Origin of the sequence: Bradyrhizobium sp. Arg237L, from assembly GCF_029990105.1 — a bacterium.
GTDB lineage: Bacteria > Pseudomonadota > Alphaproteobacteria > Rhizobiales > Xanthobacteraceae > Bradyrhizobium.
Genome location: NZ_JAQMIL010000005.1, coordinates 57,314 through 113,607, shown reverse-complemented (window position 1 = coordinate 113,607; position 56,294 = coordinate 57,314). Strand labels below are relative to the sequence as shown.

At 63.0% G+C, this 56,294-nt stretch carries 55 protein-coding genes and 1 tRNA gene (1 of these 56 cut by a window edge); 22 read left to right on the top strand and 34 right to left on the bottom strand.

Annotated elements, in window-relative coordinates:
* Positions 1–66: 66 nt before the first annotated feature.
* Positions 67–867 (top strand): CbbQ/NirQ/NorQ/GpvN family protein, encoded by an 801-nt coding sequence (locus OZ411_RS04550; protein ID WP_130578420.1) that lies wholly within the window; start codon positions 67–69, stop codon positions 865–867.
* Entirely contained in the window at positions 864–3,182 is a 2,319-nt protein-coding gene (locus tag OZ411_RS04545) for a VWA domain-containing protein (RefSeq protein ID WP_282526993.1), read from the top strand. Before OZ411_RS04550 ends, OZ411_RS04545 begins: the two co-directional genes overlap by 4 nt.
* Positions 3,183–3,184: 2 nt before the next feature.
* On the opposite strand, the gene OZ411_RS04540 is transcribed toward OZ411_RS04545, so the two are convergent.
* From OZ411_RS04540 to OZ411_RS04430, 23 genes are all read right to left on the bottom strand, one after another.
* The gene (locus OZ411_RS04540; RefSeq protein ID WP_282526992.1) at positions 3,185–4,033 is read right to left on the bottom strand and encodes an urease accessory protein UreD; all 849 of its coding nucleotides are present in this window, start codon (positions 4,031–4,033) and stop codon (positions 3,185–3,187) included.
* On the bottom strand, positions 3,999–4,655 hold the full coding sequence (gene ureG / locus OZ411_RS04535) for an urease accessory protein UreG (RefSeq protein ID WP_282526991.1): 657 nt from the start codon (positions 4,653–4,655) through the stop codon (positions 3,999–4,001). The genes OZ411_RS04540 and ureG overlap by 35 nt, the downstream gene beginning before the upstream one ends.
* A 4-nt stretch (positions 4,656–4,659) precedes the next feature.
* Positions 4,660–6,369, bottom strand: coding sequence for an urease subunit alpha (ureC, locus tag OZ411_RS04530; RefSeq protein WP_282526990.1), 1,710 nt, complete (start codon positions 6,367–6,369; stop codon positions 4,660–4,662).
* Positions 6,370–6,371: 2 nt separating this feature from the next.
* On the bottom strand, positions 6,372–7,067 hold the full coding sequence (locus OZ411_RS04525) for an urease subunit gamma (protein ID WP_130578424.1): 696 nt from the start codon (positions 7,065–7,067) through the stop codon (positions 6,372–6,374).
* A gap of 12 nt (positions 7,068–7,079) precedes the next feature.
* On the bottom strand, positions 7,080–7,745 hold the full coding sequence (locus OZ411_RS04520) for an urease accessory UreF family protein (RefSeq protein ID WP_282526989.1): 666 nt from the start codon (positions 7,743–7,745) through the stop codon (positions 7,080–7,082).
* Positions 7,746–7,748: 3 nt separating this feature from the next.
* Positions 7,749–8,279, bottom strand: a complete 531-nt coding sequence (gene ureE / locus OZ411_RS04515) for an urease accessory protein UreE (protein ID WP_282526988.1) — start codon at positions 8,277–8,279, stop codon at positions 7,749–7,751.
* 33 nt (positions 8,280–8,312) lie between these two features.
* Positions 8,313–9,332, bottom strand: a complete 1,020-nt coding sequence (locus tag OZ411_RS04510; RefSeq protein WP_282526987.1) for an alpha/beta fold hydrolase — start codon at positions 9,330–9,332, stop codon at positions 8,313–8,315.
* Positions 9,333–9,422: 90 nt separating this feature from the next.
* Positions 9,423–10,460: an aliphatic amidase gene (locus OZ411_RS04505; protein ID WP_282526986.1), complete on the bottom strand. Its 1,038-nt coding sequence runs from the start codon at positions 10,458–10,460 to the stop codon at positions 9,423–9,425.
* Positions 10,461–10,536: 76 nt separating this feature from the next.
* Complete coding sequence (gene urtE, locus OZ411_RS04500; protein ID WP_130578429.1) at positions 10,537–11,232, bottom strand: urea ABC transporter ATP-binding subunit UrtE; 696 nt, start codon at positions 11,230–11,232, stop codon at positions 10,537–10,539.
* Positions 11,232–11,981 carry an urea ABC transporter ATP-binding protein UrtD gene (gene urtD, locus OZ411_RS04495; protein ID WP_282526985.1) on the bottom strand — a complete coding sequence of 250 codons (750 nt, stop codon included), beginning with the start codon at positions 11,979–11,981 and terminating at the stop codon, positions 11,232–11,234. The genes urtE and urtD overlap by 1 nt, the downstream gene beginning before the upstream one ends.
* 3 nt (positions 11,982–11,984) lie before the next feature.
* Positions 11,985–13,133 (bottom strand): urea ABC transporter permease subunit UrtC, encoded by a 1,149-nt coding sequence (gene urtC / locus OZ411_RS04490; protein WP_282526984.1) that lies wholly within the window; start codon positions 13,131–13,133, stop codon positions 11,985–11,987.
* Positions 13,134–13,135: 2 nt separating this feature from the next.
* Positions 13,136–14,029: an urea ABC transporter permease subunit UrtB gene (urtB, locus tag OZ411_RS04485; protein ID WP_282526983.1), complete on the bottom strand. Its 894-nt coding sequence runs from the start codon at positions 14,027–14,029 to the stop codon at positions 13,136–13,138.
* 58 nt (positions 14,030–14,087) lie between these two features.
* The gene (locus OZ411_RS04480; RefSeq protein WP_130582702.1) at positions 14,088–15,344 is read right to left on the bottom strand and encodes an ABC transporter substrate-binding protein; all 1,257 of its coding nucleotides are present in this window, start codon (positions 15,342–15,344) and stop codon (positions 14,088–14,090) included.
* Positions 15,345–15,599: 255 nt separating this feature from the next.
* The gene (locus OZ411_RS04475; RefSeq protein ID WP_130582701.1) at positions 15,600–16,208 is read right to left on the bottom strand and encodes an ANTAR domain-containing protein; all 609 of its coding nucleotides are present in this window, start codon (positions 16,206–16,208) and stop codon (positions 15,600–15,602) included.
* A 24-nt stretch (positions 16,209–16,232) separates the two neighbouring features.
* Positions 16,233–17,393 carry a transporter substrate-binding domain-containing protein gene (locus tag OZ411_RS04470; RefSeq protein WP_130582700.1) on the bottom strand — a complete coding sequence of 387 codons (1,161 nt, stop codon included), beginning with the start codon at positions 17,391–17,393 and terminating at the stop codon, positions 16,233–16,235.
* Between the two features lie 363 nt (positions 17,394–17,756).
* Entirely contained in the window at positions 17,757–18,269 is a 513-nt protein-coding gene (locus tag OZ411_RS04465) for a flavin reductase family protein (RefSeq protein WP_282526982.1), read from the bottom strand.
* A gap of 8 nt (positions 18,270–18,277) precedes the next feature.
* The gene (locus OZ411_RS04460; protein ID WP_282527039.1) at positions 18,278–19,585 is read right to left on the bottom strand and encodes an LLM class flavin-dependent oxidoreductase; all 1,308 of its coding nucleotides are present in this window, start codon (positions 19,583–19,585) and stop codon (positions 18,278–18,280) included.
* An 86-nt stretch (positions 19,586–19,671) separates the two neighbouring features.
* A complete protein-coding gene (locus tag OZ411_RS04455; RefSeq protein WP_282526981.1) occupies positions 19,672–20,901 on the bottom strand; it encodes an ABC transporter substrate-binding protein in 1,230 nt (409 codons plus the stop codon).
* Entirely contained in the window at positions 20,901–21,476 is a 576-nt protein-coding gene (locus OZ411_RS04450) for a carboxymuconolactone decarboxylase family protein (RefSeq protein WP_282526980.1), read from the bottom strand. Before OZ411_RS04450 ends, OZ411_RS04455 begins: the two co-directional genes overlap by 1 nt.
* Positions 21,476–22,396 carry a branched-chain amino acid ABC transporter permease gene (locus tag OZ411_RS04445; RefSeq protein WP_282526979.1) on the bottom strand — a complete coding sequence of 307 codons (921 nt, stop codon included), beginning with the start codon at positions 22,394–22,396 and terminating at the stop codon, positions 21,476–21,478. The genes OZ411_RS04450 and OZ411_RS04445 overlap by 1 nt, the downstream gene beginning before the upstream one ends.
* Positions 22,393–23,256, bottom strand: coding sequence for a branched-chain amino acid ABC transporter permease (locus tag OZ411_RS04440; protein WP_282526978.1), 864 nt, complete (start codon positions 23,254–23,256; stop codon positions 22,393–22,395). The genes OZ411_RS04445 and OZ411_RS04440 overlap by 4 nt, the downstream gene beginning before the upstream one ends.
* Before the next feature lie 3 nt (positions 23,257–23,259).
* On the bottom strand, positions 23,260–23,997 hold the full coding sequence (locus tag OZ411_RS04435) for an ABC transporter ATP-binding protein (protein WP_282526977.1): 738 nt from the start codon (positions 23,995–23,997) through the stop codon (positions 23,260–23,262).
* The gene (locus tag OZ411_RS04430; protein ID WP_282526976.1) at positions 23,994–24,758 is read right to left on the bottom strand and encodes an ABC transporter ATP-binding protein; all 765 of its coding nucleotides are present in this window, start codon (positions 24,756–24,758) and stop codon (positions 23,994–23,996) included. The genes OZ411_RS04435 and OZ411_RS04430 overlap by 4 nt, the downstream gene beginning before the upstream one ends.
* 178 nt (positions 24,759–24,936) lie before the next feature.
* Between OZ411_RS04430 and OZ411_RS04425 the strand changes: the two genes are divergently transcribed.
* Positions 24,937–25,884: a LysR substrate-binding domain-containing protein gene (locus OZ411_RS04425; protein WP_282526975.1), complete on the top strand. Its 948-nt coding sequence runs from the start codon at positions 24,937–24,939 to the stop codon at positions 25,882–25,884.
* 35 nt (positions 25,885–25,919) lie between these two features.
* Here the strand turns inward: OZ411_RS04425 and OZ411_RS04420 are convergent, their stop codons facing one another.
* Positions 25,920–27,311, bottom strand: a complete 1,392-nt coding sequence (locus tag OZ411_RS04420) for an FAD-binding oxidoreductase (protein ID WP_282526974.1) — start codon at positions 27,309–27,311, stop codon at positions 25,920–25,922.
* On the bottom strand, positions 27,308–27,727 hold the full coding sequence (locus OZ411_RS04415; protein ID WP_282526973.1) for a nuclear transport factor 2 family protein: 420 nt from the start codon (positions 27,725–27,727) through the stop codon (positions 27,308–27,310). Before OZ411_RS04415 ends, OZ411_RS04420 begins: the two co-directional genes overlap by 4 nt.
* 252 nt (positions 27,728–27,979) lie before the next feature.
* Here OZ411_RS04415 and OZ411_RS04410 point away from each other — a divergent pair, with 252 nt between their 5' ends.
* A complete protein-coding gene (locus OZ411_RS04410; RefSeq protein WP_282526972.1) occupies positions 27,980–28,768 on the top strand; it encodes a sulfite exporter TauE/SafE family protein in 789 nt (262 codons plus the stop codon).
* A gap of 6 nt (positions 28,769–28,774) precedes the next feature.
* On the opposite strand, the gene OZ411_RS04405 is transcribed toward OZ411_RS04410, so the two are convergent.
* Positions 28,775–30,313: a PLP-dependent aminotransferase family protein gene (locus OZ411_RS04405; protein ID WP_282526971.1), complete on the bottom strand. Its 1,539-nt coding sequence runs from the start codon at positions 30,311–30,313 to the stop codon at positions 28,775–28,777.
* Positions 30,314–30,502: 189 nt separating this feature from the next.
* Here OZ411_RS04405 and OZ411_RS04400 point away from each other — a divergent pair, with 189 nt between their 5' ends.
* From OZ411_RS04400 to OZ411_RS04355, 10 genes are all read left to right on the top strand, one after another.
* Positions 30,503–32,152, top strand: a complete 1,650-nt coding sequence (locus tag OZ411_RS04400; protein ID WP_282526970.1) for an amidohydrolase — start codon at positions 30,503–30,505, stop codon at positions 32,150–32,152.
* On the top strand, positions 32,149–33,099 hold the full coding sequence (locus tag OZ411_RS04395) for a GTP-binding protein (RefSeq protein WP_282526969.1): 951 nt from the start codon (positions 32,149–32,151) through the stop codon (positions 33,097–33,099). The genes OZ411_RS04400 and OZ411_RS04395 overlap by 4 nt, the downstream gene beginning before the upstream one ends.
* A gap of 79 nt (positions 33,100–33,178) precedes the next feature.
* The gene (locus OZ411_RS04390; RefSeq protein ID WP_282526968.1) at positions 33,179–34,774 is read left to right on the top strand and encodes an ABC transporter substrate-binding protein; all 1,596 of its coding nucleotides are present in this window, start codon (positions 33,179–33,181) and stop codon (positions 34,772–34,774) included.
* Positions 34,775–34,812: 38 nt separating this feature from the next.
* Complete coding sequence (locus tag OZ411_RS04385; RefSeq protein ID WP_282526967.1) at positions 34,813–35,793, top strand: ABC transporter permease; 981 nt, start codon at positions 34,813–34,815, stop codon at positions 35,791–35,793.
* Complete coding sequence (locus tag OZ411_RS04380; RefSeq protein WP_282526966.1) at positions 35,790–36,695, top strand: ABC transporter permease; 906 nt, start codon at positions 35,790–35,792, stop codon at positions 36,693–36,695. Before OZ411_RS04385 ends, OZ411_RS04380 begins: the two co-directional genes overlap by 4 nt.
* Positions 36,695–37,693 carry an ABC transporter ATP-binding protein gene (locus tag OZ411_RS04375; RefSeq protein ID WP_282526965.1) on the top strand — a complete coding sequence of 333 codons (999 nt, stop codon included), beginning with the start codon at positions 36,695–36,697 and terminating at the stop codon, positions 37,691–37,693. Before OZ411_RS04380 ends, OZ411_RS04375 begins: the two co-directional genes overlap by 1 nt.
* A complete protein-coding gene (locus OZ411_RS04370) occupies positions 37,690–38,724 on the top strand; it encodes an ABC transporter ATP-binding protein (protein WP_282526964.1) in 1,035 nt (344 codons plus the stop codon). Before OZ411_RS04375 ends, OZ411_RS04370 begins: the two co-directional genes overlap by 4 nt.
* Before the next feature lie 218 nt (positions 38,725–38,942).
* Positions 38,943–39,692 (top strand): hypothetical protein, encoded by a 750-nt coding sequence (locus tag OZ411_RS04365; RefSeq protein ID WP_282526963.1) that lies wholly within the window; start codon positions 38,943–38,945, stop codon positions 39,690–39,692.
* A 230-nt stretch (positions 39,693–39,922) separates the two neighbouring features.
* Positions 39,923–40,579, top strand: a complete 657-nt coding sequence (locus OZ411_RS04360) for a DoxX family protein (RefSeq protein ID WP_282526962.1) — start codon at positions 39,923–39,925, stop codon at positions 40,577–40,579.
* A 30-nt stretch (positions 40,580–40,609) separates the two neighbouring features.
* Positions 40,610–41,344: a methyltransferase domain-containing protein gene (locus tag OZ411_RS04355; protein ID WP_282526961.1), complete on the top strand. Its 735-nt coding sequence runs from the start codon at positions 40,610–40,612 to the stop codon at positions 41,342–41,344.
* Between the two features lie 16 nt (positions 41,345–41,360).
* Here OZ411_RS04355 and OZ411_RS04350 read toward each other — a convergent pair whose 3' ends face one another.
* Genes OZ411_RS04350 through OZ411_RS04330 form a run of 5 tightly spaced genes read right to left on the bottom strand, consistent with a single transcriptional unit; the run spans position 41,361 to position 46,333 of the window.
* Positions 41,361–42,095 carry a glycosyltransferase family 2 protein gene (locus OZ411_RS04350; RefSeq protein WP_282526960.1) on the bottom strand — a complete coding sequence of 245 codons (735 nt, stop codon included), beginning with the start codon at positions 42,093–42,095 and terminating at the stop codon, positions 41,361–41,363.
* Between the two features lie 5 nt (positions 42,096–42,100).
* Positions 42,101–43,186, bottom strand: coding sequence for a radical SAM protein (locus tag OZ411_RS04345; RefSeq protein ID WP_282526959.1), 1,086 nt, complete (start codon positions 43,184–43,186; stop codon positions 42,101–42,103).
* Positions 43,183–44,547, bottom strand: coding sequence for a glycosyltransferase 87 family protein (locus OZ411_RS04340; RefSeq protein ID WP_282527038.1), 1,365 nt, complete (start codon positions 44,545–44,547; stop codon positions 43,183–43,185). The genes OZ411_RS04345 and OZ411_RS04340 overlap by 4 nt, the downstream gene beginning before the upstream one ends.
* A gap of 5 nt (positions 44,548–44,552) precedes the next feature.
* On the bottom strand, positions 44,553–45,257 hold the full coding sequence (locus tag OZ411_RS04335) for a TIGR04282 family arsenosugar biosynthesis glycosyltransferase (RefSeq protein ID WP_282526958.1): 705 nt from the start codon (positions 45,255–45,257) through the stop codon (positions 44,553–44,555).
* Entirely contained in the window at positions 45,254–46,333 is a 1,080-nt protein-coding gene (locus OZ411_RS04330) for a nucleoside phosphorylase (protein ID WP_349016974.1), read from the bottom strand. The genes OZ411_RS04335 and OZ411_RS04330 overlap by 4 nt, the downstream gene beginning before the upstream one ends.
* 22 nt (positions 46,334–46,355) lie before the next feature.
* On the opposite strand from OZ411_RS04330, the gene OZ411_RS04325 reads away from it, so the two are divergent.
* Together OZ411_RS04325 and OZ411_RS04320 are read left to right on the top strand one after the other, a co-directional pair.
* Entirely contained in the window at positions 46,356–47,501 is a 1,146-nt protein-coding gene (locus OZ411_RS04325) for an acyl-CoA dehydrogenase family protein (RefSeq protein ID WP_282526957.1), read from the top strand.
* 84 nt (positions 47,502–47,585) lie between these two features.
* Entirely contained in the window at positions 47,586–48,431 is an 846-nt protein-coding gene (locus OZ411_RS04320) for a PhnD/SsuA/transferrin family substrate-binding protein (protein ID WP_282526956.1), read from the top strand.
* A 45-nt stretch (positions 48,432–48,476) separates the two neighbouring features.
* On the opposite strand, the gene OZ411_RS04315 is transcribed toward OZ411_RS04320, so the two are convergent.
* Both OZ411_RS04315 and OZ411_RS04305 read right to left on the bottom strand, forming a co-directional pair.
* Positions 48,477–49,511, bottom strand: coding sequence for a radical SAM protein (locus OZ411_RS04315; protein ID WP_282526955.1), 1,035 nt, complete (start codon positions 49,509–49,511; stop codon positions 48,477–48,479).
* Between the two features lie 1,162 nt (positions 49,512–50,673).
* A tRNA-Pro gene (locus OZ411_RS04305) sits at positions 50,674–50,750 on the bottom strand.
* A gap of 69 nt (positions 50,751–50,819) precedes the next feature.
* Between OZ411_RS04305 and OZ411_RS04300 the strand changes: the two genes are divergently transcribed.
* Genes OZ411_RS04300 through OZ411_RS04285 form a run of 4 tightly spaced genes read left to right on the top strand, consistent with a single transcriptional unit; the run spans position 50,820 to position 54,327 of the window.
* Positions 50,820–51,839, top strand: coding sequence for an L-threonylcarbamoyladenylate synthase (locus tag OZ411_RS04300; RefSeq protein WP_282526954.1), 1,020 nt, complete (start codon positions 50,820–50,822; stop codon positions 51,837–51,839).
* A gap of 27 nt (positions 51,840–51,866) precedes the next feature.
* Positions 51,867–53,294 (top strand): FAD-binding oxidoreductase, encoded by a 1,428-nt coding sequence (locus OZ411_RS04295; RefSeq protein ID WP_282526953.1) that lies wholly within the window; start codon positions 51,867–51,869, stop codon positions 53,292–53,294.
* The gene (locus OZ411_RS04290) at positions 53,291–53,749 is read left to right on the top strand and encodes a GNAT family acetyltransferase (protein ID WP_282526952.1); all 459 of its coding nucleotides are present in this window, start codon (positions 53,291–53,293) and stop codon (positions 53,747–53,749) included. The genes OZ411_RS04295 and OZ411_RS04290 overlap by 4 nt, the downstream gene beginning before the upstream one ends.
* Positions 53,746–54,327: an NUDIX domain-containing protein gene (locus tag OZ411_RS04285; RefSeq protein WP_282526951.1), complete on the top strand. Its 582-nt coding sequence runs from the start codon at positions 53,746–53,748 to the stop codon at positions 54,325–54,327. The genes OZ411_RS04290 and OZ411_RS04285 overlap by 4 nt, the downstream gene beginning before the upstream one ends.
* A gap of 89 nt (positions 54,328–54,416) precedes the next feature.
* On the opposite strand, the gene OZ411_RS04280 is transcribed toward OZ411_RS04285, so the two are convergent.
* Complete coding sequence (locus OZ411_RS04280) at positions 54,417–55,178, bottom strand: SOS response-associated peptidase (protein WP_282526950.1); 762 nt, start codon at positions 55,176–55,178, stop codon at positions 54,417–54,419.
* 175 nt (positions 55,179–55,353) lie between these two features.
* Here OZ411_RS04280 and OZ411_RS04275 point away from each other — a divergent pair, with 175 nt between their 5' ends.
* Positions 55,354–55,857, top strand: a complete 504-nt coding sequence (locus OZ411_RS04275) for a hypothetical protein (RefSeq protein WP_165421517.1) — start codon at positions 55,354–55,356, stop codon at positions 55,855–55,857.
* Between the two features lie 185 nt (positions 55,858–56,042).
* Positions 56,043–56,294: the 5' portion of an NUDIX hydrolase gene (locus tag OZ411_RS04270; RefSeq protein WP_130583771.1), read on the top strand. It continues 168 nt past the right edge of the window; 252 of the gene's 420 nt are visible here — the first part of the coding sequence; it begins with the start codon at positions 56,043–56,045; its stop codon lies beyond the right edge, outside the window.

Here is a 56,294-nt window from a genome sequence, read left to right as displayed (position 1 = left end):
TTCACGGAGGGACGGTGGCGCTCGGCCTCGCGGCATCAATCCTTCGTCATGCACGGAGGATGTTTCATGAATCTCGACGCCTACCGGATCGCCGACGAGCCCTACTACCAGCCGCTCGGCCATGAGATCGAGACCTTTCAGGCCGCCTATGCCGAGCGCCTGCCGGTGATGCTGAAGGGACCGACCGGCTGCGGCAAGACCCGCTTCGTCGAGCACATGGCCTGGCGGCTCGGCAAGCCGCTGATCACGGTGGCAGCGCATGAGGACATGACTGCCGCCGATCTCGCAGGGCGTTACCTGCTGGAGCCGCAGGGAACCGTGTGGCACGACGGGCCGCTGACGCTCGGGGTGCGCCACGGCGCGATCTGCTACCTCGACGAGATCGTCGAGGCGCGGCAGGACACCACCGTAGTGATCCATCCGCTTACCGACGCGCGCCGCATCCTGCCGCTGGAGAAGCACAACGAGATCGTGCCGGCGCACGGCGATTTCCAGCTCACGATCTCCTACAATCCGGGCTACCAGAGCGCGGTCAAGGATCTGAAGGAATCGACCAAGCAGCGCTTCGTCGCGATCGATTTCTCCTATCCGCCGCCGACCACGGAAGCCGCCATCATCGTCCGCGAGTGCGGCACAGATGACGAGCTTGCCGGCATCCTGGTCGCGATCGCGCAGCGCTCGCGCAATCTGCAGGGCCACGGCCTCGACGAGGGCGCTTCCACCCGCATGCTGATCCATGCCGGGCGGATGGTGCGCGCAGGCTTGCCGCTCGACGTCGCCGTGCAATCCTCCATCGTGCTGCCGATCACCGATAACCCTGACATCCGCGCGGCGCTCAGCGACGCCATCCAGGCCTGCCTGCCGTGAACGCAGCCAAGCAGGTCACGCTGCAGCTGGTGCCTCCCGACGAGGAGGACAGCGCGACGCGCCGGATCCATCGTTTGATGCTCCAACGCGAGACGCTGCGGCCGATGTTCCTGATAGCCTGGGACGATCTCTCGCAGCGTTTCGGTGTGAACGAGCTCGAAGCCTGGGCCGGCGCCGTGCTGACGCTCGCGCATGTCAATGCCGGGCCCGCCTGCCTGATCGCCTATTGGGAGGCGAGCAAGAACACAGGTGACCATCGGGAAATCGCACCGCTTTTGGTAGCGGGCCAGATTGCGGCCGACATCTGCCGAAACGCCGGCGCGCAGGCTGCGACCGCCGCCCTGAAGGCGCTGCCGATTGCCTCGCGCCTCTTCGGCAGCGGCCCGGCTTTGGCGCGATGGTGGCGGGTGATGGATCTGCTGGCGCAGCAGGCGCCGGAATCGGTTGCGCCGACCGCAGACAACATCGCCGCAATTCTCGCCCCCGGCACGATCGACGCCTTCGAGAATTTCGTCGCGGCCGGACTGAAATTGGCATCCGGCAACAAGGCGCGACGGCTGGCATTCTTCCACCTCGAGGACGAGCTCGCGCGCCGCATGATCGCGCGCGATGTCGGCAGCGTGACATTCCTGGAAACCGAGATCGAGCTGAAGGCGTTCATCACTGCGCTCTGGGGCAAGCCCCCTTTGCTGCGCAGCCTTGCCGCCGACATCAGCCAGGCGCCGCAGCGGCGGACCTCGATTGCCGGCCCCTTGATCCGCTTGCCGGAAACCTTTCGCGGCGTGCAGGGCGATGCGGCGCGAGCGCTGTTCCGCGCCGCGGCGGCGCATGCGCAGGCGCATCTCGTGCTGGGCAACGGGCTGTTTCCGGTCGGCACGCTGAAGCCGCTGCAGATCGCACTCGTCAATCTGGTCGAGGACGCCCGTATCGAGACGCTGGCGATGCGGCAATTGCCGGGCCTGCGGCGGCTGTGGGCGCCCTATCACGTGGCGACGCCGTCGGGTGTGGTGGCGGCACCGACCTTGCTGGCACGGCTGGCGCGCGCGCTGTTCGATCCCGCCTATGTCGATGACGACAGCTTTGTCGTCAAGGGCCGCGCAATGTTTCAGGCGGCCTTGCCTCGCATCGACGACCCCGCCATCAGCCGCGAGATCGGCATGCTGCTGGGCAATGACCTCGGCCAGATGCGGGTGCAGTTCAACGTCAAGACCTACGTCGTCGAGCCTGTCTATCGCGACGACGGCCTGGGACTATGGGACTTCGGCGAGAACGCTCCTCCCTCAGGCGAGGTGATGGAACTGCCGGTCGATGCAGTGCGGATGGAGCGGCAGGAAGCGCCTGATGGCAACGGCAACGAACCAGACCAACAAGGTGAAACGCTCGGACGCGGCCGGCCGGTGGCGCCGGACGAGCGCGGCACCATCATCGCAAAATATCCGGAATGGGACCGCGCGCATGGCATCGAACGCCCCGAATGGACCATTGTGCGCGAGGTGGCGGCGTACGTCGGCGATCCGCGCCTGATCGAAGCCGCGCTCGACCATGCAGAGGCGCTGCGCAGCCGGATCGGACGACTGGTGCGCGGGGTACGGATCGGCCGCACCATTCGTCTTAACCGGCAGCATGGGGGCCACGACATCGATATCGACGCCGCGCTCGACGCCGGCATCGCGCTGCGCATCGGGCAGGCGCCGGATCCGCGCGTGTTCCGCTCGTCGACATCAGTTCATCGCGATCTCGCGGCGCTGCTATTGATCGATGTCTCGGAGTCGACGCGCGACCGGCTCGCCTCCGGCGCGACCATTCTAGATGTCGAGCGCCTGGCGGTTGCGGTGCTGGCGGAGGCGATGGGAAGGCTCGGCGATCCCTTCAGCCTCAAGGCGTTCGCCTCGGACGGACGCGACGACGTCAGGATGACCACGGTAAAATCCTTCGAGGAGCCGTATGACCGGAGCTGCGTGGCCCGGCTCGCCGGGCTGAGATCGGGACTGTCGACGCGGCTCGGCACCGCGCTGCGCCATGCGGGAAAGGTGATCGGCAAGACCAATTCCGGCCGCAAGCTGGTGATCGTGCTGACCGACGGCGAGCCGTCCGATATCGACGTGTCCGATCCGCTCGACCTGGTCGAGGATGCGCGCCGCGCTGCGCTCGGCCTGAAGAACGCCGGCGTCGATGCCTACGGCGTGGTGCTCGGCAAGGCCGGCATCCAGGCGGCGTCGCGGATCTTCGGGCGCGGCAACACGATGATGGTGCACCGGATCGAGGATTTGCCGGGGCGACTGTCCGAACTCTATTTCCGCCTGGCGCGGCGCTGAGCCTACTTGCGCCGGCGCACGAGATCGGAGCCGAGCGCCGCGCGTCCGGCGACATGGAACGCCGCTTCGAGCCCGCGCGCGAGCGTGCCGCCGTCCGGCGCCAATATCCGCATCACGAGTCCAGCTTGGTTCGGCGCAGGCGAAGCACCCGACAGGCAGCCGCAGCCATCAACGATCTGGCCGAGGGTTCCAACATCGGGCAATTTGTCCGGCGGAGCGATCAGCACGACGGTCGCAGCGGCCGCCATGTCGCCGAGCGAGCCGGCGCGCGCCTCATTGCCCCGGATAGATCCGCGATCGAGCAGCAGAACGCGGCCGTCGGGACGCAGGATGCGCAGCCGGCTGGAGAACGATGCGAACGGCCGTCCCGCCTGCCGCGGGTCGTGCACGGCAAATCCGTCGGCCAGGAACAGCACCGCATCCTCCGCCACCGTCGCGATGGTGTCGAGGCACAGATCGGCGCCGGGAAACAGCACACAGGGATCGCTCGCGATCGCGCAGAACGCGCCCGGACCGACTGTGATGGATTGCTGCTGCAGCGTGCCGGCCTCGCGTCCGTCATGCACGACGGTGGACGCCTGCGTCGTCAGGTGAAACGCGGCATTGGCGGCAACGTCCACATCGAGCTTGAGGCGGTCGCCGGCATAGAGCCCGCCGGAGGCCGACTGCAGATAAAGCGTGAGCAGTTCGGGCCGCGCCGCGTCCAGGTAGAAGCCGCGGGTGACGTGAAAGGGGTAGCCGACATGCTGGCGCCGCAGCACGGTGCGGCCGCCGGCAAGGTCCGCGGCGAGATGCGCTTCGGCGCTGCGGCCGGAGTCAAATGCGGAAGAGGACAGCGGCAGAGATCGCATCGGCAACCGCCTCTATGCCGGCACCGGCGCGCGCGTTGGTCGCAAGCACCGGCCGTCCGCCCCTCACCCGGACCGCCTCTGCTAGCATCGGTTCGAGCTCGACACCCACATATGGCGCAAGATCGACCTTGTTGACGACGAGGAGGTCGCAGCGGAGCAGGCCCGGCCCCTTCTTGCGCGGAATGTCGTCGCCGCCGGCGACATCGATCACGAACATCCACCAATCGACCAGGTCGAGCGAGAAGGTCGAGGCGAGATTGTCGCCGCCGGATTCGAACAGGATCAGCTCAAGCCCGGGAAACCGCGCTTCCAGATCGTCGCCGGCGGCGATGTTGAGCGTCGGGTCCTCGCGGATCACCGTGTGCGGACAGGCACCGGCCTCGACCGCGGAGACGCGCGCCGGATCGATCAGGCCGGAACGGCGCAATCGCTCGGCATCCTCCTTGGTCACGAGATCGTTCGTCACCACGGCAAAATCGATACCGCGGCGCTGCAGGACCGGGATCAGCGCCTCGATCAGCGCGGTCTTGCCGCAGCCGACGGGACCGCCGATGCCGACACGGGCCGCAGCAGGATTGGCGTGGGTTGCGGTGCGCTCTGCAGGGCGCAGCTTGTCGAGCATCGCATCACCTCAGCATATAGCGCCGCGCCAGCGGCAATTCGCGTGCCGGCTCACAGGTCGCAAGCGCGCCGTCGACGAAGACGTCGAAGGTTTCAGGGTCGACGGAGATCTTCGGGCAGAGATCGTTCCAAAGCATGTCGCGCTTGGAGAGCTTGCGTGTCCCCTTCACCGGCAGCAATTTCTTCGACAGGCCGAGCGAGCCGGCGAGATCGCGCTGCAGCGCCAGCGGATGTACGAAGCAGGCCGACAGCGCCGCCGGCGCGCGGCCGAACGCGCCCCACTGCGGGCGCATCAGCATCGGCTCGCAGGTCATCAGCGAGGCCGCGCTGTCGCCCATCGCGCCCCAGGCGATGAAGCCGCCCTTGATCACCAGCTCCGGCTTGATGCCGAAGAACGCCGGGCGCCAGACCACGATGTCTGCAAGTTTGCCGTCTTCTAGCGAGCCGACATGGTCAGCGATGCCGAATGTCCTCGCGGCATTGATGGTGTACTTCGCCACATAACGGCGGATGCGCGCGTTGTCACCAAAGCCTTCGCGATCTTCCGCCAGCGTGCCGCGCTGGTCCTTCATCTTCGAGGCGAGCTGCCAGGTGCGGCAGATCACCTCGTGGATGCGGCCCATGCCCTGGCTGTCGGAGCCGAGCATCGAGATCGCGCCGATGTCGTGCAGCACGTCCTCGGCCGCAATGGTCTGCGCGCGGATCCGGCTTTCCGCGAACGCCACATCCTCCGGAATCGCCGGATTGAGGTGGTGGCATACCATGGTCATGTCGAGATGTTCGTCGAAGGTGTTGACCGTGAACGGATTGGTCGGATTGGTCGATGACGGCAGGCAGTGCATCTCGCCGGCGACACGGATAATATCGGGCGCGTGGCCGCCGCCGGCGCCCTCGGTGTGATACATGTGAATGGTGCGGCCGCCGATCGCTTCCAGCGTGTTCTCGACGAAGCCGGATTCGTTCAGCGTATCGGTGTGGATCTGGACCTGGAAATCGTATTCGTCCGCGACGCGGAGGCAGGTGTCGATCGCGGCCGGCATCGAGCCCCAGTCCTCGTGCAGCTTCAATCCCATGACGCCGGTCTCGAGCTGCTCGACCATCGGCGGCACGCGATGCGAGTTGCCGCGGCCGAGGAAGCCGAAATTCATCGGCCACGCTTCGGCGGCCTGCAGCATCTTGCCGGTATTGAAGGGGCCGCCGGAATCGATGCCGACCGTGATCGGTCCGAGCGAGCCGCCGATCATGGTGGTGATGCCGCTGGCAAGCGCATGCTCGACCAGGCCGGCGCTGTCGAAATGGACGTGGACATCGATCGCGCCGGGCGTTGCGATCAGGCCCTCGCAATCGCGCACGGTGGTGCCGGTCGAAACGATCAGCCGAGGATCGACGCCGTCCATGATCGCTGGATTGCCGGCCTTGCCGATGCCGACGATGCGCCCGTTCCTGATGCCGAGATCGCCCTTGACGATGCCGATCACGGGATCGATCACCACGACATTGCAGAGCAGGAAGTCGAGCGCACCTTCGGCCGAGGTGATGCCGGCCATGCCGATGCCGTCGCGCAAGGTCTTGCCGCCGCCGTGCAGGCACTCATCGCCATAGACGGCGTAATCCTTCTCGACCACGGCCATCAGCGAGGTGTCACCGAGGCGGACGGAGTCGCCGGTGGTCGGCCCATAAAGTGCGGCGTAATCGCGCCGGTCGATCATTGCCACGGTTATGCCCCCCTGAAGTCGCGTGCTTTGGCTCGCGCCAGCGCGGCGTCCCGCACGGCCGGATCGGTGCCGAGGCCGTCGGTGAGGTTGTTGAGCCCGGTCAGTTCGCGGCGTCCGCCGAATTCGACCAGCGACACTTCCTTGGACGCGCCGGGCTCGAAGCGTACGGCCGTGCCGGCGGGAATGTCGAGCCGCATGTTGAAGGCGGCGGCGCGGTCGAATTCGAGCGCCTTGTTGACCTCGAAGAAATGGAAATGCGAGCCGATCTGGATCGGACGGTCGCCGGTGTTGACCGCGGCCAGCTTGACCTTGCGCCGGCCGGCATTGAGTTCGAGCTGGCCGTCCCGTACGGTGATCACGCCTGGATGCTCGACATCGGCGGCAGCACCCGGCGGAGGGCGGATCGGCTCATGCACCGTGACCAGCTTGGTGCCATCGCCGAAGACGCATTCGACCTGGATGATATGCATCATCGCGGCAATGCCGGGCAGCACGTCGTCGGTGGAGAGGATCGTAGAGCCATAACCGATGAGGTCGGCAACCGAGCGGCCGTCACGCGCGCCTTCGAGGATCTCGTCGGTGATGATCGCGACCGCTTCGGGATAGTTCAGCTTCAGTCCCCGCGCGCGGCGGCGGCGCGCCAGTTCCGCGGCATTGAAGATCGTCAACCGTTCCAGTTCCGTGGGCGTCAGCAGCATGCTATCTCACTCTCAATTGGCGAACAGCCGCAGGTCGGCCTGCGCGTGGCGCGCCGCGGCGACGTCGAGGAAGGGCGCAAAGCTTTCGAGCTCGAGCGGCGTTTCGTTCATCGTGAGCTGCTCGATCAGCGGCAGGCAATCAGCCAGCACCTCCTGCCCCTGCAGCGCACCGACCGCGCCAAGCCGGATGGCGGCGGTGATCAGGCCCGAGGCGACGGTGTAGCCGGAGGTCAATTGCGCCAGGTTTTCGTCGAGCCCGACCGAGGACCACACCGCGCCCTGCATAACCGCGATATGGCCGAGGCATTCGCCGGAGCGCACTACATCGCGCAGGATGGCCGCAAGATCGTTGCCGATCCGGGCATGCGACGCCAAAAACGACGCTCCGTTGCGGCGCGAGCCTACACGCAGGCTCTCGACCAGCGTCGAGGCCTCCACCTCGCGATCGACAGCGGCGATGACGGCGAGATCGCCATTGCAGCGGAAGGCGCGCAACAGCGCGACCCGGTCATAGCTGGCCCAGCGATGCTTCAGCGCCGCCGCTACCAGCCGTTTCAATTCGCGCGCGTCCAGCCCGTGGCGCAGGGCGACGATGCCCTCAATCCCATAGGAGAAGGCGAAGGAGCCGCTGGGAAACGCCCCATCCGCCTGCCATAGCGCGCGCAAGGTCGACAGCATCGTTTAATGACTTCGATCGTGCTGGTTGACGTGATGCCCATCGTGGCCGTCCTCCGATGCCGCATGATCCGGCACGTCTTCCTCCTCGTCGAGCACGCTGATGCCCACACGGCGCGAGGCGACCATGTCCTCCAATCGCGCGATGTAATCCTCCGGTCGGCCTTCGAGCGCCACGAACAGCACCTCGCCGCCGAAGCGCACACGCCAATGCAGATTGCCGACGTGATAACCGAGCTCGATCGCATCGGCGATCGAGCGCGGCTCGAGCTTCAGCCAGCGTTCGGTCGCCGCCCGCACGACGATCGCGCTGTCGTTCTCCAGCACGAGCACCGCGCCATCGAACAGTTTCTGGTGGCGCGGCAGCGCGATCGCAAGCTCGACGCCGCCGCGGGTGGTGATCAGAAGCCGTCGCCGCGCCAGATCGGCCACGGGCACGTTGACGATATCGACTGCGCCCCGGTGCTCGAGCCGGTGCAGCTCCTCGGACAATTCCGGCTCCAGCCGGCTACCGAGCACGCGTTCGATGCGCAGCATCGCAGTCTCCTTCCCACATCGTGCTGCAGGCTGTCACTTCGCCAGCAGCTCCTTCAGCTTGGCGTCGATGAAATCGACATCCGCAGGATTGGTGCCGGGACCGCCCGCGAAGTGGCCCCAGATCGAGGGAACCGGAACGAACTCGGCGTTTGGCATGTGCTCCACTTCGGACTGGCTGTCTTCCGGCGGAAAATAGAGGTCGGTCTGACCAGGCATGACATAGGCCTTGGCCTTGATCGCGCCCAGCGCCGCCTTGAAATCGCCCTTGTAGATTTCGTTGTCGCTGATATCGCCGTTCTGCCAGGTCCAGAGCATGGTCAGGAGATTGTTGGGATCCTTGGGCAGGAAGAAACCTTCCCAGAATGCGACCAGGAAGTCTTCCAGCGAGGAGTAACCAAGCGCCTCGAGATCGAGCTTCTCGCGATAGAATGCCTGGGAGAATCCCCAGCCGGCATAGACGCGGGCCGCGGCACGCAAGCCACGGGCGGGCTTCTCGGTGTACCAGCCTTCCTTCCAGACTGCGTCGGCGGTCAGCGCCGCCTTCACGCCTTCGAGGAAGACGAAATTGTGCCGCGAGCATTTCGCCGAGCCGCAGAACGGCGCGATCAGGTCCATCATGTCGGGGTAGAGCGCGCCCCAGTGGAAGGTCTGCAGCGCGCCCATCGACCAGCCGGTTACAAGGCGAATGTGCTTGATGCCGAACTTCTCGGTCACCAGCCGGTGCTGCACGCGCACATTGTCGTAGGCCGTCACCTGCGGAAAACGTGGGCCGTTATAGGGCTCGGGCGTGTTGCTCGGCGATGACGACAGCCCATTGCCAAGCATGTTCGGAATGATGATGAAGTATTTGCTCGGGTCGAGCGCGCGCCCCTCCCCGACCAGCCACTCATTGTCGTAGTGCTGGCCCGAATACCAGGTCGGATAGACGATGACGTTATCCTTCGCGGCGTTCAGCGTGCCGAAGGTCTTGTACGCCAGCTCGCAGCCGCGCAGCGTCGCGCCGCGCTGCAGCTTGACGTCGCCGAGGTCGTAGATTTCGTAGTCGAGAGTCATGACGGCGCATCCTCTCTTGTTTCATGGTTTTCTTTCATGGTCTCGCGTGCGCCGGCCGACTGTTCGGCCGGCGCCGCATTATACTCCAGTTCAGCGATGCGCGACCTTCTTGGCTGGGATGCCCTCGATCGGGCATTCCTCGGTGCCGACGGTCGAGCGGGTGAAGGATTCGACCATCTCGCGCGTGCCTTCCGGATCGGCGATCCACTTCGCATAGAAGTCGTAGGGGCAGGTTGCGACGCCGCGGTCGCCGTCGCCCGAATTGATCATGCCGGTGTAGCCGCGGTGGACCAGCTTGAAGAGATGATTCTGCGACTGGCCGTTCTTGCGCGCATCGCGGATCAGCGATTTCGAGAGCTGGGCATATTGCACGCCGTAATCCTCCTCGCCGCATTCGCCGAGCGTGCGGCCGTCGAAGCCGATGATCGCCGAATGGCCGAAATAGGAATAGACGCCATCGAAGCCGGCGGCGTTCGCGACCGCGACATAGACGTTGTTGGCCCAGGCCATCGCCTTGGCCATGATCACCTGCTGGTCCTTGGCCGGATACATGTAGCCCTGGCAACGCACGATCAGCTCCGCGCCCTTCATCGCGCAGTCACGCCAGATCTCGGGATAATTGCCGTCGTCGCAGATGATGAGCGAAACCTTCAGGCCCTTCGGCCCCTCGGAGACGTAGGTGCAGTTGCCAGGATACCAGCCCTCGATCGGCACCCAGGGCATGATCTTGCGATATTTCTGCACGATCTCGCCCTTGTCGTTCATCAGGATCAGCGTGTTGTAGGGCGCCTTCTTCGGATGCTCCTCATGCCGCTCGCCGGTGAGCGAGAACACGCCCCAGACCTTCGCCTTGCGGCAGGCTTCGGCAAAGATCTCGGTCTCCTCGCCCGGCACGACGGACGCCGTCTCATACATCTCCTTGGAGTCGTACATGATGCCGTGGGTGGAATATTCCGGGAAGATCACCAAATCCATGCCCGGCAGGCCAGTCTTCATGCCGACGATCATGTCGGCGATCTTGCGGGCGTTGGCGAGCACCTCCGCCTTGGTGTGAAGGCGCGGCATCTTGTAGTTCACGACGGCGACGCCCACCGTGTCGTTGCTGGAAGTAATATCACCGTGCAGCATATCGCTCTCCTTGCGGTTTTATGGTCACTGGTTCTTGGTCCTCACGCACCGTTGCCTGCCCCCCGCGACATCCAGCTCACACCGCCATGTGGCGGTGAACCAGCGTGTCGCTGAGCTCGCCGATCTCGCCCGACGCCACCACGCGCCCCTTCTCCATCATCGCGAAGCGATGCGCGGCGCGGCGGACGAACGATACGTTCTGCTCGACCAGGACGACGGTGAGCCCGACGTCCCGGTTGAGGCGGATGATGACGTTCTCGATCTCCTCGACGATCGAGGGCTGGATGCCTTCATTGGGCTCATCCAGTAGGATGATCTTCGGATCGGCGGCGAGCGCGCGCGCGATCGCGAGCTGCTGCTGCTGACCGCCGGACAGCACGCCGCCATTGCGGTCGAGATTGTCGATCAGATAGGGGAACAGCTCGGCCACCAGCGGCGGGATCTCGCGCTTGCCGTCGCTGCGGGCAAACGAGCCCATCAGGATGTTCTCGCGGATCGAGAAGTCCGGGATGATCTCACGGCCCTGCGGCACATAGGCGATGCCCGCCCGCGCGCGCTGAAAGGTCGGCTTGGCGCCGAGGTTGTCGCCATCGAACCTGATCTCGCCGCCCATCCGGTCGGTCAGCCCCATCAGCGTCTTCAACAGCGTGGTCTTGCCGGTGCCGTTGCGGCCCATCACGGCGGTCACCTCGCCGTCGGGCACGTCGAGGCAGACATCGTGCAGGATGTGGCTGCGGTCATAGAAACTGTCGACATGGGCGAAGGCGAGCATCACGAGATCCCCTTCGATCCCAGATAGGCTTCGCGCACCTTCGGATTGTTCTCGATCTGCTCGACATTTCCCTCGGCCAGCACCTGGCCGAGATGCAACACCGTGATGCGCTCGGCGATCTCGCGCACGAAGGCCATGTCGTGCTCGACTACGATGATCGTGTGACGGCCCTTGAGGTTGTTGACGATCTCCGAGGTCTTGTGCGTCTCGGCCTGGGTCATGCCGGCGGTCGGCTCATCCAGCAGGATGATCTTTGGGTTTTGCGTGATCAGGAGGCCGAGCTCGAGCCACTGGGTCTGGCCGTGGCTGAGATAGGCGGCGATGCGGTCCTGCTCCTCGATGAGGCCGATCAGTTCCAGCACCTCGTCGACATTGCGCTCCGCCTCCGCGCCGAAGCCGAAGCGCAGATTGGCGAACACGCCCGGCTTCTTGCAGCTCGCCACTTCGAGATTGCGACGGACCGTAAGCTCCTTGAACACGCTCGGGATCTGGAACTTCCGGCCGATGCCGGCGCGCGCGATCTTGTGCTCTTCCCAGTTGGTGATGTCGGTATCGTGCAGATAAACGCGACCGTCGGTCGACTTGGTCTTGCCGGAAATCAGGTCCATCAGCGTGGTCTTGCCGGCGCCGTTGGCGCCCAGCAGCACGCGCAACTCGCCGTCGTCGACCGTCATGGTCACGCCGTTGACGGCCTTGAAGCCCTCGAAATCCACGCTCAAGCCGTCGATGGTGAGTGCCGCCCGCGCCATCGCCTACTCCGCCAATTGCGACGAGGTTTCGCTCACCTGCAACGCCTGCGGAGAGGCCGTGGGCTTGCGCGCCAATAAGCGGTCGATGAAGTCATGCGCGAGCCCGGCAAGGCCGCGCGGCAGATAGAGCACCACCAGCACAAAGATCAGGCCGATGATCGCTTTCCAAGCTTCGGCAAAGCCTTCGGTCTCGCTGACGGTCGCCGAAATCGTGTTGATCAGGATCGCGCCGATGCAGGCGCCCAAGATCGAGGCGCGGCCTCCGACCGCCGCCCACACCACCATGGTGATGGAGAACGTCAGGTCCATGAAGGTCGGCGAGGCGAACTCCGACGCGATCACGTAGAGCATGCCGGCAAAGCCCGCGATTGCCGCCGAGACCGCGAAAAAGAAGGTCTGGTAGGCCGGCACGTCGAAGCCGAGATAGCGCGCCCGGTTCTGGTCGTCGCGCACCGCCTGCAGGATCAGTCCGGAGCGCGTATCGATCAGGAGCCGCGCGCCGACAAGGACCAGGCTGAGCGAGACCGCGACGAGATAGTAGGTGGGAACGATGTAAGGGTCGAACTCGAGGCCCGCGACATTGAACCAGCCGAGATCGGTAAGCCCGTTGAAGCCGTTGGTGACGGGCTGCGAGTCGATCACCACCAGACGAACCAGCAGCACCAGCGCCAGCGTGATGATGGAGACGAACACGCCGGAGATACGCTTGCGGAACACGATGGTGCCGAGGATCGTCGCGAGCAGCACCGGCAGGATCAGCCCCATCGCAACGCCGAACCACTGGCTCTGGAACGGCAGCCACAGGAATGAGGCCTTGTTAATGCAGCAGAGCTCGGTCGGCGCGCCCGGCTCGGCGTTCCACAGCATGAAGTCCGGTACCGGCTTGTCGGAACCCTGCTGCAGGCTGGTGGTGCTCGCGAGCTTCAGCGACATCGCCAGCATGTAGGCGCCGGCGCCGAAGAACAGGCCCTGGCCGAGATTGAGGATGCCGGCATAGCCCCAGGACAGCGCGACCGCGACGCCGAGCATGCTGTAGACGAGATACTTTGCGGCACGGTTCAGCCAGAACGCATCCATCACCAGCGGCAGGAGCATCATCAGCACCACGAACGCGGCATAGATCGCCCAGTCGATCTTGCGTTTCACCGGCATCGTCAGCGCCCCTTCAGGGCAAACAGCCCCTTCGGCTTGAGCACGATGATGGCGATGACGACGCCGAACACGACCGCGCGCGCCAGGATGTCGTTGGTCGCGGCCGCGACGAGGCCGTTGATCTCGCCGAGGATGCCGGCTGACAACACCGAGCCGAGCAGACTGCCGACGCCGCCCATGACGACGACGAGGAAGCCGTCGACCACCATCGACGTGCCCATATCGGGAAACACCGTCTTGAAGCCCGACATCATCACGCCCGCAACGCCCGCAAGGCCTGAACCAAACGCAAACGTCAGCGCGTTGACGCGGGTCACGTCGATGCCGCAGGCCGCCGCCATCTTCGGATTGCGGATGATGGCGCGCACCTGCGTGCCCATCGAGGTGCGATAGATGATGAACCAGGTCACGAGCGCGAGGATCACGGTCACCAGGATGATGAAGGTGCGGTAGCGGTTGATATCGGCGCCAAGGATCGAGAACGTGCCCTGCAGGAACGGCGGCACGGCAACGTTCTGCAGGCCCGGCCCGAGGCCCTGGACGTGGATGCCGAGAAACGACAGGCCGAATTCCAGCCGCACCGCCTGCTGGATCAGGATGGCGATGCCCCAGGTCGCGAGCAGCGTGTCGAGCAGGCGGCCGTAAAGACTGCGCACCACGACGCGCTCGATCAGGAGGCCGAGCAGCGCGGTGACGATGAAGGCGAGCGGAATCGCCACGAAAATATTGGTGCCGAGCCAGATGCCCGAGAGCACCGTGACATAGGCGCCGACCATCACCATCTCGCCATGGGCCATGTTGATCACGCCCATCGCGCCATAGGTGATCGCAAGGCCAAGGGCGACCAGAAGCAGGATCGACCCGAGACTGAGACCGATAAAAAGAACTTCGAGCATGCCACCGTCCCACCCTCCACCGCGCGCAAGCACGCGCGGCGGAGGCTGTGTGCCTCGATCAGGTTTTCAGCTTGGCCGTATCGAGCCCCTTGCCTGTGCAGAACAGGTTGGTCGGGGTCTCGCCATAGGCGACATAGGGCAGCGGCACGACCGGCTCCTTGTAGGCGTCGATGATCTTGCCCTGCCCGTCCGGGAGCCACTGCGCGATGCGCGGCGTGAGATAGGTGTGCAGGTTCTCGGGATCGATCTTCACATGGCCGTTGGGCGCATCGAACTCCTGTCCCTTCACCGCCTCGCGGATCGCGACCGGTGTGATCTCGGCGGCTTTCTCGGCCGCCTGCTTCCACAGGAAGGCCTGGAAATAGGAAGACTCCAGCGCGTGGTGGGTCACCGCCTTCGGATCCTTCACGAAGGCGCGGTAGCGCTCGACAAAGGCCTTGTTGCGGTCGGTGTCGATCGCTTGGAAATACGGGAACGAGGTGTAGCTGCCGACTGCATATTCCGCGCCCATCGCCGCGATCTCGATCTCGGAGGTCACGGTGGCGCAGATCGGCAATTTGTCGTGGGTGAGGCCCTGGTTCTTGTATTCGCGGTAGAAGGCGACCACGGAGTCACCGACCACGTTGGACAACACGACGTCGCAGCCTGAGCTCTTGATCTTGTTGACCATGGAGCCCCATTCGGAATGGCCGAGTTCGAGATATTCGTCGGCGATCCATTCGCCGCCGTTCTTCTCGATCAGGATCTTCGAGACCTTGGCCATCTCGCGCGGATAGATGTAGTTCGATCCGACGATGAAGAATTTCTTCTTGCCAAGCGTCTTGATGATCCAGGGGATGAAGTTCGAAAGCTGCTGGTTCGGAACGGCGCCGGTGTAGACGACGTTCTTGGAGCATTCGAAGCCTTCGTAATAAGTCGGATAGAAGTAGAGATTGTTGCGCTTCTCGAACACCGGCAGCACCGCCTTACGGCTCGCCGAGGTGTAGGAACCGAACACGGTCGGCACCTTGTCCTGGATGACAAGCTTCGAAGCCTTCTCGTTGTAAGTCTTGGGATCGGAAGCGCCGTCCTCGACGATCGCCGTGATCTTCATGCCCTTGACGCCGCCGGCGGCATTGATCTCGCTGATCGCCATCAGCGTCGCGTCATGCAGCGATTTCTCGATAATCGAAAGACCACCGGTCAGAGAGAACAACACGCCGACCTTGACCTCGCCTGCCGCACGCGCGCCGGTCTGAAAGACCCAAGGCGACGTGATCACCGTACCAGTCGCGAGCAAGCCATTCCTCAAAAACCTCCGTCTGTCGATTGCCATACCTACGCTCCCCGTGTGTCCAGGCGCACCAAGCCGTTCGCGCCGAAGCGCGTTGTTTCGAAGCCAGAAAAATCCCAGATCAGGACGCTCCCCCGAAAACGCTAATGCGTCGGCGGCGGATATCGACCCCACAAAGCAAAAAAGCCCGACAGACCCTCGCGGATCTTTCGGGCTTACCTAGCCTGAGCCGAACCAGCAGCATCGATGGTCCAGCAAAAGTCGCGAGAACGATTTCCTCTCGCGACACCACAAAAGCTAATCACCTTTCAAACGGTATTGCAACAGCTCATTTGCGTGGATGATCGCGGCCGCCATCTCGTCCATCGACAGACGTTTCGACATCGCTTGTCTGCGGATCGTCTCGTATGCTTCCGCTTCGTTCAATCCCTGGCCATCCATCAGAATGACCTTCGCCTTCTGGATACGCTGGATACCGGCGAGCTTGCGCTCAAGCTTGCGCACGCGTTTCTCGGCCTCGCGCCGCTCGAGCCACAGACTGCGCGCGATCGTCAGATTGGTGAGCAGGCCGAACGGCCTGATCGGTCGCTCGATCACTGCGACTGCGCCGGCTTCGAGCACAAGCTGGAGCGTGGATGGATCCTCGTAACTGACCACGGCGATCAGCGTCGGCCGGTGGTTTGCATCCGACTTCAACAGCCGTTGGATTTCCTCGCGCACGTCGTGCTCGATCGCGAGCAGCACGATATCGGCGCCTTCCGCCCAGCAATCGGGCACCGGCCACTGGGTCTCGACCATGCACCCGATACGGCGCAGATGCTCGACCAGCCTGGTGCGCTCGGTGTCGGCCGGATGCACGACGTGAACCCGCAATCCCCGCAAGTCCCGAAGAATTTGGATGGCCACGTCCAGTTCTCCGTTACGGGATGCTTATGAGTGGAGCACCGGCAGCTCGACTGACCAATCGTCGAGGCTCTGGACGACACAGTAGGGATCAGGCTTCACCCGCACGCCGGGATTCCAGACCGTCTGGAAGCGGCCATGCCGGTCGAGCCGGGCGATCCGCGGCCACAGGAAGGTGTGGTTGTTCTCCGGATCGACCCTGACGCGGCCCTGCGGGGCATCGAATTCGGCGTCGCGCAAGTTTCCGAGCACCTGTTCGGGATCGTCGGAGCCGCATTTCGCGACCGCGCGAAACGCCAGATGAAGCTGGAAATAGGCGGCCTCGGCGCAGGCGGTGACGGGAGCGTCGGCACCGTACTTCTCCTTGAAGCTGGTGACGAAGCGCTTTGCCGCCGGCGAGGAAAGCGTCTCGAAGAAGGGAGCTGCGGTGATGTGGCCTTCGGCAGCTTCGGCACCCATTTCCGCAACCTCCGCTTCGCTCGTGGTCAGGCTCGCGATCGGCATGCGCGCCGAATCGAAGCCGGCCGCGCGATAAGCGCGATAAAGCACGGACGTGCCGCTGCCGACCACCGTGGAGAAAATGACGTCCGGCGAGGTCTTCTTGATGCGGTGGATGACCTTGTCGAAATCGTCAGGGGTCGGACGCAGCGGCACGTAGATCTCGTCCAGCACCTTGCCCTTTCCCTGCACCACGAAATCGGCCATCACGCGGTTCGATTCATAGGGGTAGACGTAGTTCGAGCCGACGAACAGGAATCGGTTGTAGGCCGACAGCAGGAATTTGGCGAGTTGCAGCGAATTCTGGTTGGGCGCAGCCCCCGTATAGATGCAGTGGCGCGAATATTCGAAGCCCTCATACAAGGTGGGATAGAACAGCAATCCGCGATGCGCCTCGACCACCGGCAGGACCGCTTTGCGCGTGCTCGACATGTAGCAACCGAACAGAAGCCTGATCCTGTCCACCTGGAACAGCCGCTCGGCGAAGGCGCGAAATTTCTTGGGATCGGAGGCAGGGTCGTACAAAATCGGCTCGATCGGCCGTTCCAGAATGCCTCCTCTCGCGTTGATTTCCTCGATCGCCAGCAAGGTGGCATTGAGCTGCGTCCGCTCGATCGTCGATGTGACGCCTGTTTGCGAAAACAGGACGCCGACACGCCACGCACCGGCATTATTCTCCATCAAACCCATAATGATGCAAACTGCTCCAGGTTCTCGGCGACTTCATTGTCCAAGGGGAGCAGCTTATTACCGATCTGTTCGAAAAGGAAAGTGGCTGGTTTGCCAGAAATGCCTGGTGCATTGTTCGTGCTACTCTCTCGACTGTAGGATCATCGACGTGATGAAATCGTCCAAATCCAATTCGCGGACACATTATTCTAACCAGAGACCGTCACGCGCCACCACCAAGCGTAAGGAATTGTAGGTTGGCGTGCGAGATCGTAGCCCGTGGTTGCGAGCCCGCTACGCCGCGAAGCCCACTCGGCGTCCAATGTGGAGCTTTGGTCCGCTTTACACACCAGGAGCGAACGAACCGCAGCTTCTTACTCGCACTCAAGGAAGCTCTTTCTCGAGGCTCGCAAACCGGCCACTCCAGTAAAGCAATGGCGAAGCTCCTGTTTCCCGGGCCGACACAACCCGCCCCACGAAGATCGAGTGCGTTCCCGATTTCGTTTGCGATTCAAGCTGGCATTCCAGGCTGGCCGCGCATCCTCCCAGAATTGGCACTCCTGTCCGCCCCTGGTGATGCTCCACGCTCTCGAGCGGCTCGTCCGGTCTCGAGGCAAAATGCTGCGCCAGCGGCAACTGGTTCGACGCCAGCACATTCACTGCGAAAACACCTGCCTCTTCGATCAGCGAGTGCGAACGATTGGCCTGGTTGATGACGACAAGAATGCAAGGCGGCGAAGCCGAAACGCTACAAACGGCGGTTGCCGTCATCCCGTTCGTCACGGAATCCGCCCGGCTCGTAATGACGGTCACAGTCGAGGCAATGCACCGCATGGCCGCCCTGAATTGCTCGGCATCGACCGAGGAAAGTGACAGGCGTTTGTCGAGTTCGGACATCTGCCGTCCTACGTTGCGACCAAGCCGAGGTGAGATCGCAAAGTCCCCCCCTCATATTCGCTCCGAAAGAGCCCATTCTTCTGCAAGACAGGGACGACCTTCCCGACAAAATCCTCGAAGGTATCAGGAAGAAACGCGGGCGAAACCACAAACCCGTCCGATGCGCCTGACGTGACAATTTCCGCCATCTGCTCGGCAACATCCTTTGCGGTTCCGACCAGCCTTGGGCACATGACGCCCTGGCCATAGATACGACCGGCGTCCGCGATCGTGATGGATTTTCCAGCCGCGATGCTTTTCAATGCGGCCAGATTTCCCTGACTTCCCGACGACTGAAGCTGCTCGACACTCTCCTCCAGCGAGAAATGAGAGAAATCGGCATTGGCGTGGGCAGCGAGGGTCGAAAGCCCGACCAGCGGGTTGACCAGCGAATCGTGAAGATCTCTCTTTTCTTCCGCTTCGGCCCGGCTCTCGCCGATGAACGGCATGATCGCCATCAGTACCTTGCTGGCATCGGGCGTCCGGCCCGCATCGACAAGCGCGGTAGCGACGTCGCTCTTGAACGCTCGCATGCGCTCCAAGCTCGGCTGGAGCGCAAAGATCACCTCGGACCAGCGAGCCGCAAAAGCCTTGCCCCTACCGGACGATCCCGCCTGGATGATGACGGGCCGTCCTTGCGGACTCCGCGGAATGTTCAGAGGCCCCCGCGACTGAAACCACCGTCCTTTATGATTCAGGTAATGAACCTTGCCGGGATCCGCATAGATTCCGTTTTCGCGGTCGAGCAGCAGGGCATCCTTGTCCCAACTGTCCCATAGGCCAAAGGCGACCTCCATGAATTCGTCGCCACGGTCGTATCGATCATCGTGCCCGAGATGCGGAACGTCGCCATAGTTTAGCGCCTCGCCGTCGTTCATGGATGTGACGACATTCCACGCCGCGCGGCCAGCGGAGATATGGTCCAGCGTCGCGAACTCGCGCGCGATGTTGTAGGGCGCATCGTATGTGGTCGAGCGCGTCGCACCGAGGCCGATACGGTTCGTCACCGCCGCAATTGCGCCGAGGATCGGCACCGGATCCATTCGCGTCGCATCCTGATCTGCATGGCGGATACCGGTCTCATGGCTCGCACCATATCGATCCGCAATGGCCAACCGGTCTGCGAAGAACATGAAGTCGAACTTTCCCCGTTCCAGCAGCCGGGCAATCCCGACGTAGTGACCGAGACTGAAAAAGTCCGTCCGATGCTTAGGATTTCTCCAGATTGCGTGGCTATGAACCACCGGCCCGGCGATCAGAAACCCGCAAAGGTGCATCCTGCTTGTTTTCGGCATGCGTCTCTCCCTCGGGGCGCAACACGCCGTCGCGCCCCCGTTTCGATTGATCGACCTGTAACGTCAGGTCAGGCTACGATCTCCACGATCTGGTTCTTACCGGAGCGGATCACTTGGTGAACGAACGATCGGTTGAGCTGATCGCCACGATCGTTGAAGTCCACGGTTGCACCGGCGCCCACGAAATTGATCTTCTTGCCGGCGCGGACCATCTCGAGCGCGCGGACGATGTCGTCGACATTCTCCCCTGGCGGGTTGCAGACATCGCGGATCGATTTAACCCACACCGCCGCTTCCGTAGATTTGGCGTGCTCCATCGCCAGCGCCGTTACGCATATCTGGTCGTGGGTATTTCCCGCGAACAGGAACACGGTCCCATCCGGAGCCCCCATCTCCTTGACGAACTTCCTGTACGCGGCCGATTCCAACGGCGGCCCTGGTTGAAGGTGATGGATGCCCTCGGAGACCTCGTTCGGAACGCTCTTGATGAAGGCGCCGTCGGCGTCGGCGCCGGTTCCGAGCGCAACAATTTTGGAGCGGAAGCCGCCGCGGTAGGCTTCCTTGGCGATCGCCACGAAATCCGTGAGCAGCGACGCGCAGAACACGCCGTCCGGCTCCGAGCCGAACGCCTTCTCCACTTCGGCGCGGTAGGACGCCTGATTGGGATTGTACATGACCACCTCGACGACGGTGCCGCCGCGCTTGGTCATTTCCTGCTTGAACGGCTCGATCATCGCGACCACGAACGGGTTCTGCTGCGCGAGAATGGCGACTTTCTTCAAATTGAGGCTCGTCATCACCTTGGCGCCGGCCGGCCCCCATTGCGAACTCTTCGCCTGGAAGCGATAGACAAGACCCTTGTTGTCGCCATCGGTGATGCCGTCGGCGGAGGCGGACACCATCTGCACCTTGCTGGCCGCCAGAATCAGCGGCTTGGCGGCGAGCGCTTCCGGACTGCCCCAGAAGCCGCCGACGACCTCCACCTTGTTGACGTCAAGCAGCTTGCGTGTTGCCGTGACGCTGGTTGTAGCGCTCGTCTCGGAATCCTCGATGTAAAGCTGAAGCTTGCGGCCGCCGAGAACGCCGCCGGCATCGTTGATCGTCTTCACCACGAGGTCCGCCGCCTTCTTCATATCGGGTCCATAGGGACCCGTGGCCCCCGTGAAGGGCAGCACCATTCCGATCGGAATCTCACCGGCCCCCAGCGCGAAGCCGGGCCTTACAGCGAGTCCCGCCAACGACACGCCCATCATGCCAACGAGTTGGCGCCGATTAAGCATCCAATCCGACTTCGTCATCATTCAAGCTCCTGTGTCTGGGATTCCGATTCCTGTCGTTCGAAAACCGCAAGCGCACGGCCGTCGTCGATCTGCAATGCGTCGTTGAAGCGGTTGAAGAATCCGGCAAGCGCGACGCGCAGCGTGAGTTCCACGATCTGACTGTCGCTGAAGCAGGCGCGGAGCCGTTCGAACACGCCGTCCCGGATCTGCCCCGCCCTTTGCGTGATCAACGTGGCGTATTCGATCACCAGCCGGTCGGTGTCATCAAAGTCAGGATGATCGCCGGCAGGCAGCGTGGCGATCGCCGCATCCGAGATGCCCTCGATCCGGAGGGCGGGAGAATGGCTCGCGACACAGAAGGCGCAGGCGTTGAGCTTCGACGTTACGACGATGGCAAGCTCGACATAGCGCCAGGGCACGCCACCCCGTACCTTGAGCTCCATCAGCATTCGGTAGAGATGATCGAGAGCGGGAGGAACGTGAGCGAGAATCGCGGCCTGATCCTGAAACGGCCCAAATTTGACGAACCGCTCATAGACCTCGGCGACGGGCGCAGGCAACGCGTCGGATGATAATGGGTGAACGCGCGGCATCAATGCGTCTCCTCGCTGTCCGGAAAAAAGTCACGAATGCGTTTGTGCGGCTCGGCCAGCAACCCCTGCGGACGCAGGAGCAGGAGAAGAATGATGCCGAGACCGACCAGGCCGAGGCGCAAGGCGGCCAGTTGCACGCCATCGACGATGCTCAGCGTGTCCTTGAGGAAGCGCGTCGCCTCGATCAGGCTCATGATCGTGCAGGCGCCGATCAGCAAGCCGAGGTTCGATCCTCGCCCGCCGAGAATGACGGCCATGAAAGCATAGGCCGTGACGATGGAAGTGAACTGACCGGGATCGATATAGGTGAGATAGAAGGCGTGGAGCGAGCCCGCGATCCCCATCACGGCGCCGCCGACGGCAAACGCCTTGATGCGAAGCACCAGGACCGGCTTGCCTAGCGCGCTCACCACCGTGGGATCGTCGCGCACGGCCCGCAGCGCGCGGCCAAGCGGCGACCGCACCAGCGTTTCAAGCGCCCCGAACGTCAGGGCGACCAACAGCATCGCCAGCAACGGCAGGATCGTATCGTATTGCGCGGCTGGAATGATCGAGGACAGCGGACGCGGAATGTTTGCGATTCCCAACGCTCCTCCGGTCAGCCAATCCTCGTTGAGGAGCAGAATATTGATCACCTCGCCAAAGCCGATGGTGACGATGGCGAGGTAATCGTCGGCAAGACGTATCGAGAGGAACGCAAGGATCGTGCTCGCGGCGGCGCTTACAGCCGCCGCGAGCACCATGGCCGACAGCCATCCGACATGGGACACCGACAGAGCCGCAGTGTAGGCACCCAGCGCGACAAAGCCGACCACTCCGAAATTGACCAGGCCAGCCACGCCCCATTGGAAGTTGAGGCCCAGCCCAACGAGGGCAGCGACGGATACCAAGACGATGACGGTGGAGAGATAGACCATCATTTGCGCACCGCCTTTGCCCCGAACAACCCGCGCGTCCGCATGAGCAGCAACAGGAGAATGATCGCGAAGCTGACGATCTGTCGGTAATTGGTCGGCAAAACGAGTGTCGACAGTTCCTCGGCCAGACCGATCACGAGAGCGCCGAAGACCGCTCCAATCGGGCTACCAAGCCCGCCGAGAATCGCGGCGGCAAATACCGGAAGCTGGTAGCTCCACCCGAGCAGCGGATCGACGGCACGGTCCAGTCCCGCCAGAACCCCCGACAGCGCCAGAAGCACGCCCGACAGCGCCCACGTGATGCGCGCGACCGTGTTGCGTTCGATGCCTCGGACCGCGGCAAGCGCTGGGTTGTCCGCCGTTGCGCGCATGGCGCGGCCGAGCGGCGAGGCGGAAAGCAGAAGCTGAAGGATGATGACGCAGAGAATTACGGTCACCGCCGTGACGATCTGCTCATGATTGATCCGCAGGCCGTTCCAGCGGATCGGTCGTGCAATTTCGACGTCGAAGTTGCGGGTGGAATTACCGAACACGAACCGGCATATGTTCTCAAGGACGAGCGAGAGGCCGAGCGAGGCGACCAGCAACGAGATCGAACCGGCGTCACGCAACCTTTCAAAGATCAATCTGTCGCAGACAATGGCCAGTCCGGCCGCAATAGTGGCGGCGACTGCCGCTGCGACAAACAGGGGCGCGCCGACCTGATGATTCATGACCCAGGCGGCATAACCTCCAAACGTCAGCGTCGCACCGACGGCGAAGTTCGGGAATTTCAGGATGCCGAACACCAAGGTGAGCGCGAGCGCCGGAAGCGCGAGCAATAGCCCGGAAACGAGACCGTTGATGATCAATTGGCCTAACATGCGCTACTGCATCTTTGCAAAGAACAGATCGGCCAGATCGGCATTCGATATGTCGGACGCGCGAGCCTGCAGGCTCTTGCGGCCGGCCACCAGCACCATCACCTCGTCGGCGATGCGCAGCGCCGCGGCCACGTTCTGTTCGACCAAAAGCACGGCGACACCGGCTTCACGTACGCGGGCGACGGCTTCCATCGTCTCGCTTACGAATTTCGGCGACAGCCCGGCGGTTGGCTCGTCGAGCAGCAGAACCTCAGGGTTGGACAGCAAGGCACAGGCGAACGCCAGCATTTGCCGCTGTCCGCCGGACAGATCCCCCGCAAGCGTCTTGGGCCTCCGGCCGATTTCCGGAAACAACGACAGCACCTGGGCTTCCTGCGCCGGGCCAACGCCGCTGCGGCCGCGCAGGAATTCCGTTGCGAGCTTCAGATTTTCCCGGATCGTCAGATTGCGAAAGACATTCTCTTCCTGGGGAACGTAGGCAAGCCCTGCCATGACGCGCTTCGCTGGCGACAGCGAGGTGACGGCCTCTCCCGTCACCTCGATCGATCCTTCCCGTGAACGCAGCAGGCCTGCCAGCGTCTTTACGAACGAGGATTTTCCGGAGCCGTTCGGGCCGATGACCGCGAGAATCGTCTCGGGCGGCTGATCGAGCGTGACCCCGCGCACAATGTCTCCGCCGCCAGGATATCCGGCGCGAAGATCGCGAATCGAAAGGGCCGGGATGATATTGTCCGGATTCACAGCGCCATCCCCAGATAGGCATCGATCACGCGTTGATCTGCCGTGACGTCAGCAAACGAGCCGGAGACCAGCGCCGTACCTTCCGCCATGACATGGACGTCGTGGCAGACTTCGCTGATCAGATGCATGTCGTGTTCGACCAGAGCGAACGAGACGCCCTCCGCATTCAGTTCCTTGATCAGCTGGATGATGTCCTTGAGCAGAGGCGGCGCCACGCCGGCCGCTGGTTCATCGAGCAGAATGAACTTGGGGTCGAGCAAAAGGGCGCGCGCGATCTCAAGCAGCTTCTTTTGGCCACCCGAAAGCGCAGCCGCGGATTGATCGGCGACGTGCCAGAGCCCAAGACGCTGCAATATCTCGCGCGCTTTGAGCGCGTTCTTTTGATCCTGCCGCTTGACCAGGGGCCGCGCGAACAATGCGCCGCCAATCCGCTCGCCGACCTGACGAGGCGGCGAAAGCAGCAGGTTCTCAAGCACGGTGAGACCGCGAAGCTCCCTGACAATCTGAAACGTTCGGACTAGACCGAGCGAAGCGATCCGATGCATCGGCAAGCCGGTCACGTCATGGCCATCGAACGCGACCGAACCCCGATCCGGATTCACCAGGCCAGTGATCGTGTTCAGCAGGGTGGTCTTGCCCGCTCCATTGGGACCAATGAGGCCAGTGACACGCCCCTTCGCAAACGAAAGCGAGCAATCGTGCAAAGCCGCGACACCGCCGAAGTGCTTGCTGAGATGCTCAACTCTCAGGAAGGCGCTCACCAGCCACGACTCCCCGGAACATCCGACATCACGCCTCGCTCGCGCGGGTCATGACAGCCCCAAACACCACCCCACCGCCCCTGATTAAAACTTGAACACATCCGCTTTTATAGTGTGCACGCACAAATTTGATCCTTTGCGGACGTTAGATTGCGCCCTTCCTGCAAGCAAATTTATTGTGCTTCGCGAAAAGCAAAGTTCTATTTATGATCTGGCCATGGGTCGCCCGCTCGAGATCAACCTCCTTCGCACGTTCGTCATGCTCGTGGAGGAACAGAGCGTGACTCGCGTCGCGCGACGGCTCAATCGAACTCAGCCCGCGATCAGTCTTCAGCTTGGCCGCTTGAACGACGCAGTCGGACGTCCGCTGTTCGAACGAGACCTTCGCCACCCGCGTCTCACGCGGCATGGAGAGATGCTGTTGCCCTACGCGCGCCAGATGCTGAAGATGCACGATGATGCATATTCGCGTCTTTCGAGTGAAGAGATCGCCGGACGCGTGACGCTCGGGTGTCCCGATCTCTATGCCGCATTCCTTTTGCCCGAGACGCTTGCAAGCTTCAGGGCCGCGTATCCCGGGATCGAGGTCACGGTCCGCTGCGCACTCAGCGCACAACTCTCCGAGGAAATTTCGGCCGGGCGACTCGACGTTGCCCTTGCAACGCGGATGCCTACCGTTCATCCCAATGTCTCGAGCATCACACTTCTGCGTCATGAGCCGCTGGTCTGGCTTGGCGCGAAATCGGGACGGGCGTTTCAGGAAAAGCCGTTGCCGCTGGCTCTGCTTCCCGAGGGCAATCTCTACCGGGACTACGCCTTGCAAGCGCTCAACAATGCGAGTCGGGCATGGCGCATTGCCTGCGTTTCGGAAAGCATCGCCGGGATGGAGGCGATGGCGCTCGCAGATGCGGCCGTCATTGTGCTCGCGGAGTCGGTCAAGGTTGCAGGATTGCGCCGCCTGACCGAACAGGACGGGATGCCGCCGCTGCCGCCTGTCGAACTCGTGCTTTGGAGGCGCAAGACCGGAGCGTTTCCGGCCGCAGATCATCTGGCCGCTCATATCGAGCGCGATGTTGGAACAAATCCGGCGCGTCGACGTCAAGCCAAACTTGCCGAGGCGTTCTGAGCGGAAACATCAGCCCTGCCGCATGGCGTCCTGCGTCAGGCGGCCTCGTCTCGCAGGTGATACCAGCCATAAAGCATCCGCTGTCCGAGGCGACGAAACGGCGCGAATGGATGCCCAGGCAGTGGCGAGGTGAAGATAGGCAGGTCGTGGCCGCTGAATGTTTTCCCCGCGATCATCTGCGCCATGCGCCGGCCGGCCTGCGCCGAATAGGAAACGCCGTTCCCGCCATAGCCGAGCGCATAGACGAGCGCCTGCTTCGGGTCGGGGCGGAAAATGCGCGGCATCATGTCGTGGCTAACATCGACCCAGCCCCACCAGGAGTAATCGATTTCGATGCCGCGAAGCGTTGGAAATTTCCGATTGAGTCCCTCGATAAGGAGCTGAAGGTGCTTTGGATGAGTCGCGTCCGCGCCGGTGATGGCGCTGCGGTTGCCAATCTGAACGCGATTGTCCGGCAGCAGCCGATAGTAGAAGCGAAGCGTTCTGGTGTCGGTGATGACCTGCTTAGTGCGAAAGCCGGTGGCTTCCAGCTCTGCAGCGGTCAGCGGCCGGGTAACGATCGAATTGGAGAGGATCGGCATGCATCGGCCATGCAGCGCCGGCGTCAATCCGAGCGAGGTGTAGGCGCCGGTCGCAATCGCCACCGCGCACGCCTTGACCGTGCCGCCCGGCGTCTTCAGGAGAAATGCTCCACCGCGCGGCTCGATGTGGAGAACGGGGCTTGCCGGATGCACGCGCGCCCCGAGATCGCGGGCCATCTTGAGATAGCCGAACGCAAGTTTCGCCGGATGGACGCCGATGCCGAGCGGTTCGTGAATCGCGCCAACCGCTTCCGCGTCGGCGACGAAATCGCGTCGCACCTCCTCACGTGACAGGACGCGCGTCGTGGTGCCGAAAACGTCGTTCAGAACTTTCGATTCGGCGGCAATCTTTTCCAGGCTACGCTGGCGATGCGCGATATAGAGGTGCCCACCCGACTGCGGCTCGCAATCGATGGGGCTTTGGCGAACCAGTTCTTCGAACGTTGCAAACCCGCCTTCAATTTCGGCATGCATGCGGCGGGCGACATCCACACCCCAGCGGGCGATCCACTGCGAGTGCGTCAGCCGGCCGGCGGCATTCTGTGCCTGGCCTCCATTGCGCGTGCTGCATCCCCAGGCGACGCGATTGGCCTCCAGTATGGTGGCCTTGATGCCGTACTCGCGGGCGAGAAAGATCGCGCAGGCAAGGCCGGTGTAGCCCGATCCGATGATCGCGACGTCCGCATCGGTATCGCCGACGATCGGCCCGTCGCTTTCAGGCGGAGTTCCCGCCGTCGCGATCCAATAGGTCGGGGCATAGTCCCTGTTGCGCCCCGGACCGTCCGAGACCAAGGGATCGTAGTGAGGGTCGTAGGCCACGGCCGGCGCGGTCACCTGCACGTTCATCGCAGCACAGTCTCCTCCGTTGCAAGCGCGGGCAGCAGCGGACGATCCTTCCGGAACGCGCTCTTGGCGCAAATCTTGTCACCGCGGAAGGTGAACAGGTCGCACCCTTCCGCCTCGATGCGTTGGCCATCCTTTATGGTGGCGCGAAAAATCCATTCGGAAATTCCACGATCACCGAACACGGCGTGGCGGGTGCACTGCCAGCTCACATCGGGCATGCTGGTCCACGTATTTTCAAACGCGGCGCGGACCTCCTTGGTCCCAGTCAGACGGCGACCGCAGATATCGGGACCAGCGGCGGCATCAAATACGATGTCGTCCGTCATGCAGGCCATGACGGCGACACCATCGTGGCGGTTGAAGGCCGCGAACAATTCTTCAAGAAGATTTCGCCTGAGAGCTTCGAGCGTCGACATGTGGTTTTCCTGAGGGGCCGGCAGGCGCCAAGGCTTTGGTGTCAGGCGGCTCGGTCGCAAGCTGCCACAAGGCCGACGACCCCCTTAGAACCAGATCGGCCGATCCTCTGTGACCAGAACTGGCCCGATGGTACGGCCTCGGCTGGCTCCTTCGACCGGCACCGCATTCAAGCAATGTGACCGACGAGCGTCTCGATGCCGGAACGCTCCAATTGAAGAGTGCTCGCCGCCGGTGCGCGGTGATGGATGGGCATGTTTGATCTCACTGCGCGCCTGAGCGAGCTGGCCGCGTCGGCTTCGCTGACGCCGGCTGTCCTCATGGCAACCGCGTTTTCCGTCCTGGCTGCGGCGTTGTTGCGCGGATTTACCGGCTTCGGTTTCGCTTTGGCTGCGGTCCCCCTGCTCGGCATGTTCATGCCGCCATCGCAATCCGTTCCGATCGCGATCTGCCTGCAATTCATGGGCAGTGCGCTGGACTTTCCGCGCGCCCGTCAGGATGGCCATTGGCCGTCGCTGCGCTGGCTGATCGTCGGAGCCGCTGCCGGATCGCCTGTGGGCGCGTTGGCGCTGAGCATCGTGCCTGCATCGGTGGCGCGCATCCTTATTGCCGCCATCACCATTGCGGCTGTGATCGCGCTCAACGGCGGCGCCCGCGTAGCACAGACGCCGTCAAAGGCGATGACGATGCTGGTCGGCCTGATCTGCGGGCTTTTCAATGGACTGGCGGCGATGCCAGGCCCGCCTGTCGTCATGTACTATATGTCGGGGCCGTTCGGCCGCGTGGCAGCGCGGGCCTCGCTCATGGTGTTTTTCCTGGCCACCTCGATCGCTGCGCTGATCAGCACCACCCTGGTCGGCTTGCTCGACCAGCGAGCCCTGTTTCTTTCACTGTTGGCGCTGCCGATCATGCTTGCGGGCACCTGGATCGGCGAGCAGGCGTTCCGCCGCGGCGGCGATGCGCTGCACCGCCAGGTCTCAATCGCAAGCCTCGGGCTTATCGCCATCGGCAGCGCGATCAAGGGCGTCAGCGAATTGATGTGACGAGGTTCAGCGGCCCGCAACCACCGATCCGAGGCGCTCCATGCCGGGCTCGATCCGGTCGGTGCGGATCGATGAGAAACCGAGCCGGAAACAATGGAGGGTTGCGGCTTCGTGCATCGAAAAGACATCGCCCGGCTCGATCACGACTCCCCTGGCGCGGGCTGCTTCGGCAAGCTGCGTGGTGTCGGTGCCTTCCGGACAGGAAATCCAATAGTTCGTGCTGCCGGCGGCACGGGTCCAACTGCAGTTCGGGAGGAACTGCGGCAGCAGCCGGTCGAGCAGTTTCGCACGCTCCAGCAGCACGCGGGCGACCTGTTGCAGGTGTGAACGGTAATGGCCAAGACCGATGAACAGCGCCGCGACGCGCTGGTTGTTCAGAGGCGGATGGCGAAGCATGAGACGCCGCAGCGCCCGCAGCTCACGAATGACGGGCGCGGGCGCCACGACGTAGCCGAGCCGCAGGCCGGGCGCCAGGGCTTTCGACAGGCTGCCGACATAGAGCACCCTCTGGTCGACGTCGAGACTCATCAGCGGCGGCAGGCTGTTGCCCTCGGGGATCAATTCACTCTCGTAATCGTCCTCGATCAGCAGGATGTCCCGCGCCTTAGCGATCCTGAGCAGTTCGCGGCGCCGCTCGAGCGACATGGAAACGGCGGTCGGACATTGATGGCTGGCGGTGACATAGGCGAGCCTGCACTGCTCGAATGCCTCGTCGGGAACCAGTCCCTGCTCGTCAGTGCGCAGCGGCACCACATTTGACGTGAGCATGCCGAAAATATTGCGGGCGTCCGGATAGCCGGGATCCTCCATCCCGACAGGCGTATCGGCGGCCACGAACAGCTTCGCGATGAGATAGAGCGCGTGCTGGGCTCCGATCGTCATCATGATCTCGTCGGAACGGGCACGGATGCCCCGGCGCGGAAGCACCTGGCGTTGCAACTGCTCGATCAGGGCAGGATCATCGCCATCGATCATGTCCCTTGCCCAGTTGTTGATTTCGGGAACGCTCAAGGCAGCCCGCGCGCTTTCACGCCAGTCGTTGGTCGGAAACAAGCTCGGATCGAACTGGCCGAAGATGAAGGGATAGGGATAACTCTGCCAGTCAAGCGGCTTGACGATGTTGCGAAACTGCGAGGGACGCAACGCAAAGCGCTCGGTCCAGCGGCTCTCATCGCTGCCCGCCGCGGCGAGCCCATTGCTTGGCACAGGCCCAATCTGCTTCGGCAGGCCGGCGACGAAATAGCCGCTGCGTTCCCGCGACACCAGGAAGTTCTGGTCCACGAGCTGCTCATAGGCGATGACGATCGTGTTCCGCGATACCTTGAGCAGCGCGGCAAGATCACGGCTCGATGGCATGCGAACCCCAAGCGGCAGGCGACCGTCCTCGATCGCCGTCACGATCATTCGCCGTATCTGGAGCTGCAGGAACGCGCCGGACCGATCCAGGCCCTGAAACAGCGAATTCCAGAACAGAACATCGCTAGGCGGAAGGACGCTTACCTGTCCAGTCGACTCACGCCGACGCAATGGCACCAATTTACCCATTGAAATCCCGTGCGGAAAAACCTCCGCAGTTGACCCGCAGTTGCAACAAAAAGGGAAGCAAAATCCGCGCCATCGCGGGACGTGACGGGGCGGCTGCATGCCCCTGGCCCCATTTGTGCATGGCATCTGGCGCTTATCTGAACCCGCCCCGCGCATCAGGCTCGCAGCATCGAGCTTGGGAGTGCACGAGTGAGCCAGGACACCGTCGTCTTCGCGGCGCGCAAGATCGTGACCATGAATCCATCACGGCCGTTCGCGACCCATGTCGCAGTGCGCGATGGGCGCATCGTGGCGGTCGGCGATGAGGTCGAGATCGCGCAGTTTGCCAAAGGCGGAGCGTTCGACGACCGCTTTGCGGACAAGGTCCTGCTTCCCGGCTTCGTGGAAGGCCATAGCCACATCATGGAAGGGATGATGTGGTCGCTGCCCTATGTCGGCGCCGGCGATCGCCGCTCGCCGGAAGGGAAACTGGTTGCGGGCGTCGGCTCGATCGATGCCATTGTCGCACGGCTGAAGGAAGCGGAAGTCGCCATCGGCGATGCCACCACGCCGCTGTTCGCCTGGGGGTTTGATCCCCTGCACATCGGCGGCCGCATGCTGACGCGGCAGGATCTCGACCGGGTCTCGACGACGCGGCCCGTCATGGTGATCCATGCCAGCTTCCACATCAGCAATGTCAACACCATCATTCTGGAGCAGACCGAACTGCTCCGCGCGACCGACATTTCCGGCGTCGTTGCCGGCGCCGATGGCCTGGCGAGCGGCGAACTGCAGGGCATTGCCGCGCGTTTTCGCGTGTTCCGCGCGCTCGGCGGCAATCCGTTGTCCGGAAATCTGACGCTCGCCGACGTCACGCGCTATGCTAATTCGGCCTGCGTGCAGGGCGTGACCACGATCACCGACTTGCACAACGATCTGGTCGACCAGACCGTCGATCTCTATCGGACCGCGACGACGCAACCCGATTTCGGCGTCAGGCTGGTGCCGGCGCTTGCCTCGGTCTCACATTCGCCCGAACAGGCCATCGCCAAGATCGCGGCCTTGCGCGAAAGCAACAATGACAAGCTCCACTATGGCATCGTCAAGCTCGTGGTCGACGGCTCGATCCAGGGCTTCACTGCGCGATTGCGCTGGCCGGGCTATCACAACGGCGCGCCGAACGGGCTTTGGTACATCGCACCGGAGCAACTGCCGCGGCTCGTCGAGACCTATCACAAGGCGGGCATTCAGCTTCACATCCATACCAATGGCGATGAAGCGACCGAGCTGGCGCTGGACGCGATCGAGGCCGCCCAGACCGCGATGCCGCGCCCCGATCACCGCCACACCCTGCAGCACTGCCAGATGGCGGACGCCGCGCAGTTCCGCCGCATGAAGGCGCTCGGCGTCTGCGCCAACCTGTTCGCCAACCACATCTATTACTGGGGCGATTCACACTACGAGTTGACGATGGGTCCCGAGCGAGCCGCGCGGCTGGACGCGACGGGAACGGCGCAACGGATCGGCGTGCCCTTCGCGATCCATTCCGACGCCCCGGTGACGCCGCTCGCGCCGTTGTTCACGGCCTGGTGCGCCGTCAACCGCGTGTCGTCCTCGGGGCGCAAGCTTGGCTCCGAGATCGAGGCACTTACCATCGAGCAGGCGCTTGCGGCGGTCACGATCGGGCCGGCCCACACGCTGAAGCTCGACGGCATGATCGGCAGCATCGAGTGCGGCAAATATGCTGACTTCGCCGTGCTGGAAGACGACCCGCTTGCGGTCGCGCCGGACAAGCTGAAGGACGTCGCGGTCTGGGGAACGGTCGTGGGCGGCAAGGTGAGAAAGGCCCCGCGCGCATGAGGCGAGCGGCGCCCATTCCTGTCACCGTGATCGGCGGATTCCTCGGCGCCGGCAAGACCACCTTCCTCAATCGGCTGCTCGCGACCGCAACCGCACGCTATGCCGTGCTGGTCAACGACTTCGGCGAGATCAATGTGGACGCCGCGCTGATCGAACGGCATGACGGCACTACCTTGTCGCTGTCCAATGGCTGCGTCTGCTGCAGCATCGGCTCAGGATTCCTCGAAACGCTCGGACGGCTTCTGGATGGCGGCGAGGGGTTCGAGCGCATCATCATTGAAGCGAGCGGGGTCGGCGATCCCTGGCGGATTGCCGAGATCGCGCTGGTCGAGCCCGACTTGCGGCTCGACGGCGTCATCGTTCTCGCCGACGCGACGCGGATCACGGAGCTGATCCATGATCGACGCGTCGGAGACACGGTCCGCGGTCAATTCGCCAAGTGCGATGTGGTTTTGCTCAGCAAGAGTGACCTCGCAGACGAAGCTGCGCTGCAGGCGGCCCGAAGCGCAATCCGGACCGTCCGGCCGGATGTGCCCATCGACGTCCTCTCGCGCGACACAAGGCCTGACCTGTTGCTGATCGCCAGAAGCCGGAGGTCGCGTTTCCGGGCCGAGGGCGCGGAGCAAAATCCGCTCGATCACGAACAGAATTTCAGGCGGTGGACCTACCGGCGGGACGGCGTGTTCGACAGGACCCGGCTGGCCGCAGCAATCGAAGCGCTGCCGCCGCAGCTATTGCGCCTCAAAGGCGCGTGCCGCGTCTCGGGCGAGGTCGCGCCGCTGGTATTTCAGATGGTCTCGAGCGACTGGTCATTGTTGCCCGCAACCGGCGAAGATCTCGACCCGGCATCGATTGCGCTCGTCGGAATAGGAACGCCCGACCTGCCCTCCGACGCCGATCTCGAGGCCATTCTCGATGGTGCGCTCGCGCGCTCGTTCGTCTCATGAGCAGCGAGGCAAGCATGTTTCTCATGGCACCGCAGAGGTGCCAGCTCTCGAATAGTCAACCATGAAAGCGGATTTAGCCATGTCGATCAGAAGATATCTTTTGCTTGGAGCGATAGGACTATTTGCGATCTGCACCACCCCTCACCGCTCGATCGCGCAGACGGCCAGCAGCAACGCGGCGGTGATCGCGACCACGCAAGTTCCCCGGCACTTCAACGGCGCGGTGCAATCCGGTCTTGCCACGGCCATGCCGAGCTCGCAGATCTTCGCCAGCCCCTTGCGTTACGACGACAACTGGAATCCGCAGCCTTATCTCGCCCAATCCTGGGACGTCGCGCCGGACGGCCTGTCGGTGACGCTGCACCTGGTCAAGAACGCGGTGTTCCATGACGGTCAGCCGGTGACGTCCGAGGACGTCGCATTCTCGATCATGGCGATCAAGGCCAACCACCCGTTCCAGACGATGCTGGCGGCGGTTGAAAAGGTCGATACGCCGGATCCATCCACGGCGGTGATCCGTTTGTCGCACCCAAGTCCGTCGCTGCTGCTCGCGATGTCGCCGGCCTTGATGCCGATCCTTCCGAAGCACGTCTATGGCGACGGTCAGGACTTGAAGGCCCACCCCGCCAACCTCAAGCCGATCGGCTCCGGACCGTTCAAGCTAACTGAATACAAGCAGGGCGAGTACTACACGCTGGAGAAGTTCGACAAGTTCTTCATGCCGGGTCGGCCCAAGCTGGACAAGATCGTGGTCCGCATCGTCTCCGACCCAAACGCCGCACTGGTGTCGATGGAACGGGGCGACGTCAACATTCTGCCGTTCGTCGCCGGCGTCCGCGACATCGACCGTCTGCAAAAAGCCTCCAACATCGTCGTGACCGACAAGGGCTTTGCCGGAGTCGGACCGCTCAACTGGCTGGCCTTCAACACCAAGAAGAAGCCGCTCGACGACGTGCGCGTCCGCCAAGCGATCGCCTATGCGGCAAACCGCGATTTCATCGTCGGCAAGCTGATGAGCGGCAAAGCCGCCCCCGCAACCGGACCGATCGCACCGGGATCTCCGCTCGAAGAGAAGGCCGTCGACAGCTACAAGGTCGATTACGCCAAGGCCGCCGAGCTGCTCGACGCGGCCGGATATCCGAAGGGCGCCGACGGCTCGCGCTTCGGGCTCACGATCGACTATATTCCGGGCGCGGACGAGCAGCAGCGCAATGTCGCCGAATATCTTCGTTCGCAGCTGAAGCGTGTCGGCATCAACCTGGAGGTCAGGGCGGCGCCGGATTTCCCGACCTGGGCCCAGCGCGTGTCGAACTACGACTTCGACCTGACCATGGACACCGTGTTCAACTGGGGCGACCCCGTGATCGGCGTCAACAGGACCTATCTGAGCTCGAACATCCGCAAGGGCATCATCTGGTCCAACACGCAGCGATACAGCAACCCGAAGGTCGATGAATTGCTGCAGGCGGCCGCCGTGGAAACCTCTACGGAAAAGCGGAAAGCGCTCTACTCGGAATTCCAGAAGATCGTGGTGAAGGACGTACCGATCTACTTCATCAACGCCACGCCCTATTACAATGCGTTCAGCAAGGGCTTGGGCGGGCTGCCGACCTCGATCTGGGGGATGATGTCTCCGCTGGACGAGGTGCATTGGGAAACGCCGCCCAAGACCTGAAACCTGTGACCTAAGATCCTTGCGATAAGACCGAGCTCATGGCCTTCGTCACGCATTTCCTCCGGCAGATCGTGAACGCCCTGGCGCTGCTGCTTGCGGTGCTGGTGCTCAACTTCTGCCTGATCCATCTGGCCCCGGGTGACCCGGTGCAGGTCATCGCGGGAGAGATGGGTGGCGCATCGGCCGAAGTCGTGGCCGCGCTGCGCGCCAAATACGGCCTCGACCATAGCCTGCCGGAGCAGCTCGCCACCTATCTCGGTAAGGTGGCGACCGGCGATTTCGGCTACTCCTACTACTTCAACCAGCCGGTGCTGGAGCTGATCGCGCAACGGCTGCCGGCGACGCTCTATCTCGCGCTCTGTGCGCTGGTCCTGGCGGTCCTCATCGGCACCCTGCTCGGCGTGATCAGCGCTCGCCGCCCGAACGGCATCGTCAGTCATGCCGTCACGCTGTTCTCGCTGGCCGGCTATGCCGCGCCGATCTTCTGGACCGGCTTGATGCTGCTACTGCTGTTCGGATCGATCTGGCCGGTGCTTCCCGTCGCGGGCATGAACGACGTCGTGCATCCCCGGCACGGACTTGCTCATGCCATCGACGTCATGCGCCATCTGGTATTACCGTCGCTGACGCTTGCGCTGGTGTTCATTGCGCAGTACAGCCGGCTCGCGCGGGTCAACATGATCGACGCTCTGTCCGCGGACTATGTCCGCACCGCACGCGCCAAGGGCCTGCCCGAATGGATTGTGGTCGGAAAGCACGCGTTGCGGAACACGCTCATTCCAATCGTGACCGTCGTCGGACACCAGTTCGGCAATCTATTCGCGGGCGCAGTCCTGGTGGAAACTGTGTTCAGCTGGCCGGGCATGGGGCGCCTGGTGTTCGATTCCATCCTGCGGCGCGACTATCCAACACTGATGGCGGTGCTTTTCTTCTCGGCGGTGATGGTAATGGTCGCCAACATTATCACTGACCTCGTCTACCGCCTCATCGATCCGCGCATTCGAACGGGACAATCATGACGACGCTTGAGACGTCGACGCCTCTCACTGTCGAATCCTCCGGCCAGCCGGCACGACGCGCGGCATCGCCCGGACGCGTGGCGTTCCGGCAGTTCCTACGCAGCCCCTCGGGCGTGTGCGGCGCGTGCCTCCTCATGCTGATCGTGCTGGGGACGGCGGTCGGCCCGATGCTCTATCCGGTTGACCCGCTCGATCTCGTCGGCGGTCCTTTCACGCCGCCGTCCGCCGACGCATGGCTCGGCACCGACTATCTCGGTCGGGACGTGCTGGCCGGCTTAATCTACGGCGGACGCGCAAGCCTTGCCGTCGGCGCGGTGGCCGCGTTGATCACGATCGCAATTGGTCTGACGGTGGGCGCATTGGCAGGCTTTTTCGGCGGCGCGATCGATACCGCGCTGGTGAAGATCACCGAGTTCTTCCAGATCCTGCCGCCACTCTTGTTTGCGATGGTGCTCGTCACTCTGTTCGGCCAGAAGCTCACGACCATTACGCTCGCCATCGGCGCGGTCAGTTGGACCTCGGCGGCTCGCCTCACCCGCGCCGAGTTTATGCGGTTGCGCAACCTGGATTTCGTCAAGGCCTCGCGCGCGGCCGGCGCGGGCGATGCATATCTGATGCTGCGTGTGCTGCTGCCGAATGCCCTGCCTCCCATCATCGTCTCGGCGACCCTCGCCATCGGCGTCGCCATCCTGTTCGAGGGAGGCCTGAGCTTTCTGGGCCTTGGCGATCCCAACACCATGAGCTGGGGGTTGATGCTCGGCCAGAACCGCAACTATGTGCTCGACGCCTGGTGGGCGGTGATCTTTCCCGGCACCGCGATTTTCCTAGCGGTGCTGTCGATCAGCCTGGTCGGCGACGGCGTGAACGACGCCATCAACCCACGCCTGCGCCGGAGGATGTGATGAGCGCGCTGCTGAAGGTGGAAAATCTCAGCGTCGGCATGCGCGGCAGCACGGGTGAAGTGGTGCCGGTGCTCGAAAACCTCTCGTTCTCGGTCGAGGCCGGGCGGACAATGGCGCTCGTTGGCGAATCCGGCTGCGGCAAGAGCATGACGGCACTGGCCATCATGCGGCTGCTGCCGGAGGATTTCGTTGTCACCGGCGGCCGGATTTTGCTGGAGGACGAGGACATCCTGTCGGCATCGCCCAAGCGGATGCGCAGCCTGCGCGGCAACGGCATCTCGATGATTTTCCAGGAGCCGATGACCGCGCTCAATCCGCTGTTCACGGTCGGCGATCAGATCGCCGAAGTATTGCGCTGGCACCGCCGAGCAGGCTCGGCCGAAGCCGAAGAACAGGCAGTCGCCCTGCTCCGCGCCGTGCAGATTCCTGCTCCCGAGCAGCGGTTGAAGGCCTATCCGCACCAGCTCTCAGGCGGCATGCGCCAGCGCGTGATGATCGCGATGGCACTCGCCGGCCGGCCGAAGCTGCTGATCGCCGATGAGCCCACCACGGCGCTGGACGTCACGGTGCAGGCGCAAATCTTCAACTTGCTGGCCGATCTGCAGCAGGAAACCAAGACGGCGATTGTCCTCATCACCCACGATCTCGGTGCGGTTGCAGAACTCGCCGACAAGGTCTCGGTGCTCTATGCGGGGCGCTGCATCGAATCCGGCGACGCCGACAGTGTGGTACGCCATCCATGCCATCCCTACACCAGGGGTCTATTAGGCTGCGTGCCGCACCTCAAACTGGGATGGCGATCGCCGCAGGCATGGTCGGACCTCGCCGAAATTCCAGGGATGGTGCCGCCGCTGGGCGCGCGCGGGCCGGACTGCGCCTTCTTGGCAAGATGCCGGGACGCGAGCGAGCTTTGCAGGTCGCGTCTCCAGCCCGCACTGGAGCCGATCGCAGACGACCATGCGGTGTCCTGCTGGCGAAAATCGGAGCTGGCCGCATGACTGCGCTCCAGGCTGCCGCGCCACCCGCTTCGTCGGAGTTTGTCCTCAATGTGAACGATCTCGTCGTTCACTTCGAGGCCGGCAGGAAGCGGCCCCTGCAAGCCCCCTCCTTCGTGCATGCCGTCGACGGCGTCAGCTTCCGCGTCAGGCGCGGCACCAGCTTCGGCATTGTCGGCGAGAGCGGCTCCGGAAAGTCCACGACGGCGCAAGCGATCATGAGGCTCGTTCCCGCGACCTCCGGCCAGATCGTATTCGGTGACCGAAATATCCTGGACTTGACGGGCAACGGCCTGCGCAAGGTGCGCAAGCATTTGCAGATCGTGTTCCAGGATCCGTTCTCCGCGCTCAATCCGAGACGACGCGCCGGCGATCAAATCCGCGAGCCGCTCGATCTGTTGGGCATCGGCACCGCCGGCGAACGCGACGACCGGGTGCGCCGGCTGCTTGGCGAGGTCGGACTTCCGTCGGACGCGGCCAATCTCTTTCCTCACCAATTCTCCGGCGGCCAGCGCCAGCGGCTTTGCATTGCCCGGGCGCTGGCACCAGAACCCGACCTGATCGTCTGCGATGAAGCCGTCTCCGCCCTCGACGTCGCCATCCAGGCCCAGATTCTAAACTTGCTGAAGCGACTGCAGCGCGAGCGACAGCTGACCTATATCTTCATTTCGCACGATCTCGGCGTGATCCAGCAATTCTGCGATGAGATCGCGGTGATGTATCTCGGCAAGATCGTCGAACAAGCGCCTGCCGCAACCATCTTTGCCGAGCCGCGTCACCCCTACACATGGTCGCTCATTGCCGCCGCCGCCCCGCCCGGCCCGACCCGGGACACGCTGAAGCAGCACTACCTGGTCAAGGGAGATCCGCCGAGCCCGGTCGACCCGCCGCCAGGCTGCCGGTTTGCGCAGCGCTGTCCATCGGCCATCGACCAATGCCGCAAGAGCTTGCCGCTGCCTGAATCAATCGGAACAAATCACTACATCGCCTGTCATCGCGCTGCAGAGCTCGTGCCACCGAGTTTTGAGGATTAACCTCGCAGGCACGACCTTCCCGGCTTCGAGCCGCCATTAAGGATGGCCTTGGCAGCTTCGCCATGCAGCGCTCGAAGTCGTGCGAGAATCGAAAGGCTGCAATTGCGGCCGCAGCTGGCAGAGCTACGACATCTAACAGTACATAACCCACAATTTCCGGTATTCTGGGCGGCCTCAGCTCGTTCAACGCAACTGCACCCAAACCTAAGGAGCTCAACATGAGCAGTACTCAGGCCTGCAGAGAAATGAGCCGACTCGATGTGATCCGCCTTTTTGCCTTCAGCATGCTGTTGATCCTCCCTGCGACTTCCCGGGCGCAACAGCTCCCACCGATTGCCGAACAAATGGCAAAGACCTACGGCGTTGATTCGTTTGGGCAAATCGAGGCAATCCGCTACACCTGGAACGCCGAATTGCCCGGTGTCAAACTGACTCGCAGATGGGAGTGGAGCCCGAAGACCGACACGGTCTCCTACGAGGGGAAAGACAAGGAAGGCAACCCGGTCAAGGTTACCTATCAGCGCTCGCAACTCAGCGGCCAAAGCGACGCCGTAAAGAACGAAATCGATCCGGCATTCATGAATGATCAATATTGGTTGATCCTCCCTTTCCACGTCGTATGGGACGGCCCCACCGTGACCGATGAGGGCACGCAGAAACTGCCGCTGGGTGACGCTTCCGCTGAACGGCTCGTGGTGAAATATCCTTCGGAGGGTGGCTACGACCGCGGCGACACCTGGGATCTGTACGTTGGCCCGGACAAGCAGATAAAGGAGATCGCCTACCACCGCGGCGGAAACAAGCCGCCCAAACTGGTGATCGCGACGTGGGCGGGCTACAAGAAGGCCGGCCCACTCCTGATCTCAACAGATCACCGCGGGACGTCCGACGGAAAGCCATTGCAGCTTTCGTTTTCGGATGTGTCGGTTAAGCTGACGGGATCAGAAAACTGGATCAGCGCGCAATGAACATCGGAGAGCTTCGTTCGAGCCACTGATTGTGTGTTTCACAGATCAGTCGTCCCGGTTCTCGATCCGGTCGTTCGCAACAGCGGGTTGGCGCGCTGTCGAAGCGTTCAATGCAGCGTAATGATTGCATGTTCTGCTGCGTAGTAGCCCAGGTAGGCGCACCTCTCGATCGTTCGCGCGGTGGCGCGCCTTACGCAGAGTAGCTATCCAAATCTCTGGAGCACCCGCTTATGTCCAACAATCCCTTCACCAATGCGTGGCAATTCCTGACCGCGAATACGGGTGATTATCTCCGTCTGGGAAACTGGCGCTACTTAGTCCTGGCGCTGTTCTGGGTCCTGCTGCTCGCCGGCATTGCAGTGGCCTTCCAGAATTGGCGAGAGGATTCGGAGCAACGCACCGGCCGACACTTGGGAATCTGGCTGGTCCGAGTCCTGATCGGCTGCATGTGGTTCCAGGGGATGTTGTGGAAACTGCCGCTGCCCGTGTCCGACGGCCTGCAATACTGGACCGAACAGGAAACGACCCACGCGGCCTTCGAGTTTCACCGCACGTTCATGAAGGATGTCGTGTTGCCCAACATGACGATCTTCGGACCAATTGTCTTTCTTGCCGAGCTGGTGTTCGCCGCATCGATGATGCTTGGGCTTGCCGTGCGGTTGGTTGGCGTGCTGGCCATCGCCTATGTGCTGCAACTGTGGCTCGGTCTCTATGGCAATCCGGCCGAGTGGCCGTGGACGTACATGTTCCTGGCCTTGCTGATGTTCCTGTTTGTGCTCGAGGGCGCCGGCCGTAGTCTCGGCTTCGATGCGTGGCTGCGCCGCAACGTGCCCGCCGTGCGCGACAGGAAGGGACTTCTCGGCTGGTTCTTCAACATCGTGAGCTAGCCTTCACCGTTTTGTGTGAGAGACGAGCAGATGATGGCATTGACCCGCGCAGCGACGCTAGTTGTGGCGCTGGGCGCAACTTGCGCACACGCTGCTGACATTAGTTATCTGGCGCCGCCGGGAGTCCCGGCAAAGGAATTCCCCTCTCCGCAGCGCCCGGTTGCGCAGATCGTCGGCCCGAGCCGCGCCTCCGAGGAGCGCCGCGACGCCAGGGATGAGGCCGGCGAGATCGCCCGTCTTCTAGAACTGAAGCCAGGCATGACCGTCGGCGACATTGGTGCAGGCAGCGGCTACCACACGGTCCGGCTGTCGCGCCGCGTCGGCTCGGTGATCGCCCAGGACGTGAGGCGGGATTACCTCATCGCACTCGCCAAGCGAACGCAACGCTTGAAGCTGACAAACGTCATATTCGCGCTGGGCGAAGCACACGACCCTCGCCTGCCCGCTTCCTCACTGGATGCCGCCATCCTCGTGCACATGTATCACGAGATAAGCCAGCCCTATGCCTTCCTCTACAATCTCGCGCCCGCCCTGAAGCCAGGTGCGCGGGTCGGCATTGTCGACCTCGAGCTTCCGACATCGGAACACGGCACGCCGATCGAACTCCTGCGCTGCGAACTTTCCGCCGTCGGCTATCGCGAGATCGCAAGATATCAGCTCGCAGGCGATGGCGGATACCTGGCGGTGTTTTCGCCACCGGAGCCGGTGGGTCGAAAATCTCCGCGGGATATCATTGCCTGCGAAGATCGCGCTGGCACGCGCTGACAACCGCTCCCAGCAATCATCGTTCACGAGGCGTTCGCAGCTCGAGCGCGAGGCGAACAAACGTCGTCGAAATGGACCAAGCCGCCTTAATGCCGGCGATGAGATTGCCGGAGACCTTCGATACGCCGCCGATCCGGCGCCGCTGCCCGACGGCAATCTCCACTGCCGGCAGGCGGGCGGCCGCGACGCGCATCAGCATTTCCAGGTTCCAGCCATATGTCTCTTCCTTCATGCCGAGATGCATGAGTTCGTCCCGACGGATGGCGCGAAACGGCGACAGGTCGGTAAAGCTCGCGCCATAGACGAGGCGCAGGAGTATCCTGCCGACATAGGCCGCGAAGAGTTGCTGTGGGGCCAGGCTCCCAGGCTCGCGCGAACCGCGAACGCGCGAGCCGAGAACGAAGACGGCTTGCCCGGCGACAATCGGCGATACCAGATCGGGAATGAATTCAGCAGGATCGCTGCCATCGCCATCGAGGAAGACCACAACGTCGGCATCTTCGCGCGCTTCGGCGATGCCCGCCTGGATCGCGCGGCCGTAGCCGGGCCGTGGCTCGACAATCACGCGAGCTCCCGCGGCTTCCGCTCGTTCAGTCGTACGGTCCTGTGAGCCGCCGTCGACAACGACAACCTCGCTTACATTCTGCGCCAGCACCGCGGTCACGACCTGGCCAATCGCCGTTTCCTCGTCGAGGCACGGAATGACCGCCGAGACGACCGGGCGACGCCGTGCGCCGATCTCATTGGTCACCTCGTTCACAGGCTCCAGCGCAGGCCGCAATTGGCACAGCTTTTCGGCGGCTTGTCTGAAAGGAGCGCCGTACGAAAGTCGCGATACGCAGGCCCGTTCCAGATCTCCCGGAGGGACTGCCGCCTCACATGGCCGAGCGTATAGTTGTCGTAGCCATGCTGCGAAAACGGCGCGATGCAGCAGGGCAAGGCCCGGCCGTTGGCCGTGAAATACATCAACGACCACGGCCGCCGGCACGGCGACCAAGGCGAACCGTTGCCGCTGCCCTTCAAACTTAGCCCCGGCTCGCTCGCCGCGCCCGATGCGTTGAAGGTTATGCCGAGGGAACGCGCCAGCTCCTCGGCCTGCTTCAGATAGACTGCTTCCTCCTGGGTCAGGCGCTCGAACAGGGCCTGATCAGGACGCGCCTTGCCGATGGCCGCTTCCGTGAAGAACACAAGCCGTTGCAGATAGACTTCCTTGACACCGATCTCGGCTGCAACTTTCACAAATGCCGGGAGTTCCTCAACAGTCTCCTTCAGGCCTGTGAGCCACAGGGAAACCTGCGGTCTGGTGTGCCCCTCTCTTTCCTGCAGCTCGCGAAACGCGCGCACGTTGCGGATGATGCGGCCGAAATAATCCCTGCCACGGATCGCCTTGAAGCTCTCGCGGTTTGACGCGTCGAGCGATACACGCAGCTCATCAAGCTCGGCGTCGATCAGCGCACGGCCATTGCGCTCACTGAGGACCGTTCCATTGGTGTTGAACAGGACGTAAATGCCGCGGTCCTTCAGGTATCTGACCATCCGGGGCAGGTTCGGGACCAGCATCGGCTCGCCGACGCCGTGCAGAACAGCGCGCGCGAGAGTGGGTACCTGATCGACAATCGACGTGAACAGATCCCAGTTCATGTCGGCCGGCGGCTCGAGTTCCTCGTAGGTGCGCGGGCACGTGGTGCACAGCAGATTGCATCGATTGGTCACTTCCAGATAAAGGCAGACCGGCGGACGCTGGGCAATATCGGTACGCTCCGCCGTGATCGACTCGTGATAGCGGCGCGGGTCGAACGGCGCTCGCGTACCTGTCCCCGTGCCTTCGCCGGAGAGGCTCATCGTGATTCCCCTTCCTCTGCTATCCGCTGCATGCGCGTCCTTAAGGCGGTAACAGCCAAAGCCAGCAAGAGACCTCCGAACAGAATCGACTTGGTCACCATTCTTGGAATGTAGAAATCCCAGTCGAGCTGCTCGGACAATAACAGCGCGCCAATCGACACGACCCATGTTGGCGCGGAGCCGCACAGGGCGGCGAACGGCGCGACGATGAGAAAATACCAGGGATAGTTAGGCGACAACAACAGGAGGGTGATGAGTAACAGCATGTTGATGTCGGCGAGACGCGAGGCGACCGTGCGATCAGAGCTGCGGGCCACGGAGAGCCCCTTGAATACCAGAACCAGCGCGGCCAGGACGACGTAGGCGACAACGTCACCTTGATGCTCACCAAACACCAGGCGCCAAAGCGACAACAGCCAGAGATCGTTGCCGGCACTGATGCCCTCTTCCGTCAGATAGCCTTTGGTCAGGAATCCGAGAACTCCCCAGCCGACCGACAGATAGGGAAGATAACAAAGCGCGACGGTAGCGATCACGACGAGCGGCATTTTGAGATTCCACGGTCGCCAGATCCCGGCCAGCACGGGCGCGACATATGGTTTCACCAGCATCGAAAACGCGATCAACACGGCTCCGCGGAGAGCGTGACCAGTCAGGGCAATCCACAGGCCCAGCAGCATCAGTGCAACCATCAGCGCGTCGACATGGCCGCTGTTGGCGATCTCCCACAAGGGCAGCGGGTGCCAGAGATAGGCGACCACGCGCGTCAGCGGGCGATTCATACGCCGCAGCAGGAGCATGATCATTGTAACGATGATTGCCTCGCACCCCAGCAGCGCGAGGCGCATCACAATCACGCTTTCACCGAACCGGGTAACAATGAGGAAGAAGAACTGCGCCACGGGCGGATAGATGGATACGGCCGTATCAGCCCGGTTGATGTGAGGAAAGATCTTCCCGTCGCGCAGAAACGCCAGCGCCTCATCGGCTGGCATATAGCGATAAGGATTGATGCCCGCAGCCTGCACCTTGCCATCCCAGACATAGCGATAAATGTCACCGGACAGAAGCGGATCGAACAGCAGCGCATAGACTCTCAGCGCAATCCCAAGCCCAAAGATAAGCCATAGCGCTCGATCAGGTGGCGCGCGCTCGACCAGGCATGTCGCTACGATCGTCAGCAGACCTGCGGCGATGGTGAGAGCGATGAAGGCATTGTCGCCGTAGCTCTGGAAGGCAAAGGGCGTCACCAGGGTCAAAACGCCCAGGAGGGTGCCGATCCCGGCCAACAGGTGAAGCGGCGGCAAGTTGTTGGCGGAGCGCATCAGCCGACCGAGTTGGACCGCGATAGCTCCTGGCATTGCCGTCACGGGCTTATCTGCGGCGCCGCCTTCATAAAGGCCCGGCTCGCCGCGGCAAAGCCGCCACCACGAAACCGGCTCGAATGGCCGGCCAGTTCGTCCTGCAGCCAACGCAACGCTTCAATGTCGTCGACGTCGTACCATTCCGGAAGCAACGTCGTGGCAAGCCCGATTTCGGCAGCGCGCTCGCATGTACTGCGAGCGACCGTCTCTGTTCCCCATGCGATCTGCGTAAACAAGTGCTTGTGCGGATGCTTCAAGCCGATGAGATAGTAGCCACCGTCGCTTGCTGGCCCAAGCACCATCCGGTCTCCGGGTTGGCGCAGCGTTTCAACAGCCTGAGTCAGCAAACGCGGCGGCAGGGTCGGGCTATCACCATTGACGAGCACGACGCAGTCATGTCCGGCAAGCAGGAGAGCGCGCGTAGCGCCAAGCAATACGTGCCCTAGATCGTCGCCAGCCTGCAGCAACAGTCCGAACCCTGCCGGAAGCAGCTGCTGCATGATGTCTTCGGCGCCCGCTGGGGCATAGACGCCGTAGCCGCGCCTGCCGAGCACCTCGGGTACCGCCTCGATTGCTGCCGCGACATCGCGCACGAAGCAGGCGGATAACTCTGACGCTGCAACCTCGCCAATGGCCGTCGCAAGCCGCGTCTTTGAGCGGCCAGGCTGCGGCGCCTTGCAAATGATCCCGAGCGCCGCGCTGCTCATCGCAGCCATGACTGCAGGCGAGCGGCGGCGATCGCGATCAATTGAAGCGCGTCATGGCTGCCGTCCGCTTCGCCCTTTTCAAAATCGCCGTCGACACGTCCCATTTGATTTGTCACATGGGCAAAACAGACGACGGACCTTTGTCGAACTTGCGCGAACGCGTAAAGCGCAGCGGCTTCCATTTCGACTGCCATCAGGTTCCGTTCGCGCATTCCGTCGATCGCCGGCTGGGTTTCCCGGAACGGTGCGTCAGTCGTCCAGGTCGCCCCGGTGAGCACCGGCACGGAAAATTCGTCGAAGGCGCCATTGAGCGCCGAGATCAATCCGGCATCAGCATGCGAATAGTCGGACGCCGCCATGTAGTGATAGCTGGTACCTTCGTCGCGCAGCGCGCGTTCGATGGTGATGAAATAAGGCGGCGGCCGTACCGGCACGATCTGTCCAGAGGAGGTGACGCTGATCAGGAGTTTGCAGCCCGATGCGAACATTTCCTCCGCAATCAGCACCGCGAACGAGGCGCCGACGGCGCAGCCGACAATCCCAAAACAAATCCCGCCGCGGCTAAAAGTGTAGAGCTGGGTGTGGTAGCAGGCCCATGCCGGTTCGAGCCGGGCTTCGCCACGAGCGAGCAGGCTACGCACGATGTCGCCATCAGGATCGAGCACGCAGACGTCGGGAATGCAGGAGTCCGTAATCCGCTTTTGCCTGCGCGCTTCGCGCAGCAGATTTTCCGGCGTGAATGCGGACGGCTGCGCGTAGTGTTTTTGCGCGAGGATGGGCGGAACCCCGCCATCATTGATCGCCATCACCAGACAAACCTTGTCACGCTGTTGCCGGTTATTGGTAGCGTTCTCCCCGGCAGCGGGCAAGCGCCGCCAAGGTCTCGCCGACGTCACAAAAAAATAGATTTCAGGTGATGTAACAAGACGGCTTTGAAGACGTAATGACGACGCTCTGTACTGGCTGTTGGTAGGCAACGGCCTGCCGAACCCGAAGCTATGTTGATCCGATGGCGCGGGTCGCGTAGCATCGGTCGCAAAAGGTATCGGATCGATATTTTCGAACTTGGTAGCCAATCACTAGCTGTCGAGGATCGTCATGAATCACGAGACCGCAGTTTCGAATGCCAAAGAAATCGCCGATCGCATTCTCGCCCCGGCAGCCAGGCAAAACGACAAGGAAGCTCGATTTTCGTCCGAGGCAATCGCGGCGCTTGGTCCGGCCGGATTGCTGGGAGTCATGCTGCCCACTGAGATAGGCGGCTCGGCCCTGGGACCCCGGACCCTGGCTGCCGTCATCGCGACGCTTGCAGAGGCGGACGCGTCCGTCGCGATGGTTTACTTGATGCACATGAGCGCTACCGCAATGATTGCGGCGGCCCGTCCGGGTGCCACGGTCGCTCAGACGCTCAAAGACATTTCGGCCGGAAAACACCTGACCACCCTGGCATTCAGCGAAGCTGGATCACGCAGCCACTTCTGGGCACCCGTCTCGCGAGCGAAGCGAAACGCTGACAACGCGCGCCTCACGGCCAAGAAATCATGGGTGACCAGCGCCGGCCATGCGCAAAGCTACGTTGTTTCGGCGCTCGCCCCTGAAGGCATGAGTCCAACGGATTCAACCCTTTATCTTGTCGCCAGTAGCACACCCGGACTGTCGGTCGCCGGCCCGTGGGATGGTCTTGGGTTGCGCGCCAACGCTTCCGCGCCGATGACCCTTGACGATTGCGAGGTCGCAGCTGGTTTCCAGCTGACCGACGATGGCGCAGGGTTCAAGGCGATGCTGGAGGTCGTGCTTCCGCTATTCAACCTTGGAGCGTCGGCGGTCGCGCTTGGTCTTTGCCGGGCCGCGGTGGCGGGGACCGCGGCGCATCTCAATGGCGCTCGCTTCGAGCACTTGGGCCAGACCCTCGGCGAAAGCCTGCCGACCCTTCGCGCACAGCTTGCGACGATGCAGGTTGACACCGATGGGCTTGCGGCGCGCGTCGACGATCTCGTCGATCATCTTGAGCGCCCCCGAGACGCCACCATGCTGCGCGTGCTCGAGAGCAAGGCCGCTGCAGGTGATGTTGCCATCGCCGTTACCTCAACGGCGATGCGGGTGTGCGGAGGTGCTGCATTTTCCAAGCATCTGGCCATCGAGCGATTGTTCCGCGACGCCCATGCGGGCGCTGTCATGGCGCCGACCGGCGATGTTCTGCGCGAGTTCATCGGCAAAGCCGTTTTGGGAATGCCGCTGTTCTGAGCGCGAGAGCGCTGCGCCGCTTGGCAGCGCCCGGATCGCGATCGATCGCTTTTGAATATTGAGCCCGAGAAGCGAGATGCAATCATGAACCAGACGATCTGGGTAGGAGCCGTCGCTTATGATCCAAAGGTGGTTGGTATCTGGGAGGGCATGCGGCGGTACTTTGTCGAGGAAGCGGGTCTCCCCGTCGAGGTGGTGCTGTTTCAGAGCTACGAGGCGCAGGTCGCTGCCCTCCTGGCCTCACCCGGCGATCGGCTGCCGCGCATCGACATCGGATGGAATACGAACCTCGCCTATATCCAGGCCGACGCCTGGAGCGAGCATCGTTGCCGACCGATCGCGATGCGCGATACGGATGTGGGCTGGATGACCAAGATTGTCGCGGTCACCGGTGGGGCCGTCGCTACCCTCGCTGATCTCAAGAGCCGCACCCTGGCGCTCGGTAGCCGCGACAGCGGTCACGCGGCAATCCTCCCGGTTTACTTTCTGCAGCGCGAGGGACTGGTTGAGGTGAAAGACTACCGAACCCTGCGCTTCAATAGCGACGTCGGGAAACACGGAGACACGGGTACGAGCGAGTCCGAGGTCGTTCGTGCGGTCCTCGACGGCCGCGCCGATGCCGGCGCAATTGGCAGCCCATTCTGGAACGCTGTGCGCAACGAGCGTCTCGTACCGGAAGGCGCGCTGACCGAGATCTGGACCTCGCCGCCCTACAATCACTGCATGTTCACGGCGCGGTCGGATCTGGACCCCGCCTTGGAGCAGCAGTTTGCCAAAGCTCTGTTCGGGATGAACTTCGACAACCCGGCCCATCGTCCTGTGCTCGAAGCGGAAGGGTTGCGCGAATGGATAGCGCCGCAGCTTGAAGCATACGGTGAGTTGCGGGAAGCCTCCGCGCAACAAGGCTTCTTAACGCGGCCTTTGACCTAGCGGCCGACCCAAAACCCGATACAGCTCTAAGCGCAGTCTGCGCCTTCAGGCGCAATTGAAGATCGTTGCCAACCGGCGCTGATGCTCAGATTCGAGATCGAAGGCACGGCGTACAGCCGCGAACGATTCAGCGAGTGGAAAGATTTCGCGGCTGACCAGCAGGTCGTTGTCCTCGGCTCCGACCGGATGCCAAAAGACGCCTTCCGCCGTAATCGTCACCTCGGGAACCAAGTCTGCCCTTGCCAAGGCGATGCCCTGCGTGGCGGAACCTCGCAGGGCAATCCGCCTGATCACCCGGTTCTCCTCGCTAACGTGATGGGCGTCAAGGAAGCTGCGGAACTCCTCGGCCTCCGCATCCGTCGACAGCGTCGCCGCCAATCGCACGCGGAATCCTTCAGCCCGGGCGCGCTCGATTCCCTGCCACGCGCGCGCCCATGTCCCATTTCCACGATGGCTCTCGTGGCGCTCCGGCGTGGGGCTGTCGAGGCTAATCTGCAAGGTTACGCGCTCGCGCGGCAACGCGCGCAGCGTTTCGAGCCGACTTCCGGCAAACAGCATGCCGTTGGTGAGGACCGTAGTAGGCGCCGCCGCAGCACATGCGGTGAGGATCTCGCCAATATCCGGCAGCATGAACGGCTCACCGCCGGTGACAAAAATCTCGCTCACGCCGAGTTCCCTGGCCTCGATCGCGATCCTGCGCACCCGCTGGACGCCTAGCGCGCGCCGCGGAGCCTTGGGTGACGAGCGCACGCAGCAATAGTCGCAGCTGAGGTTGCAATCGAAGTTGGTGTAAAGCCATAGTCGAGAGCCGACAGGCCGATCTTCTCCTACATTCGCGGGGGCCTCTCCGTACCGAAGCACCCATCGCGTGCGACCGTCTTCGACCGCAGTGTCGACCAAACTGTTGCGGGTGAAGCGACACCATGCCTCGAGATCGGAGCCGATGTTCGGATCGCTGCTGATCACGGCGACGAGATCGCCCTTACGGCTGCGGCGTAGCGCAGCGATCAAATCCGGCAGGAGGCCCGAGGCAAATGTCTTACTGCCGGCGTCGAGCTCGACGTTCGCATTCGTCTTCATGCGTAAATCCATGGTCCTCCAGACGTTCAACGTCTACCGCACCAGTTTCGCACCAGAAACGATCTGAACAGAATGCAATGAACACGAGTAATCTCGGACGAAAATGCAGGAAAATCAACGATCGCGTTCCTTATCCTGTCGCCCATAACGGTGTGGTTGCAGTCGATCGATAGAAGATCGCATGCAGAGTAACAGCGGCGCGGGCAAACTCGTCCGGGAGATCCGGCCAGGATGCGCGGGTTAGGAAAGCAGCGCCCATGAGATTAAGGATGGTCGTTGTCTGACCGGGTATCATCTAAGGCCGGCTGGAGCCGCGCCCGGCGGAAACGGCGGAAACATTGGCCGTTGCGAAATATGCGGTGCGCGTCGATCATGGGGAGCTTAAATTGAAGGTCGGCGGGTAATTTCGCAATCAGCCGGTCGCACGTCTGGCAGCTCTGATCAATGCTCCCGTCACATTAAGCCTCATACGCATCAAGTCCTCGCTGACCCCGTAAACCTCGGAGGCTTTAGCGACAGGCAAACTCATACGAGCAATGTGCTTCGCCGCCTCCTCGGAAACCAGCAATGCTGGGCCCCAGCCAATTTGCCTCTTCCTCGATTACTGGATCGTAGTGTCGCGATCCCTCATTATGGATAGCTCAAATTTTGCCAACTACCGTCAAGGTGGCCAGCATCGCTACTTCGGTGGGCGCGCGACGCGGTCTCCATTTCGCCTGCAAGTGCCCAGCGCCGGCCACTGGCACGTCGCTGTAGATCTCGAAGGATACAGCGGAAGTGTGCAGGCCGGTGTTCGCATACTGAGCTGAGTTGAGTAAACGCGATGCTTCTCGTCACGCACGATATTAGGGATTTCCCGGCCGACCATGCTGGTATCCGCGCTTCTTACAAGTTTTGAGAGAGCACCGTGTCGAATCTGGCTCCGGTTCGTGCGGCACTGCCAGCCAAAGGGGCCGGGCGCGGCCCCGTGGAAGGCGGCCGGGTTCCTCGGGATGTCCGTCGAAGTCCTACTCGATACCTACGGCCATCTTCATCCGGACTTCTTGCGCGACGCAGCCACGGCAATCACGTCGAAACCAAAGCAGAACGTCGTATCTGGGGTTATTTCCGGGGTTGACTTGGCTGCCTGTCGTGAAAAAAGACGAAAAGCATAGGAATTTCATGGTCGGAGTGGCAGGATTCGAACCTGCGACCCCTGCGTCCCGAACGCAGTGCTCTACCGGGCTGAGCCACACTCCGACTGAGAACGCGGCTTATAGCGTCGGGTTGGGGCGACCGCAAGCAGCGCATTCGAGGATTCTAGTCACAGTGGAAACCAGCCTGAAAACCCGGATCCTGCCGGCCGGAACCGCCGCGACCGCGGCTGCCGCCGGCGTACTCGTGAGAGGCGGCCTGGTGGCGTTCCCGACCGAGACCGTCTACGGGCTCGGCGCCGACGCCACCAATGCGACCGCGATCGCCCACCTCTACCAGGCCAAGGGGCGGCCGGCCTTCAATCCCCTGATCGCGCATGTCGGCGATCTCGCCGCCGCGCGCCGGATTGCCCGATTCGATGCGGTGGCGACCGCTTTGGCGGAAGCATTCTGGCCGGGGCCGCTGACGCTGGTGCTGCCAAAAACGGAAGGTTGCCCGGTGGCGGAGCTCGCCACGGCGGGGCTCGATACCGTCGCGGTGCGCGTGCCCGCCCACGCCATCGCCCGCGACATCCTGCGCGCCCTCGGCCGGCCGGTGGTGGCGCCTTCCGCCAATCTCTCCGGCCATGTCTCGCCGACCACGGCGGAGCACGTCGCAAGCGACCTGTCGGGGCGCATCGACCTGATCATCGATGGCGGCCCGGTCGAGGTCGGGGTCGAATCAACCATCGTCGGCTGCTTCGAGCGCGCGACGCTGTTGCGGCCGGGCGGGCTGCCGCGCGCGGAGATCGAGCGCGTGCTCGGCCACAGGCTCGACCAACTTCCGGCGGACGCCGAAAGCGACAACGGCCAGCCGCTCGCGCCGGGCGACGGCGGCAGGCCGCTCGCGCCGGGCATGCTTGCCTCCCACTACGCCCCGCGCACGCGCGTGCGACTCAATGCTGACAGGATCGAGCCCGGAGAGGCGCTTCTGGCGTTTGGGCCCTTGAGCATATCGGGGGTTGATTCGGCGGCCGCCGTGATGAATCTGTCCCCTGGCGGCGATCTTGCCGAGGCCGCCGCCAATCTGTTCGGCTATCTCCGCGCGCTCGACACCTGGGCCGCACGTGCGATCGCGGTGATGCCCATTCCGGGTGAAGGTCTGGGCGAAGCCATCAACGACCGGCTGCGCCGCGCAGCCGTGGGCCGCGAATGAGGAGCGGCCGGAGTGAAAGAGACCGGGATGAACATCGCAGAACCGCCTGCGCCGCCACTTCCGCCGGAACTGATCGACAAGTTCCGCGCCATCGTCGGCGACAAATATGCGGTGACTGACGCCGCCGACATCGCGCCCTACCTCGTCGAGGAGCGCAACCTGTTCCAGGGACGCTCGCCGCTGGTGCTACGCCCAGGCTCGACCGCGGAAGTCGCCGCGATCTGCAAGCTTGCGTCGGCGCATCGCATCGCGCTGGTGCCACAGGGCGGCAATACCGGCCTGGTCGGCGGGCAGACGCCGCATCATGGCGAGGTCGTGATTTCGCTAAAGCGGATGGACAAGATCCGCGAGATCGATACCGCCTCCAACACCATGACCTGCGAAGCCGGCGTGGTGCTGCAGGTGGCCCAGCAGCGCGCAAGTGACGTCGACCGGCTGTTTCCGCTCTCGCTCGGCGCCGAGGGAAGCTGCACCATCGGCGGCAACCTCTCGACCAATGCCGGCGGCACCGCTGCATTGGCGTATGGCGTGGCGCGCGAGATGGCGCTGGGGCTCGAAGTGGTGCTTGCCAACGGGCGCGTGCTCAACGCGCTGTCGAAACTGAAAAAGGACAATACCGGCTATGACCTGCGCAATCTCTTCATTGGCGCGGAGGGCACGCTTGGCATCATCACCGCGGTGACCCTGAAGCTGTTTCCGAAGCCGCGCGCAATCGAGACCGCCTTTGTCGGGCTGAAATCGCCGGCGGATGCCTTGAAGTTGCTGTCGATCTCGCAAACCGAAGCCGCCGGCAGCCTCACCAGCTTCGAGCTGCTCGCCGACATCGCGGTGGATTTCTCGATCCGGCACGGCATCGACATACGCGATCCGCTTACGAGCAAGCACCCCTGGTATGTGCTGATGGAGCTTTCCTCGCCGCGCGACGATGCGCGCGATACGCTGGAAGTCATCCTCGCCGAGGGCATGGAAGACGGCATCGTCGACGACGCCGTGATCGCGGCGAATTTGAGCCAGCGCCAGGGGTTCTGGAAATTGCGCGACGAGATGTCGGCGGCGCAGAAGCCGGAGGGAGGCTCGATCAAGCACGATATCTCGGTGCCGGTCGCCGCGGTCCCGGCCTTTATCGAGGAGGCCAATGCGGCGGTGGTCAAGCTGATCCCTGGCGCGCGGCCGGTGCCGTTCGGCCATCTCGGCGACGGCAACATCCACTACAATGTCAGCCAGCCGATCGGCGCCGACAGCGCGGACTTCCTCAGCCGCTGGCATGAAGTCAACGCTGTCGTGTTCGACATCGTGCTGCGGATGGGCGGCTCGATCTCGGCCGAGCACGGCATCGGCGTGCTCAAGCGCGACGAACTGCCCGACGTCAAGGACAAGGTCGCGATCGAACTGATGCGCAGCATCAAGGCGATGCTCGATCCGCTCGGCATCATGAATCCCGGAAAAGTGTTGTGAACGTCGTCCCCCCACCCCCTGTCGCCGCGCTCGCCATCGCGCCGATGTCCGACAGCGACGTCACTGATGTCGTCGCACTCTGGCAACGCTGCGGCCTGACGCGGCCGTGGAACGATCCGGTCGCCGACATCGCGCTGGCGCGACGCGGGCCGAATTCGGACATCCTGGTCGGCCGCGACAATGGGGTGATCGTCGCATCCGCCATGGTCGGCCATGAGGGCCATCGCGGCTGGGTCTATTATGTCGCGGTCGATCCTGACAGGCAGGGAGCAGGCTTCGGCCGGGTGATCATGCGCGCAGCAGAGGATTGGCTGCGGGCAGCCGGGATTGCAAAACTGCAATTGCTGGTGCGGCGGGAAAACGCCAAGGTCGGCGCGTTCTACCAGTCGATCGGCTATGAGGAGCAACAGCTTCTGGTCTTCTCCAGATGGATCGACGGGCGCACGCCGGCATGAGCATCTCCGACCGTGTCCGCATCAAGGACGAGCGCGTGCTCTCCGATGAGCACTACGTACTGAAGTCGGTGACCTTCGACTACCGCCGCAGCGACGGCGCCTGGCAGACGCTGAGCCGCGAGGTGTTCGACCGCGGCAATGCCGCGACGCTGTTGCCCTACAATCTCGCCGCGCGCAGCGTGGTGCTGGTGCGGCAATTCCGCCTGCCGCCCTTCCTCAACGGCCACGATGATTTCATGATCGAGGCGGCCGCGGGCATGCTGGACGATGAAACTCCGGAGAACCGCATCCGCGCCGAGGCGGAAGAGGAGACCGGCTACCGGCTTCATCACGTCCACAAGGTGTTCGAGGCCTATATGAGCCCGGGCTCGGTGACGGAGAAACTGCATTTCTTCGTCGCCGAATATGATTCCTCGATGCGGATCGGCGACGGCGGCGGCCTCGCACACGAGGGCGAGGACATCGAGGTGCTGGAAATGTCGATCGATGAAGCGCTCGCGATGATCGCAGACGGCCGCATCGTCGATGCCAAGACCATCATGCTCGTGCAATACGCGGCGCTGAATATTTTCAAGTGAAGTTGTAGGGTGGGCAAAGCCCGGCGTGCCCACCATTAAGCACTCCGCTCGGGATGGTGGGCACGCTGCGCTTTGCCCACCCTACGACATCAAAACAACGATCCCTGCCCGTCGTCTTCCACCGTCGGCGGCGCCTTGCGTGGTGCCGGCCGCTTCGGCTTTTGCGGCTCGGCGGCGCGCTCCTCGTCCGTGATCGGCAGCAGCAATTGCGCATCGTCATTGGCGGCGTGGTTGACCCGCGTCGAAACCTCGTGCCAGACGAATTCGCCGACCGCCGGGCCCCTCAAGAGCGGCATCGCCAGCGAGACCTCGTCATTGCGGCAATCGAGCCAGCGCTCGAAGGCGTCGGGCGAAATCGTCACGGGGACGCGGTGATGCAATCCCGCCAGATCGGCGCTAGCCGGCGCGGTGATGATCGCGACCGTATCGACCTCCTCGCCATTCGGGCCCATCCAGGTCTCCGCCAGCGCGGCGAAGCCGACCGGCTGCTGGTCGCGGCGATAGATGAAATAGGGCCGCTTGCGACCGCCCTCGTCGTGCCATTCATAATAGCCGTCGGCCGGGATCAGCGAGCGGCGTCGCCGAATCGCGTTCTTGAAGGCGGGCTTCTGCAGCACCGTCTCCGAACGCGCGTTGAACAACAGGCCGACCTGACGGGGGTCCTTGACCCAGGCGGGCACCAGGCCCCAGCGCATCAGCCGGAAATGCCGGCCGCCGTTCTCCAGGATCACCACGGGAACGGGTTGGGTCGGCGCAATATTGTGCCGCGGCGGGAAGTTGGGCTGCTCAAGGTAGCCAAAGAGCAGCCTGATTGCCTCCGGCGGTGAGGTGATGACGAAGCGTCCGCACATAATCCGGGAAAAATAGGTACTCGTTCAGGACCTTTTAACCGCCCCTGTCAAACACTAGAGCGTTTTCGAGCGAAGTGGACACCGGTTCGCGTGAAGAAAACGCGTCGAAACAAGAATCCAGAGCTTCGGTTCTGATTCAATCAGAACCGAAAATGCTCTGGGCGGGATGGCATCGATGGGCTCACCAGCAGCGGAATCCGATCGCCCGACACCGCGACCGGCGGGCCCGGACGAGGCTCGGGCGGCAGCGTTGCGCGCCGCCAACATCAATCCGCGCACCGGGCTTGCCACCGATTACCTCAATCACTTCAACGAAGCCATCATGCTGCTCGAGATGATTCCGGATATGCCGGAATGTGCCGAGGATTTCATGAGCTGGCACCCGCTGACCTATGCCGAGCATTTTACAGCCTCCAACTTCAGGGCGCGCGACCTCGCGATCGCAGCCTACGAATCGGCCGATCCCACGACCCGCGCCGAATTCGACAACATCACGAACACGATGACCTCGATATTGACCGCAGTGAGCGCCGCGATGGGCAAGGTCCGCCAGGACAAGACCCGTGCCAAGCTGGCCGAGCAGGCCACGATCTGGGTCAAGCCGCTGGTCGCCCTCGCCGGCGGCATCATCAATGGCGGCACTGAGGCCGACATCGAGCGCATTATGGCGAGCGAGTAGCCGGGCCTGTTGCAAATTGCACTTTCGCCCTCATGGCCAGGCTTGTCCCGGCCATCCACGTCCTGGAGCCGCGCAGGAAGGCGTGGATGCCCGGGCCAAGCCCGGGCATGACGAACCCTCCGGTTAGACCTTTCGTCACCAATCGGGCATGATCGGCGCCGGTTTTCCTCGGTTTGGATCGCTTCTTGACCTCCCCCGCCCAGCCTGCCCGTCCCCAGCTTGCCGTTTCCGGCGCGATTTTTCGTGACGGCAAGGTGCTTCTGGTTCGCCGCGCCCGCTCGCCCGGCAAGGGCTTCTATTCGCTGCCGGGCGGCCGGGTCGAATTCGGCGAATCCCTGCATACGGCGCTGCACCGGGAGGTCGACGAGGAGACCGGGCTCAAGATCGAGATTGTGGCGCTGGCCGGCTGGCGCGAAGTGCTGCCCGGGCCGACCGGT

What these genes read in the sequence shown, in the direction of transcription:
- ureE (WP_282526988.1), bottom strand. Translation starts at nt 8,279, where the DNA reads ATGCTGCGCATCGAACGCGTGCTCGGTAGCCGGCTGGAGCCGGAATTG.
- OZ411_RS04355 (WP_282526961.1), top strand. Translation starts at nt 40,610, where the DNA reads ATGATGGCATTGACCCGCGCAGCGACGCTAGTTGTGGCGCTGGGCGCA.
- OZ411_RS04505 (WP_282526986.1), bottom strand. Translation starts at nt 10,460, where the DNA reads ATGCTGCACGGTGATATTACTTCCAGCAACGACACGGTGGGCGTCGCC.
- OZ411_RS04525 (WP_130578424.1), bottom strand. Translation starts at nt 7,067, where the DNA reads ATGCTGCTGACGCCCACGGAACTGGAACGGTTGACGATCTTCAATGCC.
- OZ411_RS04340 (WP_282527038.1), bottom strand. Translation starts at nt 44,547, where the DNA reads ATGCCAGGAGCTATCGCGGTCCAACTCGGTCGGCTGATGCGCTCCGCC.
- OZ411_RS04440 (WP_282526978.1), bottom strand. Translation starts at nt 23,256, where the DNA reads ATGTTAGGCCAATTGATCATCAACGGTCTCGTTTCCGGGCTATTGCTC.
- urtB (WP_282526983.1), bottom strand. Translation starts at nt 14,029, where the DNA reads ATGCTCGAAGTTCTTTTTATCGGTCTCAGTCTCGGGTCGATCCTGCTT.
- OZ411_RS04420 (WP_282526974.1), bottom strand. Translation starts at nt 27,311, where the DNA reads ATGAACGTGCAGGTGACCGCGCCGGCCGTGGCCTACGACCCTCACTAC.
- urtE (WP_130578429.1), bottom strand. Translation starts at nt 11,232, where the DNA reads ATGCTCGCCTTCGCCCATGTCGACAGTTTCTATGACCGCAGCCACATC.
- OZ411_RS04315 (WP_282526955.1), bottom strand. Translation starts at nt 49,511, where the DNA reads ATGAAGACGAATGCGAACGTCGAGCTCGACGCCGGCAGTAAGACATTT.
- OZ411_RS04510 (WP_282526987.1), bottom strand. Translation starts at nt 9,332, where the DNA reads ATGACTCTCGACTACGAAATCTACGACCTCGGCGACGTCAAGCTGCAG.
- OZ411_RS04470 (WP_130582700.1), bottom strand. Translation starts at nt 17,393, where the DNA reads ATGGGTTTGATGGAGAATAATGCCGGTGCGTGGCGTGTCGGCGTCCTG.
- OZ411_RS04345 (WP_282526959.1), bottom strand. Translation starts at nt 43,186, where the DNA reads ATGAGCCTCTCCGGCGAAGGCACGGGGACAGGTACGCGAGCGCCGTTC.
- OZ411_RS04380 (WP_282526966.1), top strand. Translation starts at nt 35,790, where the DNA reads ATGACGACGCTTGAGACGTCGACGCCTCTCACTGTCGAATCCTCCGGC.
- OZ411_RS04405 (WP_282526971.1), bottom strand. Translation starts at nt 30,313, where the DNA reads ATGGGTAAATTGGTGCCATTGCGTCGGCGTGAGTCGACTGGACAGGTA.
- ureG (WP_282526991.1), bottom strand. Translation starts at nt 4,655, where the DNA reads ATGCTCGACAAGCTGCGCCCTGCAGAGCGCACCGCAACCCACGCCAAT.
- OZ411_RS04375 (WP_282526965.1), top strand. Translation starts at nt 36,695, where the DNA reads ATGAGCGCGCTGCTGAAGGTGGAAAATCTCAGCGTCGGCATGCGCGGC.
- OZ411_RS04480 (WP_130582702.1), bottom strand. Translation starts at nt 15,344, where the DNA reads ATGGCAATCGACAGACGGAGGTTTTTGAGGAATGGCTTGCTCGCGACT.
- OZ411_RS04360 (WP_282526962.1), top strand. Translation starts at nt 39,923, where the DNA reads ATGTCCAACAATCCCTTCACCAATGCGTGGCAATTCCTGACCGCGAAT.
- OZ411_RS04365 (WP_282526963.1), top strand. Translation starts at nt 38,943, where the DNA reads ATGAGCAGTACTCAGGCCTGCAGAGAAATGAGCCGACTCGATGTGATC.
- OZ411_RS04450 (WP_282526980.1), bottom strand. Translation starts at nt 21,476, where the DNA reads ATGCCGCGCGTTCACCCATTATCATCCGACGCGTTGCCTGCGCCCGTC.
- OZ411_RS04370 (WP_282526964.1), top strand. Translation starts at nt 37,690, where the DNA reads ATGACTGCGCTCCAGGCTGCCGCGCCACCCGCTTCGTCGGAGTTTGTC.
- OZ411_RS04520 (WP_282526989.1), bottom strand. Translation starts at nt 7,745, where the DNA reads ATGCTGTCGACCTTGCGCGCGCTATGGCAGGCGGATGGGGCGTTTCCC.
- OZ411_RS04280 (WP_282526950.1), bottom strand. Translation starts at nt 55,178, where the DNA reads ATGTGCGGACGCTTCGTCATCACCTCACCGCCGGAGGCAATCAGGCTG.
- OZ411_RS04410 (WP_282526972.1), top strand. Translation starts at nt 27,980, where the DNA reads ATGTTTGATCTCACTGCGCGCCTGAGCGAGCTGGCCGCGTCGGCTTCG.
- OZ411_RS04390 (WP_282526968.1), top strand. Translation starts at nt 33,179, where the DNA reads ATGTCGATCAGAAGATATCTTTTGCTTGGAGCGATAGGACTATTTGCG.
- OZ411_RS04385 (WP_282526967.1), top strand. Translation starts at nt 34,813, where the DNA reads ATGGCCTTCGTCACGCATTTCCTCCGGCAGATCGTGAACGCCCTGGCG.
- OZ411_RS04455 (WP_282526981.1), bottom strand. Translation starts at nt 20,901, where the DNA reads ATGACGAAGTCGGATTGGATGCTTAATCGGCGCCAACTCGTTGGCATG.
- OZ411_RS04295 (WP_282526953.1), top strand. Translation starts at nt 51,867, where the DNA reads ATGAACATCGCAGAACCGCCTGCGCCGCCACTTCCGCCGGAACTGATC.
- OZ411_RS04460 (WP_282527039.1), bottom strand. Translation starts at nt 19,585, where the DNA reads ATGCACCTTTGCGGGTTTCTGATCGCCGGGCCGGTGGTTCATAGCCAC.
- OZ411_RS04415 (WP_282526973.1), bottom strand. Translation starts at nt 27,727, where the DNA reads ATGTCGACGCTCGAAGCTCTCAGGCGAAATCTTCTTGAAGAATTGTTC.
- OZ411_RS04465 (WP_282526982.1), bottom strand. Translation starts at nt 18,269, where the DNA reads ATGTCCGAACTCGACAAACGCCTGTCACTTTCCTCGGTCGATGCCGAG.
- urtD (WP_282526985.1), bottom strand. Translation starts at nt 11,981, where the DNA reads ATGGCGCGGGCGGCACTCACCATCGACGGCTTGAGCGTGGATTTCGAG.
- OZ411_RS04540 (WP_282526992.1), bottom strand. Translation starts at nt 4,033, where the DNA reads ATGCGATCTCTGCCGCTGTCCTCTTCCGCATTTGACTCCGGCCGCAGC.
- urtC (WP_282526984.1), bottom strand. Translation starts at nt 13,133, where the DNA reads ATGCCGGTGAAACGCAAGATCGACTGGGCGATCTATGCCGCGTTCGTG.
- OZ411_RS04275 (WP_165421517.1), top strand. Translation starts at nt 55,354, where the DNA reads ATGGGCTCACCAGCAGCGGAATCCGATCGCCCGACACCGCGACCGGCG.
- OZ411_RS04320 (WP_282526956.1), top strand. Translation starts at nt 47,586, where the DNA reads ATGAACCAGACGATCTGGGTAGGAGCCGTCGCTTATGATCCAAAGGTG.
- OZ411_RS04445 (WP_282526979.1), bottom strand. Translation starts at nt 22,396, where the DNA reads ATGATGGTCTATCTCTCCACCGTCATCGTCTTGGTATCCGTCGCTGCC.
- OZ411_RS04395 (WP_282526969.1), top strand. Translation starts at nt 32,149, where the DNA reads ATGAGGCGAGCGGCGCCCATTCCTGTCACCGTGATCGGCGGATTCCTC.
- OZ411_RS04285 (WP_282526951.1), top strand. Translation starts at nt 53,746, where the DNA reads ATGAGCATCTCCGACCGTGTCCGCATCAAGGACGAGCGCGTGCTCTCC.
- OZ411_RS04550 (WP_130578420.1), top strand. Translation starts at nt 67, where the DNA reads ATGAATCTCGACGCCTACCGGATCGCCGACGAGCCCTACTACCAGCCG.
- OZ411_RS04325 (WP_282526957.1), top strand. Translation starts at nt 46,356, where the DNA reads ATGAATCACGAGACCGCAGTTTCGAATGCCAAAGAAATCGCCGATCGC.
- OZ411_RS04335 (WP_282526958.1), bottom strand. Translation starts at nt 45,257, where the DNA reads ATGAGCAGCGCGGCGCTCGGGATCATTTGCAAGGCGCCGCAGCCTGGC.